Consider the following 42,481-nt stretch of genomic DNA (forward strand, 5'->3'; position numbering starts at 1 on the left):
TGCGCTCCCGGCGCCGCCCGCAAACGGCATTCCACATCTTCCAATCGTCGATCGGAGTGAATCGCTTTCAAGCCCGATCGCCGTGATCTCCGCGATCAAGGGAGTTGAGTCGTCGTGACGGCGCGCTGACGGTCCGGTGGAGAGCGGGTCGAGAAAATCTCGCTACCGCTCCCGCAAGGCATCCTGCTTGTACTTTGCCAGCGGCGAGAGCAGGTAGCTGATGATTCTGCGCGAGCCCGTCTTGATCTCCACCGTCACGGCCATTCCAGGACTGAGCTTGACGAGCTTCTCGTCTATTTGCATTTCCGTGCGATCGAGCGAGATCCGCGCAGCATATTGCAGCTCCTGTCCATGCGGCTCGCTGGTACTTGCTGCTGCACCGGTCAGCCGATCGGTGGTTGCATTCGCTGGCTTGTCGCGGACAATAGCGTCGGACGACAGACTGAGCACCTCTCCGTGAAGAAGTCCGTAGTGAGTAAAGTTGAATGTGTCGATCTTGATTTCTGCTTTTTGACCCGAATGAACGAATCCTATGTCGCGATTTGAGACCATGGCCTCGATCTCGAGGGGAGCCTCGGTCGGAACCACCACCGCGAGAACCTGGGCCGGGGTCACCACGCCTCCCACTGTGTGAACTGCGAGTTGCTGCACAGCGCCGTCGACCGGTGCGACCAGGCTCTGGAGTTTGGTCCGCTGATCCGCCTTGATCACATCTTGAGTAATGCTGGCGACCTTCTGTTCCGCCTTGGACAGTGCGTCGTAGGTGACGCGACGATACTCCACAGCAACCTTTTGTTTTGTCTCCTTCAGCAGAGCGATCGCCGCGTCGGCTTCGTGGAGCTTGCTTTGCTGGACGGTGGCATCCTGCTGAAGCCCGACCAGGTCCTGCAACTCCGTGAGATAAACGACCTTTGACGCCAATCCCTTGTCGAGAAGCGTCCTGTGAATGCCGACCCGTTCCTGCAATACCGGAAGGGTAGCTTGGATCTTGGCGACGCTGGCCGAAATCGTGGCCCGTTCGGCTTCCTTCTGGTTGAGCTGGCGCTCGATTTCAGAAATCTTGGCGTCCTGTTCCGCCCGTTCGCTGATGAGCAATTGACGTTGTGTGTCGATCTTGGTGGGGCTTGCCCCCTGAGGAGGATGGAAGGCGGCGAGAGGGTCTGCGGCGAGAGCCGCTCGCAGCCGCGCGGCGTCGAGTTCCGCGCTGGCGAGATCGCTCCTTTGGCGCTCCCGGTCGGCGTCGGTCATCGTGGGGTCGAGTTCAATGAGGACGTCGCCAGCCTTGACGGTCTGACCGTCTCGCGCATGGATGGCGCGGACGACGCCCGTCTCGAACGGCTGGATCAGCTTGGTTCGCCCCCCGGGGACGATCTTGCCCGTCGAGGTTGCGACGATATCGACGCTGCCCAGCGACGCCCATGCGAGCGCGACGCAGAAGACCGCGATGATGCTCGCTCCGATTGCGCGACCGACCGGAGAGGGAGGTGTCTCCGCGATCTCGAGTGCAGCCGGCAGAAATGCGATTTCAGCCTCACGGCGGCGGATCGCGGCTTTTGGAAATGCGACAACGTTCTTGCTAGCTGGCGTCATGAATACCCGCCTGGAGGAAGTGCAGCTTCGCATAGCGTCCGTTGGAGCGGATCAGGTCGTCGTGGCGGCCATCCTCGACGATGCGGCCCCGCTCGATCGTGATGATGCGATCGGCCTGCCGCACCGTCGAAAGCCGATGCGCAACGACAAAAACCGTTCGGCCTGCGGCGATGCGCTTCATGTTCTGCTGGATCGCGCGCTCGCTTTCGTAGTCGAGGGCGCTGGTCGCCTCGTCAAGAATGAGGATGCGGGGATCCATGATGAGCGCGCGAGCGATCGCGATGCGCTGGCGTTGTCCACCCGAGAGGCTGCTGCCCCGTTCTCCTACGACGGTGTCGTAGCCTTCGGGCAGTTCCAGAATAAAGTCGTGAGCACCCGCAAGCTCCGCCGCTGCGATAATGCGCTCCATGGGCACGGCCGGATCGGCGAGCGCGATGTTTTCCCGGATCGAGCTGTTAAAGAGCACGTTTTCCTGCAGCACGACGCCGGTTTGCCGTCGAAGCCATGCGAGATCCACCATGGCAAGGTCAACGCCGTCTATCAGCACGCGCCCGCTCTCCGGCACATAGAGACGCTGGATCAACTTGGCGATGGTGCTCTTTCCAGAACCCGAGGACCCGACCACGCCGACGACCTGACCGGGCTGGACGTTGAAGGACACGTCATGCAGCACTTCGGGACCGCCAACGCGATAGCGGAAAGTCACATGATCGAAGGTGATCTGCCCACGGATCGCCGGCAATGCGGCGCGTCCGGGACTGAAGCTCGGTTCCGGTATGGTGTTGAGAATGTCGCCCAGCCGGTCGATAGACAGACGCGCCTGATGAAAATCCTGCCAGAGCTGCGCGAGCCGCAGGACGGGCATGCTCACGCGGGCAGCCAGCATGTTGAACGCGACGAGTTCGCCGACGGTCATCTCGCCGCCGATGACGAGCTTGGCGCCAAAGTAAAGTATCGCGGCGATGACCAGCTTGTTGATGGCCTGGACCGCCTGACTCGCCGAATTGTTCAAACTGAGAACGCGAAAGCTCGCCGACACATAAGCGGCGAGCTGCTCCTCCCAGCGGCGCTGCATCTGAGGCTCGACCGCCATCGCCTTGAGCGTCTCGACGCCGGTCACGCTCTCGACGAGAAAGGCCTGATTCTCGGCGCCGCGATTGAATTTCTCATCCAGGCGTCGGCGAAACAACGGAGCCGCGCCTGCGGAAATGCCGATGTAGAACGGAAACGACGCCAGGACGACGAAGGTCAATGAAGTCGAGTAGTAGAACATCACTGCGAGAAAAACGAAGGTGAACAGGAAGTCTATCACGAGCGTCAGCGCCGAGCTGGTCAGGAACTGGCGGATATTCTCGAGCTCGCGTACGCGCGCGACTGAATCGCCGACGCGTCTGGCCTGGAAGTAGGCGATCGGCAACGCCATCAAGTGACGAAACAATCGGGCGCCGAGTTCGACGTCGATGCGATTGGTCGTGTGCGCGAACACATAGACGCGCAGCGTGCCGAGAACGGCCTCGAAGATGGTCAACGAGACCAGGCCAATGATCAGAACGTCGAGCGTGCTCATGCTCTGATGCACCAGGACCTTGTCGATGACGACCTGGAAGAAGAGGGGGGAGATGACGCCGAAAAGCTGAAGGAAGAACGAAGCAATAAGCACCTCGCCCAGAAGACGGCGGTACTTATGAATTGCACCGAGAAACCAACTGATGTCGAACCGTCGCGAGAGATCGGTCAGAGACGCGCGCCGCGCCATCAGGATGACATTGCCGTCCCAGATGGCCTCGAGTTCGGCTTGAGTCATTGTCTCGGGTTGCGGAACCATCGGCCACTGGACCAGCAGCTGGTCGTCAACGATCTTGCCGAGGATCAGAAATCCGCCGTTTCGCAGGATGGCGATGCCCGGCAGTGGGGTGACGGAGAGCCGGGTCCAACTGGTTTTTTGTATCCGGGCCTTGAGGCCGAAATCCTTGGCGCAGCGTAACATGCTGGCAACGTCGACTCGCGTGACGCCGAGTTGATGCCGAATTTGCGCGGGATCCGCGGCGAGGCCGTGACAGCGCAACAAGGTCACCAAAGCCAGCAGGCCCGATTCGTCGTCGTTCGCGCTATCCGGCTCGGCGGCCTCGGGCACGGCCTCGCTTTGATCGACGCCGCGGACCTGTTGCACCCATCCACGCACGTAAACGGATGAATCAGCAACGGCACGACGAGCGAACGCCGCGCATCTCAATGCCAGAACCGACGCAATGGCATGGAAGTCCGTCGCCAGGCGCCGCCCGCGGATGGCCGCCTCGGCAAGGGCATAACGAACGCGCTGCATGAAGCCGATCGATCCGGCAAGCACCACGCGGCCGTCCCAGATCGCCTCGAATTCTTCGCGCGTAATCAGCTTGGTGTGCCCCGAACTCGAATGCCCGGAGAACGGATACACTACCAACGCCCCGTCGTTGTCGGCGCGTCCAAGAAGCAGGAACCCCCCATTGCGAAGCGATACGATGCCCGGCAATCGCATGCCGGCGAGTTGCTCCCAATGCGTCGTACACGCACCCATCGCGATCCCGAGCTGAGCCGCACAGCGCAGCATCGTTCGGATGCCTATCGCCGCCGTGGTGCCGCAGCGCTCGCGGATCTGATCAATCGCAGCATTCACGCCTTGGAGGCGCAGAAACAACCATAGTGCGAGAAGGCCGGCATCCTCCGTCGCAACGTTTTCATTTTGCATCGCCATTCTAGCTCAGCTCTTGGAAATGACATGGGGATTTCAAATTCCGCAGACATCGACGGCGTGCCCAGACACCAGCAGGTCCGCGTAGTGACGGAGCAGGGTGCCTGGGCAGGCCGGCTTGCTAGTGGTGAGGTCGGGTCAGGAATGACTCGTGCAGCCAGGTGAAGGCCTTCGATGCGGTCGCCGCAATCTGACCGTGATCGACCTGCCCGGAAAATCCGCCACCGGCCAGATATTGATTCAGCAGCGCAAAGCTGTGATTTGCATGAGAATGCGATGTCCCGGTTGATGCAGTGGGAGAGGAAGTCCCGGTTGATGCAGCCGGAGGATCGGTCACGGTGATGGTCTGTGCCGCCGACGTCGCAACGGCGCCGGTGACAGGGTCCTTCCCGGTAGCCGTCGCCGTCAGCGTCGCAACCGGATGGCCAAAGCCCTTGTAATTGGAATGCAGCGTCAGTCCGCCATCGACCTGTGCGGCGGTGAGGGTGATGTTATTCCCCCTGAATGTCTTGCCGTCGATATTGGATGTTATCGTCTCGTATCGCGGCAATCCCTTGATGTTGACCGTCACGGAGTCGTTCGGATCGGACGTCTTGACACCAAGTCCCAGGTCGATTGCGCCGTTAGCACTGACCGATAGCGAGTGGTCCGCCACCGATAGTACCGGCGTGGCGACCGAAGACGCCGGCGTTGTCGGCGTTGTCGGGGTCGTCGGCGGCGTGGTTGTCGGCGGCGCTGTCACTTCGGTGCCCGTTCCGTTTTCCGATGTACTGATGGGCGACGGATCGACCTGAAGTCCGGAGAACGTCTTCACCGCCCCAGAGAGGTTTGCGGAGAGGCCGTCCACATCCTTGATGCTCGCGCCGTTTGGAAGATTGACGTTCGTAACAGCAAGTGCGGAGGTTTTGGTGTTCGTCGCGGCCACGGTAGTCTGGAACGTGAGCGCGTTCGTCCCGGAGCCGCCGACATAGGTGGCGGTGCCGCCGTCATTGAGCGTCAGCGTGGGTTTGCCCGTCACCGTCACGGCTTCGTTGAAGCCGAGCGTCAGGGTGATCTTGTCGCCGACATGCTCGACGCCTTTACCAGGCGACGCCGTTACCTGAGTCACCGACGGCTGAGTTGCCGCAGGCTGAGTGACCGGCGGAGAGGCGACCGGCGGCGCCGTTACCGGAGGCGTGGTTTCGGGCGGGATCGATGCCGACGGGCTGACGTTGGCGCCCGTCACGGTGTAGCCGCTACCCGGCTTTTGATAGAGTTGAACTGAGTCGATCTGCATCACCATATTCGATGGCGTCGAGTTGTTCAGAACCGTGTGCCACCCGGTGGTGTTGGAATTCGCAACCTGATTGTCCATGATCAATTCCATCGGCTGCGATGGAATCGGCACCTGCGCGCTGGTGACCTGCGCAATCTGCTTTCCGTCGAGATACCAGGTGATCGATTTGCCCGGCACCCAATCGATGGCGTAGGTATGAAAGTCGGCTGTGAGATCGACGCCGGTATCGACGACTTTCTGGAAGGTCCCGTTCGGCGTGTGAAGAGCGGCCGAGAAGGCTTGGTTCGCAGGGCCCGAACCGGTGTAGCCGCCTTCCTGCATATCGATCTCGAAATTATCGCCGCTGTTGCCCGCGCCTTTTCCCGGCAGCAGCCAGAGACCCGGCCAGGCGCCATCGCCGCTTGGCGCCTTCATGCTGATCTGAAGGTAGCCGCCGGTGAATTCGAAATTGCCGTAACTGCTGGCGCCGCCGGACGTAATGGGGAAGGTTTGCGTTTTTCCCTGATTATTCCCGGTTATCGACGCCTTGGTGGCCGTCAGATTCAACGTGCCGTTGCTCAGGGTTACCTGGCTCGGCATGTGGTAGTCGGCGTCATACGGACCCCCCGGTCCGCTTCCCCCAGCGCCGTTGCTATTCCAGGGTGCACCTTTGGCGGCATTGCTCGTAATGTAATTGTGCCAGGTGCTGCCGAGCGTCGTCCCCGAAAATTCGTCTTGAAAAACCAGATCGCTTGAACTGTACCCCGCCGGTGTAGATAGCGCCATTCCAATATCCCCATCGATCGTAGAGAACCCCCATCCGGGACTGCTGTGGCCAGAAATGATGGCGACAAAATAATCGAGGAGAGCAGAAAATAAGGCGTCGACGCGGAAAGCATTCGGCGAAGCGACAATCCCGCAGGCCGGCGCGCTGCCGGTCGCGGGATGATTCCATCTGAAGTGAGAGAAGTTTGCAGCCAGATCTTATCGTGACAGAGTTGTCCAGCGACGCAAATTATCCCCAGATTTTTATCTTCAACTTTGATGTCAGCGAGTTGATTCCCTGGTGGGGCGTCGGTCTTCTCCGTTACCGCGATACCTTGGCGCGCGCGGCGAAAATCTGCGCTAATTCGCTCGTAACGTGCAAAACCTCAACCATTGATTGGTTGAACCATGTGCCACAGCCCTGTTTTAAGCGCCGCGACGGCATACTCCAAAAGGGGTGCCCACAAAGGGGATTTGTACTCGCGACCGCAATGCGTCAGCATCCCCAGCATAGAACGCCTCACCTGTGCCCAGCGATGGCCACGACGGTAGACGGTCAACACAGAAAAATCGCCATAGCAAAGAGGCGACGTACCATGGGCGCTCAACGCGACTTCCTACGAGCCTGTCTCCCCTCGTCTTCGAAGGCGTCAAATACGTCTTCAAACTCAGTTCTGTCTCTCCGCGTAAAAGTCGCTACACCCATCCTGCTTACGATCGGGTTGTATGGCCTCGCGACCGTGCTGACGGACAAACCGATGGTCGACAAGATCCTCCTCAAGGGCAATAACTTGGTTGGCGATCTTTCCAGCGGCGTTGTGCAAAAGGCTTTTGCCGCCAGTCCGGGTCCGTTCGATCATCCGCAGCAGATCGTGGCCGGATACGCCCTCCCGACGGTGTCGGCGCCGCCAGTGCGTGTCGCAGCCGCCGATGTCGCGGTGGAAAGCAGCGTCGCCTTGGACAGCGAGGATTCCAAGACCAATGACATCCAGGCGCCGTCCGCCGCGGCCGGGCTCTCATTCGGTGTGGGCGATAAGCTCAAGATCACCTTCTACGAGCGCCTCAAGGTCGAGGAAGATAAATGGGGTCGCGCGACCTCAGCCATCAGCGGCATCCAGCAGCGCCCGGAATTGAGCGGGGAATACACCGTCCAAGAGGACGGCACGGTCTCAGTGCCTTTGCTTGGTTCTATTCCGGTCGCGGCCCAGTCGCCGCAGCAAGTGCATACCGCCTTGGACGAAGCCTTCGAGAATCTCCTGGGTCGCCGGGGGATGGTCAACGTCGTGTTGATGGAGCGAGCGCCGATCTATGTTTTGGGACCGGTCAAGAATCCGGGCTCCTTCAAATACGTGCCCGGCGCGACGGTCTTGCATGCCATTGCGATGGCGGGTGGTCTCGATCGCGGCGCCAACGATCCGTGGTCGAAGGTCGAAGCGGTTCGGGAAATTCAGAAGCGGAGCGGTGCGGCCGGCTCAGTGGTGAAACTGCTCGCCCGCGATGCGGTTTTGAAGGCTGAACGCGATGGAACCGCACCTAAGGTCCCGCTCCGGCTGATGGAGTTGGTCGGCGCGACTGCCGCGACCCGGCTCGTCAATGAACAAAGCAACAGCCGCAATGCTATCGTCCGGGCACGCAAAGATCGCAAACGGGCGATCAAGAACGCCATCGAGTCCGCTAAGCAGGATTTGCTGCAGTATGGGCATACGACAGCGCTCGACAAACTTGTGAAGACGCGCCAGGACCGCGTCGACAACATGCGTGGGCTGGTGGATCGCAACATTGTCGCCAAGTCCCAGTTGAGCCAGATCGAGGGCGAATTGGCTGACGCCGAGCAGCGTCGGCAGGATGCTATCAACCAGTACGGGATGGCCCAGCAGCGGCTTGCCGCGCTGGAGGCGGACGGGCTCAAGGTCCAGGCCGATCTTGAGAACGATCTCGCGACCGAGATCGATGCCGTCGAACGCCAGATCGCGGACAACGAGCGGGAACTCGATGCTAGCGAGGGAGTCCTGAAGAATTTGTCCGCGACGAACGTGGCTTTCACGTCTTCGGAAGAGGCGAACAACGGTGTCAGCTTTCAAATCGTGCGGCGGACGACGACCGGTCCGGTCAACGTCGCGGCCAACGGCATGACGTTGTTGCAGCCGGGCGATCTCGTCAACATCGTCGTTGGAAGTGAGTCGACAACGACCGGGCTGCCGCCGATGACATCGTCGTTCGTGACAACGCCGGCCGTGACGACAATGCCGGCGCCGACGCCGCGCCAGAGACCGTCCGTCGGGCCGAGTGCGAACAATCAGAAGGTCCGCGCCGTCGCGCAGGAGTAAGGATTGCCTCTAGGACGGTTCGTGTCTCGGCGGTTTGGATTCTAAGAGACGCAGGAATTGGCGGCGCTTCAAGCGCCGCCAATTTGCATTCACCGCAGCGCTCCCATCAAAGCAGATCCGATCGAGCCCGCGCCATCGCCGCGGCTGAGATCATGTGTGATATCGTTCCGGCTATTCACTCTCCGTCGCTGAAAACCCCAACTCTTCGCTGAACCCCATGGTTTAGAAATTGAGAGGTCGGGTTGCGACGGTCAGTGTCGCAGGGTCTCGCACAATGCGGTGTGGCTGTTCATGCGTCGCGAGGGGCTGCGGTTAAAAAAACGCTGCTCGTGAGCAAGGCCGCCTTGATGTGGCCCGCCGACGGCGACGCTGGCGATCGTGGCAGGTGGGCCTTGATCCTCAGCGCCTCGTCTTTATCGACGAGACCTGGATCAAGACCAACATGGCTCCGCTGCGCGGATGGGCACCGAAAGGAACTCGCCTGCGCGGTTTCGCGCCGCACGGCCACTGGCGCACGATGACCTTCTCCGGCGCGCTGCGTTACGACCGTCTCGCAGCTCCCTGCCTGTTCGACGGGCCGATCAACGCGAATGCTTGCCGGAGCCAGGCTTTGGTACCTGCCTTACTCGTCCGGCCTCAATCCAATCGAGCAGACCTTCGCCAAGATCAAGCACTGGATGCGCCTCGCAAAAAACGCACCGCCGACGAGATCAGCCGATATGTTGACGAACTCATCCAAGCCATCCAGCCAGGCGAATGCAAAAACTACTTCGCCAACGCTGGATACGCTTCAATAAAAACGTGAAACACTCTAGGGACCCGATGGAGCCGTCCTTCGCGAAGCAGCAGCCGAGCCAGACACGGTCTTCAATTTCCGAGCCTATACGCGGCTTGCGGTCGGTCGTCGATGGGTTGTCGGGATTGCGGATAGCGCTGTGCAATACGCGCGCGACGATAGGGCGAACCTTTTCGCAGTCATATGCCGCCAATTGCTCCGGTCGAGATCGACGATCACGGGCGTGATCTAAATCTGAATTGGCGGTTGGGCGACGAATTCAGACGAAGGACGCGTGGGGATACCCAGGGTCGACGCGAAGGCCCAAAACAGGCCGATGCATATGCCTTCGATGCTGACGGCGATCGTCCAGCCGATGACGAGGCCCTCAAGCCCGCCGAGCTTGGCTCCGGCGATCACGAAGCCCAGTTCGAGCAATCCGCCGAGAGCAAACGGAAGGGACGCTCTGCGCATCGCGTCGCCTAACCGCGCCAACGCGCAGGCGTGGAACTTGAGCGTCGACCCCAGCAGACTGAAGCCGAGAAGGCGCAGGCTCGATCCCGCGATCTCCCGGTAGGCCGGATTGAAGACCTCCAGGATATGCTGCGAATAGAACAGGATGAAAACGGCGCAGGCGAGCGAGAACAGCAGCGATGCCGTGAGTGACAAGAGAAAATGGTGTCGTGATTTGTCGGGGCCGGCGCGGATGACCGGGAATAGAACCGTGGCCAGAACCGCGGGGATCGCCGCGGCTGTGGAAACCAGCATCCAAAGCACCGAAAACGCCGCCGTGGCGGCCGGCGACAGGAGCACCAGCACGAGATAGGGCACGATGATGCTGGGAGCCTGCATCGTGACGTCAAGCGCATAGTGGTCGAACACTTTACGCCGGAACGTATGAAGCAGGCGGAAGTCGGGAATTCCGACGAGACGCCGCGCGCCGCCCCTGGTCACGAGATCGACCGCGATCCAGGACGTCAGCAGGCCCGCTACCCAGCTCAGGAGAATCGTCGTGCTGGAGGTCTGGCTGACGGCTGCGGCGATGACGATCAGCATCAGCTTGAACACCGAGAAGAACACCTGCTGAATCATTCTGCCGGTGCTGTTCAGGCTGCCGACGAAGGCCTGATCCACGACCATCGTGAAAGCGGTCAGACCGCAGCCGAGCACGAAGATGAAGCCTGCAAGCCATCCGTCGATCGGACGGGTGGATTGGACGAAGTGCGTCCCGAGAACGAATGCCAGGCCCAAGCCGACCGCCAGCGCGGCCCCGATCAACGCGGCTGCGGCGACAAGGGAGGGGGCCTTCTTCGGATGTCGGACGATCTCGCCAACAAGCAAGGTTCCGAGCCCGGCCTCCCCGAGCAGAGCCGTGAGGCCGATAATCGACAGGAGGGCCGATACGTTGCCGATCGCTTCCGGCGGAAATAACCGGGCGGCCAGCCACCAATAGACAAAGCCGAGGCCAGCAGTTGCGACGGTGCCAATCGCAAGAGCGCCGGAATTGATGGCGAGCGTGGCGCTGTCCTGGATCGCTCCGCGCACACGCATCAAAGCCGTTCTGTCGGTGGTTAGCCGCACCGGTGGTTCTCCTGAGATCCATGCGCCGGCGCCAAGGCTCGATTGGCCGACGGGCGCAGGACATCGCGGTAGACCTGCTCGATCCGTGTCACCACGGCGTCGGCCTGAAGACGCTTCACCCTGGCGAGGCTTGTCGCTCCCAGACGGGCCAGCAAGGTGCGGTTATCGAGAAGCCGTTGCATGGCCTGGCGCAAAGCCAGTGGATCACCGGCCGGCACGAGGAGGCCCGTTCCGTCGTTGTCGACTATGTCGGGCATGCCGCCGATATCGCTCGCGACAACAGCCTTGCCGCACGCCATCGCCTCCATGATCACGGTCGCGCAGGCTTCGGGCCCGACCGACGGCAGAACACCGAATAGCGAGCGCTGCCATGCGTGCATGATGGCCGAATGCGGCCAAGTGCCGAGGGTATGGACGTTCGGGGGAAATTCGGACGGTGTGTCGGACGTGCGGCGTCCGAGCAGGATGAGTGGCGGCGCCTGCTCCAGGCCTGCATAGGCGCTCAAAAGCACATCGATACCCTTGAGGCGCATCATGTCGCCTACGAACAGAATGAAGCCGTCCGGGGGAAGTTGTTCGAGTCGCGGATCTTCCGGACCCGGCACGCCGATATCGTCGGGTACGAAGTTGGGGATGACCTCGTAAGGCGTATCGCTGCCCGTGAGCCCGGAATTGCGCGCCACCGCCTGGCTCACCGGGATGAAGCGGTCCACCATCCGTCGGGCGGCGAAACTTGTCGCAAAATTGCCAAGGGTGGTCGCGGTCGCCTTCACCGTCCCGTAGTGGCGGGAGGCGCAAGGCAGACACTTTGTGGGTGTCGGACCACTGCAAAGGTTCGTGCCCAGGTGCATGAAGTTCTTCTTGGCGCAAACCAGGCCGTAATCGTGCAGCGTGACCACCAGCGGCGCGCCGCTGAACGGCTTCACTGGAAGGTAGGAGGCGTAGATCCAGTTGTGAGCATGGACGAGGTCCGGCTTCTCCTGCGCGACAAGGCGCTTCAAGGCCAACACCAGTTCGGGATCCGGAAACGGCGGAGCGTGTCGTCGTTCGGAATCGGTATGAACTCCCGACAGGCGCTGCAACGTGCCGCGCAGACGATGGACGCGCACTGCGCCGTCCGATTCGATTTCCGGCGATCCGGGATGCATCGTGGTCCCCACGATCACATCGTGACCCCGCTCAGCCAGCGCGGCGCCGAGATTGCGAACGTGCCGCTCCTCCCCGCCGATCACCGGGGGATAGAATTGAGATAGCAGCAGGATGCGCATGAGCTGACCTTCCTCTGCCTTCAACTGCCAGGGACCAGCGCCGAAACGCTGCGATACAGGCTGTTGTCTTCGAGCCGGTAGAGTCTGGCTTCGGCTTTCTGGTTGGCGGCCAGGACGGGCACTGAAATCTTCCGGGTCCAGGTTTCGCCGGGCGCGAGGGCGAGCGAACGGAAAATGGCCAGCGATTGCCCGTTGAGGGTAACTTCAAGATTGAACCGCTGAGTTTGAGCCTCGGCGCTGCGAACTCCGACTGAGAGTTGGCCGGGGCCGGCGTTGGCCGGGGGCAGCATCCAGAGCTCGACGTACTTGAATTGCTGCTGGTTCGATTCGTCCCGGACGGCCAGCGCATACGCACCGGTTGTCACGAGGATTGACAGGGCGAACGCAACTCCGTGCCAACGTCGAAGTCCGGCCGGTCGCGACCATGGCTGCCAATTGGCATCCTCGTGGCGCCTGACGGCCATCAGCGACGCGCCGAGCGTGATAGCCCAGAACCAGATCGCCCAGCCGAATGGTGTCAGAAAGCCCAGGATGTTCAGGACAAGGCCGCCCGCGATTCCAACCGCGAGACTTATTCCGACAGCGTAAGCCAGATGCTCGGCGAGCGATGTAGTTCGTATTCCGACGCCACGCAGCAGCGCATGGCCCGGGATGAAGAGCACCATGGGCAGGCCAAGGACAGCACGTTCCAGCACGTTGTCGGAAACCGTTGCGACCGCGACCAGTGCGGTCGCCCACACACAGGCTGCTAAAAGTTCCCGATGGCTAGGAGCGCTCATGCAATCCCCTCACATCGTAGATGACGATATAGCCGTTGTCATAGATACGGCTAATGCCCTTGATATTGTTGAATTTGAGCAGCGCGGCAGCAGAGGGCGGCGCCGTGGCCCTTGGCTCCCACGGTTCGAAGTAGAAACCGAGCACCGGGAGAGCCATCGACAGCCGCAGATCCACAAGCAGGAATTCGATGTCGCCCTTCGCCAGCGCCCAATATTCGTCAGGCTCCAGCGTCTTGCTCATGAACACGCGTCCGGCATCCACTCCCTGGAAAACGGCGAGCCTCGCATCCTGTCGGCCGTAGCCGGCGAGCAGCAGACGATTGATGCGGTCGGACGTGAAGCGGTTGCCGGGCCCGAGCCAGGTCTTGGTCCAGAGCGCTGTATCAATCCCCATGGGCTCCACGGAATGCCCATCGGCTCCTACCTTGTAATGTCCCTGGATCGGATTGATGGTCGAACTGGTAACGCCCCCCAGGACAATGATCGCGAGCGCGAGCGGGGGCGCTCTGCGGAACCACCACCCTTGCTGCGCGCGGCCTTGCCAATAGTGAACGATGCTCACTGCGATTACGAGGCCTACGCCGAAGAACGCCAGCGTTCCCATGCGATTGCCTATTTCCCAACCACCACCGCTGAGCCGGAAGGCGATCGAGACCGGAAATCCGAAGGCCAACAAGGTGAGAAGTACGAGGCGGCTGTCGCGCCACCGCCGTCCGAGAATTTCCCTGATCGCAAGCCAGCCGGTGCGGCCCTCGGCCGCCAGGGCCAGCGACCGGAAGAATCCCGTCGCAAGTCCGACGGCCGTCAACAGAATCGCAAGCAAGGTGATCAGACGAATGCCAAACGGCTCGCTCGGCGATGGTGAAGAGGCCGGAGCCGCCGAGTGGTGCAGAGAGAACAGGCCATGAAATTTTCTGACCAGGTTGTTGATTCCGCTTTCTACGACCGGGCCGAGATAGTTGCCGATATGAGTGCCTCGGATTTCCATCCACAGAAGCGGCAGCGTGACGGCAACCATCGCAAGAAAAACGGCGAACCTTGCCTCGGTCCGCGTCGGGCCGTTCCGATGTATGACCTCGAAGAAGGCCACCGCTCCGAGATAGATTGCGGCGTAGGCGGCAGAGAGGTGATGCGTAACCGCAAGCGCCGCCAGCAGCAGGACGATCAGTCCGGCGGCCTTCAGCCTCGGCGGCCCGACGAGAGTTCTGGATGTGGCTTCGACGGCAAAGATCAGAACGCAGAGAACGAGGCCGAGGCTTTCGTAGGAGAACATTGTCTCGAACAGGACGAAGGTCGAGCACCCCATGTAGACCAGACAGCCGACCGCGGCGAGGCGCGCCGAGCCGGTGAGCCTTTCGTATAACAGAAAGAGGGCGGCCACGAACGTTGCCCTCAGAACGGCCAGCAGCAACGTCCCCGCGGCAAAAATCGACAGCCCCGTCAAGTTGACGATCGCCGTCGTCAGGATTTCCAAAGCGAGATATGACGGCCCGACGTCAAGAAACGGATTGGGCAAGAACAAGCGGTGCGCCGTCATGAGATCGTCGGCTGCGATCCAGTGCAGGAACTCGTCATGGCCGTCAAAGCTCGTCGGCGAATGCAGGACCTTGTAGAGGAACAGCGCCTCGACGAGCAGAAACAGCAGGAAAAAACGTTCGCCTCTGGCGACCCGCGGCCCGGCGATACGAAGGCTGAGCGGGAGAATGAGGATGACGACGCCGGACCAGAACAGCAGCAGTGCCATCGTCTCGTGGCCGCGCCGCCCGGCGCCGTGTCCCGTCGCGACCAGGAGCAGGGCGGCTGCCGCTGCCAGGCACAGGACGGCGATCAATCCGAGGTTTACGGGCGGCGGTCGCGCATCGAGGTTGTCGCCCCGAAGGTCGGGGCCGATGGCGCCCAGGATGGTTTGAACCCAGACTTGAAACGGCCTGGCTCCTCCCGCGGTAAGTTGCGCCGGTATCAGGGACATCGGGCCCCCGTCTCGGAAAGCTGCCGTGGCAAGCCTTGCGGTGCAGCGCGGCTCATTCGCCGGCCGTTGACTACATCCTCGTAGACGGTGCAGAGAGCTTGCGCGCAGTCATCCCAGTCCGGCAGCGCCAGATCTCGTACCTGTCGACGGGCCGCGAGTTCGTCGGCCATTGCCGCCGCAATTTCCTTCGGACCCGCATCGAGCGGAATTGCCCGGCAAAGCCCCTTGGCGGCCAATTCGCCCAATCCGGACGTATCGCTGACGAGCACGGGGCGACGAAGTGACAGAGCTTCCATGACCGCGACGGGATGGGCCTCGTAGTCGCTGAACAACACAAACAGCCCGGCGCTCGCCAGAAGGTCCGCCAGTTTCTGCCGCTCCGATGCGGGGACGGCTGCGATAGTGACACGCTTCTCCAGGCCAAGCGATTCCACCAGCGCCCGCAATTCACGCTCGTAAGGCCCCCCGCCGGCGATATGAAGCCGCGCGTCCGGCATCCGGCGAAGCAGCTCCGGCATTGCCGCGATCGCGCGGTGATGGCCCTTGTAACGCTCTAGCCTGCCGCTCGAAACGATCAGGTTAGGCTCGACCGTGACGTTCGAGCTCGGAGTGGGCATAGCGGCGCCGTTCGGAATGACGGCGAAACTCTCGCGGGGCACGCCCATTCGGGCGCTGAAGAAATCGGCTTCGAAATCGGAAACGCCGATCAACCGTGCGGCTTTTGAGATCAGGGGACGCAGCAGCGCATGCTGGGTGCGGCGCACGGCATTCCGCAGCCGCGAGGAATGTCCGCCGCTATGGAAAGTCAGAACGAATGGAAGGTCGCGGCGCAGCGTCGCCAGCAATCCGATCGGCACCACGAACGTGCCGTAGCCCTGGAAATGGACAAGATCCCAGGATCCGCGGTTGATCGCGGCAAAAATGCCTGGCGCGACGTAAAGGTCATGATGCTTCGGCCACGCCGGAACGCGCCGTACGTTCATGCCCCGCACCGTCTCTTGAACCGGCCATTGGCCCGAAGGGTCCGTGGTCAGCACATCAACCGTGTGGCCGCGCGCCACCAGGCGGGGACCGACCTCCTGGATGTGAGTTTCGATGCCGCCCATGAAGGGGTGGCACCGAGCGGCAACCATCAGGATGCGCATTGGCCCGTCCATCCCTTCCTAGTAATCGATCGGTATCGCGGCGTGACAAGCTTTCGCGCGATCCCGGCGTCGCCGATTTATGGGAATCCGTGTGAAACCAGCGAAACCGGCGAAAAAATCCTTTCGCGCAGGATCGTCTTGAAAACACGCCAACCGTCGGGAAGCGCGCGAAGATTGCTGAGACCGCTGATGCGGGGAGCCTCGAAGCTCGCCACCTCCACGATCTTCAGTCGGTTTTTCAGAGCCCGGACGTTGATCAGCGTTTCGATCTCGAAACCATCGCAATCACAGTGAAGGGTTGCGACGTGCTTGGTCCAGAACGCGACGTAGCCATAGCAGAGATCGGAGAACGACCCGCCATAGAGCAGTCGCACGGCCCAGGTCAGTCCCCAATTGCCGAGCATGCGGAACAGCGACATGTCATCGGTCCCCGCTCCCTGGAGGAAGCGCGAGCCCTTGACCATATCCGCACCAGCCATGAGAACGCCGACAAAGACGATCGCCTCTTCCGGTTCCATGGAGCCATCGGCATCCAGCATCACGATGATGTCGCCGGTTACGGCGTTGAATCCCGCCTGCAGGGCGGCGCCTTTGCCGCGCTTCGGCTCCATGACGATCTTCACATCTTTGCGCAGGCTGCGGGCGACCGCGACGGTGTCGTCGGTCGAGCGGCCGTCGACAATGACGACTTCATGGGCCCAATCCGGAATGCGCGGCAGAAGCCACGGTAGATTCTTCGCTTCGTTGAGCGTCGGCACGACAAAACTGACCTTGGGCAGAGCCAGCGATCGCTCCGGCGGGAGCTTGATCGGCATCTGAACAGGTGTCGGCTTGGCGCCGGCTTGAGCAAGAATATTCTGGACGGGAGCGTTCATGACAGCACCGTACTTTCAACAGGGTGGAGCTTGGTCGTGGGTCGGATCCGCGGCACGACTGACGACAAATAACGGGCGAGATGCCGGGCCGGGTGCGAGGCGCCGTAGACGAACCGGCACACCGGCCCGAAGCTGTTCGCCGCGACGGGGCCGATGAAATGCAAGCCGGGCACCGAACTCTCGTAGTGCGCCGACAGCAGCGGCGCTCGCTCGATCCGGCGGATTCGATTTGTAAGTCTCTCGTCCAGGAAACCGAGCCGGGTGATGTCGATCTCATAGCCGGTCGCGAAGACGACGTGATCGGCACGCAACGACTGCTGTGAGGTGCCGTCGTTCGCTGTCAGGTCGAGAACAACCCTGCCGTTTCGGATCTCGATCCCGGTAAGCGACCGGTCCGACAACAGAGGTATTTTCCCGATCACCCGGTCTCTCATGAACGCGCTGCTCATGGGACCATGTACGGGGGAGTTTGCGAGCCGAACCCGTTGATCCTCCCTCAGCAGCCTGATCAATTGCGGATACCGGGCGCAGGCCGCCATGGTCCAGCCATTGCCGATGCCGCTCATGGGGGCTGTAACGCGTTCGAACACCGTGCGCGGACGGGGCCGACAGGCGAAGTTCAGATGCGGAGTTCGCGTCACAAGCGAGACGGGGATGCCCTGCTCGTGGAGCAGCGCCGCCAGATCGGTCGCGGACGATCCGGCCCCGACGACAACCACGTTCTTGCCCAGAAGGGTTCCGATCGAACCGTATTCGCTGCTATGCGAGCAAAGATCGGCGGGAAGATGCTCGACCTCGCGCGGCAGGCGCTTGAAAGGGTATAAACCGACCGCCACCACCACCCGGCGCGCATTGACCGTTTCGCCGTCGCTGAAACTGGCGCGGAAGCCCGCCGGACCGGGTTCCAGCGCGATCAGCGTCTTGCGCTCCACGTTTGGCGCGTAGCGCGCCTGAAAGGCTTCGCCGTATTCGACGAACCGGCTGAGAGGCAGCGGCATCAGCTCGTCATGGTAGGGCAGAGCGCGTTCGGTGCAGAAGTTTCTGGCCGTGAGTTCCGACTTTGGATCTGACAGGCTGGATGCCCAGGGATAGGATTTGAGCAGCATGCCGGGCGGCATGTTGTTCTTCCAGGGTCCCATAGGTTCCCCGAAAATCCGATGTTCGATGCCCCGCGCACGCAGGTGCGCCGTCAACGACAAGCCGTAAGGCCCGGCTCCAATGACCGCTACATCGATGGAGTTGCCTAGTCTTGCCATTCACGAACTCCCGCGCGCAGAGTAGAGAAATCCCCGCGCGTCGAGCATCTCGGATGCAGCGCTTCATTGGAAGCGCGATAGGTGATTAGCTCCTTTGGAGTAGGCTTCTCGTACGGTTTTCGCTGCGAACACGGTGAGTAGTGGGAGGCGCGGCGCCGGGCGGTGCGCTGGAACGAGGTGTCGTGGAAATTCGCAACATTGGGTTGCAGGTGGCTTCAGAATTTCCGAGCGCCTCCCAAGGGGGGTAATCCTTCTAGAAACTTCACTTTCAGTCCCTGACAACCGAAGCTCTAGCGGATTTCCGACGCAAGGATTCGATGTGATGCCACCAACGTCAGCGGCCGATGCAACGGCCCGTTGCTTGCGGCCCACCACTTTATTGCGTGTGGTGGGAATCGATCCGCCGGTAAATCATGATCGTGTCATCGACGTCAGCGTGGAGAGCCTGCGGGACCTTGCGGATATCGAGACTTCGTGGAAGGATCTTGAATCGCGGGCTGATCACTCATTCTATTTGTCCTGGCTTTGGATCGGAACCTGGCTGCGGCACCTTCCGAAGGGAGCGGACCCGCATGTTGTCATCGCTCGGGCATCCGATACCGTTGTTGGCCTCGCGATCGTCTGCCGACGCGGCATATGGCGTCTCGGGCCGCGCGGGCGCACCCGCTGGCTGCTGAACGAGACCGGTGATCCGCAATTCGACCGGTTGTTCATCGAACATAACGGTATTCTCGCGGAGCGATCTTCGGCGGATCCTATCGCGACGGCATGTCTTGAAGCCTTGACGCGCCGCCTGCGGCGCTCCGACGAATTGGTCCTGTCGGGGCTTGACGTGGATATTGAGACCGTTGCTCGCCGCGCCGCTTGTTCTGCCGGGCTCACGGCGGAAGTCCGCGTTACAGATACCGCGCCATGGGTGGACTTCGCACAGGTTCTCCGTTGCGGTGGGGATTATCGCGCGCTGCTGGGCCGGAACACGCGGCAGGCCTTGAGCCGCGCCATGCGACTTTATGCGGAGCGCGGACCGATCGAGCATCGGATCATGGAAACAACGTCGGACGCTCTCGCCGCGTTCAATGAACTTATCAGTTTGCACTGGTCGCGATGGGGTCGCAAAGGTCCTTTCGGCAATCCGGGCTTTCGTTCGTTCCACGAAGATCTTATTGCCTGCGGAGTTCCGATGGGCGCGGTGCGCATCTCGCGGACCCAAGTCGGCGATCGGACGATCGGAGTCCTGTATAATTTCGTGCATCGGGGTCACGTATTCAATTATCAGAGCGGTTTCCTCTATGAGGAGGACGCTCGGCTCAAACCCGGGCTTGTGAGCCACGTACTGGCTATCGAGGATAGTTTTCTGCGAGGCGAGCGCAGCTACGATTTCGGCGCGGGGCCTGCGGGGCACAAGTCCCGTCTCGCCAATGCCGAGAGTGCCATGACCTGGATCAGTGTCGGGAAAGACAATCTGGAACGTCGCATCGAGGCAGAGGTCCGACGAGCCCGGCAAAAGCTCCGCGCCTTGGTGACGCGCTGAATCGCGCTCATGATTTCGGTCCGGCTCGCCCCACGTCGAACGGGGCCTAGAGTCTCATTCAACTGCGTTGAATCAGACTCTAACATTACCCTTTTGATTGAGCATGATCTTATCCGAAAACCGGTTTTCCACTTTTCGGATCATGCTCTAGGATCGCGCTGCCAAGCGGATGCCAAGCTCCTCCGATAGATCGGCTTTATCATCAATCGTTGTCGGGCTTCGCGTGTCCGGTCTCAGCGGGATGTAGGAAACCTTGGTTTTGCGCACTCCCCGAACCTGGCCGAAAACGTCGATGGTTTCCAGACCGGCATGACGATTATACGTATGGCATCCGAAAGACCCGGATTCGATACGACCCATCGGCGTCTGGGCGAATTCAGAACGACCGATTGCATCGATTCGGCAAAACGTCACCGCACCGCCATAGCTCCGCGAGCAGTCCTGTGCCGGACGGAGGTAATGTCCATTACGTTCGATCACGGCGCCGGCTGGACGGCTGAATCGGGCGTCGATCAATGTCGGACCTGCCGCATGGCGCGTCCAGGCTGAGGTCAGGTTGTCGGCATGATAGAGGTCGAGAAGGTCCCAGGACGACGACTTCCACAGCCTCGGCGAGACAAAAAAGGAAAAACCACCCCGATGTTGCAGGGGCGTGGCATCGTAACCTTCGATGCCCTGGATCAGATAGGATTCGAGCGCCCACCGATACGGAAACTCGACAGCGCGGTAGAGGGCGACGTGCCGGGCGGCTCCGGATTCCGGAATCATCCAGATCTGGCCCCCGTGCGCGAACACGAACGGATAGGAGAGGTGGTGCGGCTCTTCCAGTACGATGCGGGGAGGGCTTGCAGCGCCGTTCTGGTCCAGCGCCACCACGGAAATGCATCCGCGGTTTTTCGAGTAAAGATATTCTTCGACAAATATGAAGTCCTTTCCGTCGTGCCGGAATGGAAAGGGATCGGCGAGATAGCTGGAGGTTCCACCGGAAAGAACGTGGAATGCCGCTTCGCGCTTGTCGAGCAGGCTCGCCGTGTGATCGAAGCGCCAGCCGATCGCCCAGCACCTGTCGCCCTGCGACATCTTGTTAAGCAACCTCGCTGCTTTCGACGCGAAGGTCGCGGTTGCGAAACCAACGGCCGACCGCGGTCCGAACGAACGTCTCTTCGGTTTCGCGTGCGAAGCACCATCGGCGTCGATAGGGCCGTCTTCGTGATGCAACGCCTTCAGGATCAGCGCAGTGGCGCAGGACAGCACAGCGTCGAGACTTGCGGAGAACACCTCGCGGTCCTGGCTCGCAGGGTGAGCCGTCCACGGATTGGACGGCCGTTCGGTGTCGTGCAGTTCGACAAGGAGAGGCTGGTCGTTCGCCAAGGCCGCCATGATCCCGATCTCGCTGGGCACTCCATTGAAGAACGGCCTCAGCACGCGTTGCGCCGTCGGCGATACTTCCTCCCCACTCAGGTCGATGACGACATCGGCGTGGCCGCCCTGCAGCGGCGGCAGGGACAATAGCTCGGATTCCGTGCGATCCATGGCCCCGAGTCCGCGGAAGCCATAGATCAGACGTTCGAGTTCGAACAGCAGCCGGCTGCCTGGCGGGAGTGGATAGCGTTGCGGCGCGAACGACCGCAAAATCTGGTTGTCGGGCACTTCGGCAAGCGCCTGCGCCAACCACAAATGCCAGCGTAAAAGTCGGGATGGATCAAAATGCAGACAGATTCGCATGGTCGGTGCCGCCTTCCCCCGCCGACCCGGTGTCTCCGGTCGTCGGCCCCCCGTGAGATCGATATGCACTCGGATGAAACGCTACGTGCGCAATGGCCACTCCGGTGACGAACAATTTACTTGAGTCATTTTTTGACCATAGGAACCCCGCCGATATTGCAGCAGTCGCATCCGACTCACCACTACTCTAAAGAGAGCGAATGGTCGGAATGGAAATCGGATGAGGTAACCCCTTTGTACCGTTTGCTTTCGGTCTTGGCCGTAGTCTGCTGCGCCAGGAACGCCAGGAATATGAGTTAAGGGGCTGATGATTTTGGCGAACGCTTGTTCGCCGGCACCTGATCTCGATCCGACAGTGGAAGGATCTTTTTCCGCGCTCGTTTGGAATCTGACGCGCGTGAAATTGGAAAGGACAAGCCGTCCCTGCTGTTGCGTGCGTTCCGTGGAGACGGTCTCTTGTTTTGATGGATATGCATTGGCAACGGGTAAAGAGAAGGCTGCGCGGCGCTTGCCTTTTGCTGCTTGCGTTCTTGTTTGCTTCGGCCGCAGCGGCAGGTCCTCAGCCCGAAGCATCCTTCATCAAGACGTCCGGGACGATGTTCACCCTGGAAGGCAAGCCGTTTTTTGTGACAGGCGTTAACAACCATTATCTTACTTTTGCATCGCCGAACGAAGTCACCCGTGTTCTGGACGATGCGGTAGCGATGGGCGCCAATGTCGTTCGCGTTATTCTCGGGCCCGTAATCGGTTCGCGGGATGGAACGGTTCCAACGATCTGGGACTGGCGGAATTCGACCGCGGACGCCAGTAATCTCGGCGTTAACGGTGCGGTCCTGCTCTACTGGGACACAGAGAAGAACGCGATGGCCATCAATGACGGCCCCAAAGGCGTGCAGAAGATCGACTTCCTCATTGCCGAAGCCGGGAAGCGCCATCTGAGGCTCATCATCGCCTTTCTTGATTTCTGGGATTATACCGGCGGCGCCCAGCAAATGCGCGCCTGGTACGGAAGCACAGACAAGTCGACGTTTTTCTTTGCCGACCCGCGCACGAAGCGCGACTACAAAACCTGGGTTGCGCATGTCATACGGCGGGTCAACCCGCTCACGGGGCTGGCTTACCGCAACGATCCGACCATCATGGCGTGGGAGTTGATGAACGAGGGCAATGCCAGCCCGGAATCGCTGAGGCTGGACTGGACCGCCGAGATGTCGGCTTACGTCAAGTCGCTCGACTCAAACCATCTGGTGGGTTCAGGAAACGCCAACGCCATTGGCGAGCCGAGAGTGGCCGACCTTACTATTCCCACCCTCGATTTCGGCACTTGGCACGGCTATCCGCTCTACTTCGGACTTACCGTGCGCCAGTTCGACAACACCATCGCAGACTACTGTCAGATCGCGAGCCGGGTTCAGAAGCCCGTTCTTCTCGAAGAGTTCGGTTACGCGCGATCCAATCCGGATTCGGCCGAGGCTTATGCCGGCTGGCTCGATACACTCGCCCGCGACCCGGACTGCAGTGGCTGGCTTGTCTGGCGGCTGGTGTCGCTGCAGGATCACGGCCATTACCCGGCCGACGAGCACGATCAGTTCGATGTCCACAATGACGCAAGCCCGATCTGGACTGCCCTCAAAGCCGCGGCGGCGAATGCGGCGCAGATCCGAAAATCCGGCCGGGCTTCCGTCCGTACCCCCAGGGAAACGCCATGATCGAAGCCTCCGTCGTAATTTGCGCGCACACGCTCGATCGCTGGGAGGAACTCAACCGCGCGGTTGAATCCGTTCGTAACCAGACCCGTCCGCCACGGGAAATCCTCGTGATCATAGACAACAACGAATCCTTGCGGGAACGTGCGGAGCGGGAGATCAAGGGCGTCACTGTTCTCGCCAATGCCAAGGAAGCCGGTCTCTCGGGTGGCCGCATGACGGGAGCCGAACGCGCGACGGCGCCGGCCATCTGCTTTCTTGATGACGATGCCGCAGCCGATCCGCGCTGGCTGGCAGAACTGCTCGACGCTTACGAGGATCCGGCGGTGCTGGGCGCCGGCGGCCCGGTCGAACCGCTCTGGCGCGCCCCGCCGCCCTCGTGGTTTCCCGACGAGTTCCGCTGGGTCGTCGGCTGCACTTACGCCGGCATGCATGTGCGTGACGGTCGTATCCGCAATCCGATCGGCGCCAACATGTCGGTACGCGCCGACGTGCTGCGCCACGCTGGCGGCTTCACCTCTGACCTCGGACGCCGCAAGCTGGGTTTTTCCGTGAGCGGGCGAGCCACATTCGGCGGCAAGGCCGAGAGCTGCGAGGAGACGGAGTTCTGTATCCGGGCGGCTCGCCTCCATCCCGGCGGCTATTTCGCGTATCGGTCCGGAGCGCGCGTACATCACGCCGTGCCGGCTCAGCGCACGACCTGGAGCTATTTCGTCCATCGTTGTCTGATCGAGGGCAATGCCAAGGCCGTATTGGCGGGCCTCGCCGGACCGAAGGATGGTCTCGGAGCCGAAGGGCGTTACGTCCGCGTGGTGTTGCCGCGTGCCGTGATGAACGATCTCTCGGCGGCGTTCCGCGGCCAGACAGGTGCGGCGCGGCGGGCGGGCGCGATCATCGCCGGGTTTGCCCTTACGGCCTTCGCCTATGCCAGAACACGCCTTGGAGCCCTCGCCGAAGCTCGCTCCTCGCATCTGTTCTCGCGGGTGCGCGGCGGATAGGCGTCTGCCGTTGACGCGCGAGGGCGTCGGTTATGCGGCAGTCCTATCGCCCGACGGCTTCGCCCGGGATGCATGAAGATATGGTCCGGTGATCCGGCAAACGGCGGCATCTGCCGGCAGACCCAATTCCTACTCCGTTTTGACTACCTCAAGTGCCAGATCGACAAACCACCGTGAAAGGCTGTGTGATGATCCTCGCCATGCGCTGAATCTGCAGCGCAATTCGGTCCAATTCTTCGACAGGAGATGCCAAGTGGCGACACTGATCACGGGTGGCGCCGGCTTCATCGGCGGACATACGGTTCTCGCATTCCTCGATCGGGGAGAAGTTCCGATCGTGCTGGACGATCTGTCGACCGGAAGCCGCGAGGCCGTGCCGTCGGGCGTTCCTTTCGTTATTGGCGATGTCGGAGATACCGAGTTGGTATCGCATCTTATACGGGATTATAAGATCGACGCGATCGTGCATTTCGCCGCCAAGATCATCGTTCCGGAATCGGTCGCCGATCCGCTCAAGTATTATTTCAACAATACCGTCAAGACACATGCCTTGTTGAAAACGGCAGTCGATGAAAACCTGAAGCACTTCGTCTTCTCATCCTCCGCGGCCGTCTACGGCAATCCGAGTTCTACCCCCGTGAGCGAAACCGCGCTGCCCGCGCCGCTTTCGCCATATGGAATGTCAAAATTGATGTCGGAATATATGCTGGCTGATGTGAGCGCGGCATCCAAATTGCGCCATGTGACCTTGCGCTATTTCAACGTCGCGGGTGCCGATCCGGCCGGCCGTCTTGGCCAGTCGACACCCGGTGCGACACATCTCATCAAAGTCGCAATCGAGACGGCGCTTCGCCGACGTCCATCCATGAGCATCTACGGCGACGACTATCCGACCCCGGACGGTACGTGCATACGAGATTATGTGCATGTTTCGGACCTGGCTCAGGCGCATCTTGTAGCCCTCGACCATCTGCGGAACGGTGGCGCGTCGCGAACGCTCAACTGTGGCTACGGACGAGGCTATTCCGTCAAGGAAGTTGTCCGTGCTGTAAAGATGATCACCGGGGTTGACTTCGAAGCGCGTCAAGCGGCGCGCCGAGCCGGGGACCCCGCTTCAATCGTAGCAGACAGCGATCAACTCCTGAGCTTGGGATGGAAGCCGAAACTAAATGATCTGCCGAAGATGATCGAGCATGCTTGCAACTGGGAGAGACGATTGATGACATCCGTTGCCACGGCTCGGCGCGGGCAGGCATCCACTGCCGTCAACGTCGGTCACGCTCCTGCACTTCCATAATCCTCGGCGGCAGACGTTCGCTAAATCGTTGCCGTCCATCTGGCCGGGCGATCACGGCGTCGGAAGCGCCGCGCCTTGCGTGCCGTTGCGCTGATACGGCGTCCGGCTCTCCCAGCCTGGATCGTGTGCGCGCATGAAGCGCGCCGCGCTGGGATGACTAATCGGGACGATCGGGCTCTGACTGCCGGCTCGGAACAGTGGTCCTCGCGTTTTCCGGTTGGCGATTAGAATCCATCGTCCGCGATTGCACCGGAGGCCGGTTCAAGCGGCAGACCCAGGCGGCGAGCTTGGAATAGGCTTGCCGCAGGGGCGGTGGGGTGTCCTCTAATTCATCCATGGCAGGAACCGTAAAAGGTTACCTACGGGAAGATGCGCCGCGATTATTTAATGAGTTGTAAAAGTCGCCAAGTGACCGACGGTCGATCGTCAGTAAATCTTTGCCGCAGTCAGCAAGGTTCGTACTGGTACACACAAAAAACCCGCCGCCAGGTTGAGCCGGCAGCGGGTCTTGTACGCAATACTATGGCCCTCTCGGGTTGGAATCAGGTTCTCACAGTCAGGTGAACAACCGGTAAAGGACAGTGCGCCTGCGTGGTTATTTCTGCTGCGGTGTGAGTTCCTGACCGCAACGCCGGACAGCCTTGGCCGTCCATCGCGCGCGTTTGGCCCTCTTCTTTAATACTTGAACTCCGGAAGTGCCTTCAACTGATCCTTTGTGAGGTTGAGCACAGCCCGGTCGGGAAACCATTCCCTCTTGGTTTTGGAAGTTTGTCCCGCAGTTGTCTTTCCTGCTTCGTTTGCAAACTTCAGGCTGTTCATCGCGATCAGAACGTAATGGGTGCCCATGCCCAGAAAGCCGCCGACTTCAACCACGACACCTCTGACCTGTCCCTGTGAGTTGACGATGACGTCGGAAATCTCGCCGATCTTGTCGTTCGCTTCGTTATAGACGTTCACGCCTGACATCTTCGACGCGCTCCAATCGCCGGCAGCTGCGACGGGAGCGGCAGCTTGCGAAGGTGTGTTTGCGGTGGTCTGAGCGAATGATGCGGTCGAGATCATGAGAAGCGTGGCCGCTGCGATAAGCGTTTTCAAGTGAACCTCCATTGCTGAAGGTTTCATAACAGCAGGCATAAGCATTCGTTCCTCTGTACAAAATGTAACACAGGAACGTCTTCATGGCTTGCTTGTTAGTTCGGTCTAACATCGAGAGGAGGTTTCACGATGGATTGGAATCGGGTCGAAGGAAACTGGAAGCAGTTGAAGGGCAAGGTTAAGGAGCAGTGGGGCAAACTCACAGACGATGATCTCAACGTGATCGATGGCCGACGTGACCAGCTCGAGGGCAAAATCCAGGAGCGCTACGGATATCAAAAAGATCAGACGCGGAAGGAAATCGACGACTGGTACAATCGGCAGAGTTGGTAGGAATGATGGGAGGCCCCGCTTCGGCGGGGCTTTCTATATGGTCATTGGCCGAGGCGGATCGCTATTTCGGAACGCTTTTCTCGCGCTCGCGTTGGATGTTCCGACACTCATTCAGGAGGCAATGATGGAAGAACGTGAAACAGGCAGTCTCATTGGCAGTGACAAGGTGGAGGGCACCGCTGTCTATGGTCCCGACCGCCAGAAGATTGGCACCATTGAGCGCGTGATGATCGACAAGATGTCCGGCAAGGTAGCTTACGCCGTTCTCGGTTACGGAGGCTTCCTCGGTCTCGGCGACGATCACTATCCTACGCCATGGGCCAGCCTGAAGTACGATACGGACCTGGGCGGTTACCTGACCAACCTCACGAAGGATCAACTTGAGCAGGCGCCGCACTACCGAAACGATGCAGACTGGGCATGGAATCGCGAGAACGACAAACGGCTGTATGATCATTACCAGGCCGAGCCGTTCTGGTGAGGCGCGGACTCACGCCGACGTGCTGAATAGGCGCTGGTGACGACGATGAACGATCGAAACGATCTTGATCGGATCTGGGACATTGTCGAAAACGTGGGCGTGTGCATGCTGACGACGCAATTCGCTGATGGATTGCGCGCACGGCCCTTGGAAGCGAGGCCGGATCGTGCCGCTGGCCTCATATATTTCGTAACCGATCGGCGCAGCGCCAAGGATGAGGAGATTGAGACGAGACCTGACGTCGGTCTCGTCTTTATCGATTCCAGTGATAAAGCCTATCTGTCGATCACGGGCCGCGCCCTCGTCGTCTGCGACGCGGATAAGACGGAGGCGATGTGGCGGAAGACCGACGAGGTGTGGTGGCCGGGAGGGCCGGCCGATCCCAATGTATGCCTGTTGCGGATTGAGCCTTTTATCGGGGAATTATGGGACGGACCCGCAAGTGCTGTGGCGACCATCTTCGAGTTCGCCAAGGCGAGATTGACCGGAGAAAAGCCGAACCTCGGCGAGAACCGCAAGGTGACAGCCAAAATGCAAACGCGCTGATGCAGAAGTCGTTGTTCGAGTTGTTGTCGAATGACGAATTCTGCATGTGAGCATGGATCCCAGTTAGGCTGGCTGTAAACATCTCGTCTCTTCAAGTGGTCTGATGATCGTCGATCTGAGGCGTCGGATATCGGCGCCGGAAGCAGGAGCAATGCTATGAAACACGCGGCCGCTTTAGTCTCGATGGCGACCGGGGTTCCTCCCAACGTGTTTCATCAGACGGAAATTCTTGAAGCGGCGCGTTTCCTGCTGGGCTCGCAATATCCGCAGTTCGAAACGCTTTCTGCTCTTTTTGCCAACACCGGCATACAACATCGCTACGGCGTCAAACCGATGGAATGGTATTGCGAGCCGCGCGGCTGGCCGGAACGAACTCAGGCCTTTCTGGAGGGCGCGGAAGCGTTGTTCGTCGACGTCGCGCAAAAGGCCATCGAGCGTGCCGGTCTCAGAGTAACGGACATCGACACCGTCGTTACGGTGTGCTCGACCGGCATCGCGACGCCGACGCTGGAGGCTCGCGTCGCCGGCAAACTTGGCTTCCGGACAGATGTATCGCGCGTGCCGGTCTTCGGTCTGGGCTGCGCGGGGGGCGTAGCCGGACTATCCATCGCATCGCGACTGGCGCAAGCGCGGCCCGGCACCAACGTTCTGCTGGTCGTGCTCGAACTTTGCACGCTCGCGGTTCGCCATGACGAATTGACCAAGGCCAATATCGTTGCGGCCAGTCTGTTCGGCGATGGCGCTGCCGCTGTCGTGCTGCGCGCCGGTGACGGAGGCGCCACTTGCATCGAGTCGACCGGCGAGCATTTGTGGCCGGATACGCTGAGTATCATGGGGTGGCGTGTCGACCCCGAGGGATTCGGCGTGATTTTCCAGCGCACGATTCCGGATTTCGTCGCTGAGCATATGAAGCCCGGGGTCACGGCGATTCTGTCGGGCATGGGGCTTGCGATCGACGATATCGACCGCTTCATCTGCCACCCCGGCGGCACGAAGGTCATCATCGCGATAGAGCGAGCGTTTTCGCTCGATCAGGGAACGCTGGATCATGAAAGGGCGGTGATTGCCGAGTACGGAAATATGTCCGCGGCCACGGTGCTATTCGTGCTGGAACGCGCCCGCGAACGAGGCCTGCCGCGCCGCGCGCTATTGACGTCGCTCGGTCCCGGCTTCACCGCAAGCTGCGTCGCCCTGCGTCACGCGGCGTGACGGCAGCCACGCTCATTCTTGCATTGGTCACGCTGCAGCGGCTGAGCGAACTTGTTCTGTCCCGATACAATACGGTCCGCTTGCTGGCGCGCGGCGCAGTCGAGATCGCGCCGGAGCATTATCCGCTCCTGGTTGCGACCCATGCTGCGTGGTTGATCGCATTGTGGATATGGGGGCGGGATCAGGACGTGAATGGCGTTGCCCTTGCGATTTTTATCTTGCTGCAGGGCCTTCGTTTTTGGGTACTCGCAACGCTGGGATCGCGATGGACTACGCGCATCATCGTGCTGCCCGACGCGCCGCTCGTCACATCCGGTCCGTACAGATATCTGTCGCATCCAAATTACGCAATTGTCGCCGCGGAAATTGCAGTTCTGCCGCTCGCTCTTCATCTGCCTTTATTGTCGGCCATCTTCACCGTGGTGAATGCGCTGGTGCTCGCTATCCGGATCCGGGCCGAGAGCCATGCCCTCAAGGGTGCGCGGCCGGCCGGATCTGCAGGGAATCTGAACGGCTAGATCGCGAGTAGCGCGACTGGGACTGATTCCTGAAGATTGCGTCGTTCAGAAAGGACTCAACTCCTCAGAAAATCGGCTCGTCTTGATGAGTGACAGTCTCAACTCGGCCCTTTGAGGCCGCGGTTGCCGCGCCAGGCCTCGCGATACGCGAGGGGCAGTCTGATGACCTGCCAGACTCCGTTAAGTCCGCCGGGCCTCGGGGCCGGACGTGGATTGATCGAATTTCCCGGAGTCAGCCCTGTTCCACCACCCGCCGCCGAGGGCCTGAAACAGCGCGACCGTATTGGCAAGTTGCGAGGCCTGCGCATCGAGGCGCGCGAGAGAGGTCTGCAGATATGCCTGTTGCGCGGCCAGAAGAAGCGGCACGCTGATCTGTCCCTGATCCACCTGCTTGCGCAGCAGCACGAGGCTCTCGGATGCGGATCGTTGCGCGTCTGTCGCGGCGCTGATGGCGCGGGTGCCGGCCTGAAGAGCCCGCAAGACGTCCGCGACGTTTTGAAACGCAGCAAGAACCGCGCTGCGATACTGAGCGAGGGCTTGATTGGTTTCCTCTTCCGCAGCGACCTGCTTGTTTTCCAGCGTTCCCGCATCGAAAATGGTCTGCGCCGCATTCCCGGCCAGCGTCCAGAGACCGGCTCCCGGCGTGGCCAATTGCGTAAATCGGGCGGCCGCCGCGCCGACATTGCCGGTCAGGGAAATCTGCGGCAAGCGATTGGCGATCGCCACTCCGATCATTGCGTTGGTGGAGCGGAGATTGGCCTCGGCGGCGCGAATGTCGGGGCGCTGTCTTACGAGGTCAGCCGGAAGACTGAGAGGAAGACGGCGCGGCATTCGAAACGAGCCGAGATTGAAAGTTTCCGCCGGTGCGTCGCTCGACAAGCGTCCGGTCAAAAACGTCAACAAATGACGCTGTTGCGCAAGCTGCCTTTCGAGCGGCGGCAACAGAAGCCTGGTCTGCGAGACCGCAGTTTCCTGTGCGGCAACGTCGGTCAGGGCGATCTGGCCTTGCTCTTGCTGCCGCTTCAAGAGTTTGAGAACCTCGGACTGCAGGTCAATGACCCGGTGGGTCGCCGCGATCTGCCCGCGCAACCGCCCTTCCTCGATCGCAGCAAGCGCGATGTTGCTTGCCAGCGTCAGATAGACGCCTTCGCGCTGGAACGCGCGCATCTCGGCTTGCGCGTCCGCGGATTCAACAAGGCGGCGCGTGCCTCCCCAGACGTCGGCGATGTACGATACGGTGACCTGACCGGTATGCAGATTGAAGATGTTGGCGCCGGACTCAAGAGGCGACGACAGGTCGACCGCCACCTTCTGACGCGAGGATTCGAAATCTCCGGTCACGCTCGGAAACAGAGCGCCGCGCTGCGCAAGCGCGTTGGCCTGCGCCACCCTGACTGCTGCCTCCGCAGCCGCAAGGTCGGCATTGTGCGCAATCCCGTCTTCCGCGATTCGGTTCAGCGCAGGCGAGCGGAACAACTCCCACCACTGGGGAGGAATTTCCGCGTCGTGCACGAGGGGATGACCCGGCACGCGATCTGCCGCCGGACCGGCAAGATATTTTGAGGTTTCGGGGGGCGCCTGAGGTTTGAAGTCAGGCCCCACCGCACAGCCTGAAAGCACCGCCGAGGCAAATAGCAATCCGGACAGGATCAGGGGACGCGCAAAGGATCGCGCGTGAGCGCATCCGCTCCCGCAAAAGCCGGATGCCAATGCCCTTTGCCAGCCTCCCCCCACCACTTTTCCTTTTTTGCGATCGCCTGCCAGAGTCGGTTTTATTCTGCCGGTTCGAACGCCGATTCGGCAGCGTCAGCCACCATCCGTCGACGAGAAAATAACGAGATCAAAGCCGGCAAGACAATGAGAATGACGAGCGGAGCAACCGTCATCCCGCCGACCACCACGACTGCCAGCGGCTTCTGCACCTGCGATCCGATGCCGGTGGACATGGCGGCTGGCAGCAGGCCGATCCCTGCTATCACGCAGGTCATCAGGACCGGGCGCATTTGCGCTTCTCCGGCTCGTATGATCGCATCGATGCGCTGCAGGCCGGAATCGATGAACTGGTTGTACTGCGACAGGATCAGGATGCCGTTCATCACGGAAATGCCGAACAGCGCGATGAAGCCGATAGCCGCCGAAACGCTGAACGGAATCCGCGCCAGGAACAGCGCAAAGACGCCGCCGATCACGGCCATCGGAATGACGCTCAGTGCAAGCAGCGTATCGCGCACGGAGGTGAAGTTGATCCAGAGCAGCAGGCCGATAATCGCGAGGCTCAGCGGAACGACGACCTGCAGCCGCCCGATCGCATCCTGCAAATTGCGGAATTCGCCGACCCACTGGAGTTGGGTGCCCGGCGGTAATTGCACCTCCCGTGCGATGCGCTGCTGAGCTTCCTCGATGGTGCTGCCGAGATCGCGGTCGCGAACGCTGAACTTGATCGGCAGGTAGCGCTGCTGCTGTTCCCTATAGATGTAGGAAGGGCCGCTCACGAGCCGGATGCGCGCGACCTCGCTCAAGGGAATCTGCGTGATTCCTTTTGGCCCGGATGCGCCGATCGTCAGCTTGCTGATGGCTTCCGCGCTCCGGCGATATTGCGGGGCGAGCCGGACCACGATCGGGAAGTGTCGATCGCTTCCCGGCTCATAGACGTCGCCTGCGGATTCGCCGCCGACAGCGGTCCGGATCGTCGAATTGATGTCGCCGGGCGTCAACCCGTAGCGCGCAGCGCGCTCGCGATCGATATCGATCTGGATGGTTGGCTGACCGAGCGACGTGAAGACGCCGAGGTCCGTGATTCCCGGCACGGTGGCGAGCACCGCCTTGATCTTGTCGGCCGTATCCGTCAGTTCCTGCAAGTCATTGCCGAACACCTTGATGGAGTTTTCGCCTTTCACGCCTGACACCTGCTCGGCGACGTTGTCCTGCAGGTACTGCGAGAAATTGAACTCGATTCCCGGAAATTCAGTCTCAAGCCGCCCCTGGATTTCTTCCGTCAACTTTTCCTTGTCCACTCCGGCGCGCCACTGGCTGATCGGCTTCAGCGGCGTGAAGAACTCCACATTGAAAAAGCCGGCCGCGTCCGTGCCGTCGTCCGGGCGGCCCTGCTGGGTGACGACCGTTTCCACTTCGGGGAAGCTGCGGATCACGCGGCGCATGCGGTTCGCATAGCCATTGCCTTCCTGAAGCGAGATCGTCGCCGGCATGGTGGCCCGTATCCACAGGTTGCCTTCCTCCAGCTTGGGAAGGAACTCCAGCCCCAGGAAGTGTATCGCAACACCCGCCAGAATAAATACAGCCAGCGCCAGGACGGCTGTCAGCTTTCGGTTCGCGACGGCGAGTTGCAGAACCGGACTGTAAAAGCGATGAAGCGTCCGCACCAGCCACGTCTCGGTTTCTTCGACATGCTCAGGCAGTAGAAGTGCGCTGAGCGCAGGCGTGACTGTGAACGTGGCTATTAATCCTCCGGCGATGGCATATGCATAAGTCTTCGCCATCGGGCCGAAGATATGCCCTTCCACGCCGCTCATGGTGAAAAGCGGAATAAACCCGGCGATGATGATTCCGGTCGCGAACAGGATCGAACGATTGACGCTGATAGCCGCAGTATAGATGGCGAGCAGCCTTCCGCTGAAACCGGCCTCGCCCTCTACCGATGAAGGAGCGGGCGCCTCATGCCCGAGCTGCCGGAATATCCGCTCCACCATGATGACCGTCGCGTCGACGATCAGGCCGAAATCGATGGCTCCGACGGACAACAGGTTGGCGGATTCTCCGCGCAGAACCATGATGACGACGGCAAAAAACAGCGCGAACGGGATCGTTGCGCCGACGATCAGGGCGCTTCGAAGATTGCCGAGAAACACCCATTGCAATGCGAAGATCAGCAGAATGCCGAACAGCATGTTGTGCAGGACAGTATGGGTGGTCGTGTCGATCAGATCCTGACGGTCATAGATGCGCTCGATTCGAACGCCCGGCGGCAGGATGCCTGACGCATTGATGCGCTCGACCTCCGTCTTTACCCGCTCGATCGTCGGGGTGCTTTGCTGGCCACGGCGCATCAGAACGATGCCCTCGACGATATCGTCGTCATTGTCCTGGCCTGCAATACCGAGGCGGGGTTGATGACCGACGATCACGGTGGCGACATCGCCGATCAGAACCGGATTGCCGCCGGCCTGGGTCAGCATCGTATTCTTGATGTCGTCGACCGAGCGGATCAGGCCGACCCCGCGCACGACTGCCGACTGCGTACCGAGATTGACGATGTTTCCGCCGACATTCAGGTTGCTGCTGCGCAATGTCTGCAACAATTGCGACAGCGTGAGGTTGTGGGCGATGAGCTTGTCGAGATCGACCTGCAACTCGAAGGTTTTGGTCTTTCCGCCCCAGCCGACGACATCCACGATGCCTGGAACGGCACGGAAGCGGCGCTGCAAAACCCAGTCCTGCAGAGTCTTCAGGTCGAGCACGCTGTAGCCGGGCGGACCAACCAGCCTGTAACGATAGATTTCGCCGATGGGGCTGACCGGGCTGATGGTGGGTTGAACGCCGTCCGGCAATCCGGAGAGTTGCGCCAGGCGGTTGAGGACCTGCTGAAGCGCCTCGTCATAGGTAAAGTCATAGGTGAACTGCAGTTTGACATCCGACAGGCCGTAAAGCGAGATGGTTCTCATGACGCGTAGGTTCGGCACGCCGGAAAGCTGCGTCTCGATCGGAATCGTGATGTAGCGTTCGATTTCTTCGGCCGAAAGTCCCGCGCTTTGGGTGATGACATCAACCATGGGCGGAACGGGATCGGGATAGGCCTCGATGTTCAGGACTTTGAACGCAGCAAGACCGCCGGCCAGCGTCATGACGAACACGACAAGCATCAGAACGCGCTGCCTCAACGCAAACGCGACGATCGGGTCGATCATTGCGGGATGCCCGTATTCATCAAGTTTGTTTAGCGGTTGTCATCCGGTCAATGAACAGACTGCCGCGCGTAACGATCTTCTCGCCCGGATAAAGTCCGTCCAGCACCTGAATCATCCGATCGCTCGAAAGACCCAGCTTGATCTGGCGCAATTCGACCGATTGATCGTCGCCGACCACCCAGACGCGCGCATCGCTTCCTTCATAGATCACGGCATCGAGAGGCACGGCCGGCGTCGGCCTCCCATCGCTGGTGACGATTGTGACGCTGGCAAACATTTCGGGCTTGAGCAGTCCGTCGGCATTATCGATGCTGGCGCGGACCAGAAGCCGGCGACTGTCCGGATCGATTCCCGGAGCGACGTAGTCGATCCGCGTCTCGAATACGCGATCCGGCTGGGTCAGCACCTTGAACGTCAGCCGTTCGCCGATCCGCACCTTGGCGACGTCGGTCTCGCGCACATAGGCTGCGATCCAGACCTTCGAGGTGTCTCCGATCAGGAACACCGGATCGCTGTCGCTCCCTCCCACGCTGACATACTGCCCGGGTCCGACCTTGCGTTGCAGAACCGTTCCGGAGAGCGGCGCATACACCGGAGCATCCGGTGTCAGCGCGCCCGTTTTCTCGAACGCTTCGATTTCCGCATCGGTTTTGCCGACCAGCCGTAACCTGTTGCGCGCGGCCTGAAGGGCAATCTCCGCCGAACGGGAATCGTTCTCGGCCGCGGTGAGGTTGGCCTGAGCCTCCTGCCATTCTCGCTGCGACGCTGCCTTGTCCTTCGCGAGGTTCGACATCCGTCGCTCGACGATCTGCGCGAGATTGACCTGGGAAACCGCCTTGTTTCGGCTCGTCAGAGCGACGACGAAATCCTTCTGGGCGTCGACGGAGTCCGCCGCCGCGATCACAAAGAGAAGCTGGCCTTTCTGAACGTCATCACCGGGCGCGACCATCAATTTCGTCACGCGGCCCGCGTATGGCGCGAAGATGCGGGTCGACAGGTTCTGATCGATTGCGATCTTTCCTTCGGTGCGGAATTCCGAACGGAACGCCTTTTGTCCGACAGGTTGCACCGTCACCGTGCTCCATTGCGATGCGGTGAGGCGCAGCTTTCCGTCGGCCCGTTTGATCTCGCTGTCCAACGATGAACTGCGGGCGGCGCTGCCACGGTCGATCTTCAAAACGATAGCGCCCGCCGCGATCATGACCAGTATGGTCGACAGGCCGATAACGGCTCGTGGGACCGTCCACGTTCGCCAGAATGACACCAGACGAAGCATTGCTTCGTGTCTCCACTTCCTTGTGCTCCGCTTGATATGCCGAGAGGCAGTCGGCCTCGTCAGCGATCGATGACTTCGGCTCAAGACCTTGCCGGCTCAAGCGATTTTGCGGACGAGCATGATGAAACCTCGATCCGGGGCACGGCATATCTGCTATAGGAGCTGCATCTTACGGGTGCCTTACAATGCTATTCATGACACGACCTTACACAGAGCTTACAACGCCGGATCGGCAGGGCTGAAATGATCGCAGCAGTGGTTCTCCCGTCGCCCGCCACGGCACCTGGCAGACCGAGGAGCCCGTCGTCTCGATGAGGGTTCTGATCGTGGAAGACAGCGAGGAACTGGCGGACCTTCTGGCGCAGGGGCTGCAGGCGGCCGGCTACGAGATCGATCTTCTGGCCAGCGTGTCGGACGCGTCAAGCGCGCTTGGAACGACCCGCTATGCCGCGTTAATTCTGGACCTGGGCTTGCCGGATGGCGACGGGCTCTCGATCCTGCGCGAACTGCGGCATCGCAAGGATCCCATTCCGATTCTCGTACTCACCGCACGCGGCGGCGTGGAAGATCGGGTTAACGGCCTTCGAAGCGGAGCGGATGACTATCTCGTCAAGCCGTTCGCCTTTGACGAACTGGTGGCGCGGCTCGAAGCGCTCCTCAGGCGCCCGGGACAGTTGCTCGGCAGTTCATTGCGGCTTTCCAACGTGACGTTCGACACCGAAGGCCGACAGGTGTTCGTCGACATGAAGCCTCAAAATCTCTCCGCTCGGGAAATCGCGGTCCTCGAACTGCTGCTGCGCCGGAAGGGCAGTGTCGTCTCCAAAAAAGTTCTCGAAGACCAGATCTTCGGTCTCACCGGCGATGTCGGGTCCAATGCCGTCGAGGTCTATGTGCATCGCCTGCGCAAGCAGCTCCTGGATATCGGCGCAAAGGTGAGGATCACCACCGTTCGGGGAGTCGGCTATGTGATGATGGAGAGCGACTAGTGTGGTGGTTCAGAAGTTCGCTTCATTTTCTCTGCGAGCGCTTCAAGCGAACTTCTGAGCTGAACCACACTGGAATTATAAATTTCCAGGGCCCTTTCGACTCTGAAGTTCGCTCCGGAGGGCGCTGCACAATGAGGCGAACTGCAGATTCAGGGCACTAGATGGCGCTGCGAAAATCCATCCTGTCGCGCATCGTCGCTCTTCATGTCGTGGCAGTGATTGTTGCGGCGGTTCTTTTGCGGTTCGTGCTGCACTGGTCGCTGGCGTCGGACGTCGCAACGCTTCAGTTGAATACGATGGCGGCTCAGATCGAGATCTTCGCCCGTCACCTGGGGCCGGCATCGACGGGAGGATGGTCCCTGCATCTGCCGGACGGCGTACGCGATCAATATTCCGACACCTATGATCGCTACAGCTATGCGATCATCGACGGCGAGGGCAGGGTGATCTTCTCATCGCACGCGAGCAAGCAGCCGCTCTTTGCCATCGATCCGAATGCGATCGGAATTGTTCCGCACAGAGCGCGAACCCCGGGCGGCGCAAAGACCATCGCGGGAGCCAGCGCCCGCAAGGACATTGACGGCCATCCCGTCTGGATCCAGGTCGCGGAGAAATTGTCGCATCGCGACGTGATCGTCGACGACGTTCTCACCAATTTTCTGCAGCAGGTGGTCTGGATCATCGTTCCCGTTCTGCTTCTCCTGCTGGGCGCCGATCTCGTCATTTTCCGCCTTGCGATCAGGCCGCTCCACAAGGCTTCGGACCGTGCGAAGCACATCAGTCCGACGCGCCTCGATGTCCGCCTGCCGACCGATGACATGCCCCCCGAGATTCTGCCTCTCGTGGAAGCCGTCAATCAGGCTCTCGACCGGCTGGAGCTTGGTTTCCGCAGCCACCGTGAGTTTGCCGCCGACGCAGCACATGAATTACGGACGCCTCTCGCCATTCTCCGCACGAGGATTGAAACTCTCCCGCATAGCGAGGCGAGCCGTGCCCTGGGACGCGACGTCGAGAACATGAGCCGGGTTGTCAGTCAGTTGCTCGATGCCACGGAGCTTGAGACGGCGGTCGTGGATCCCGACAGTATCGCCGACCTTCACGGCGTCTGTATCGAGGTTGCGGAGTTCATCGCGCCGTTGGCGCTGAAGCGAGGAAAAAGCATCGAGCTGACATGCCCGGACGAGCCCATTCTAGTGAAAGGAAACGCGGAGATGATCCGGCGCGCGACGCGTAATCTCGTTGAAAATGCTCTCCATCATACCCCCGAGGGCACTGCCATCGAAATTATCGTTGGGCAGGATGGGTCGATCAGCGTGATCGACAATGGCGACGGTGTGCCGCCGGAGAATCGCGAATCGATTTTCAAGCGTTTCTGGCGGCGATCCACGCGTGCGAGCGGTGGCGCAGGACTGGGATTGTCGATCGTGAAGAAGATCGTGGAAGCCCACCATGGGAGCATCGTCGTGGAGGATGGTCCCGGTGGGGGCGCCCGGTTCATCATGCGTTTTCCTCTCGCGCCGGCGCAAGCGTCCCGCATGCCGGGTTGAGCTATTTGGGTTCCGGATCGACCAGCCCGGCGGACGGCGAGTCATACCGCCCGGCCTCATGGAGCAGCACGGCGTTCCCGAGCGCGCGGGCCGCATTCATCACTTCCTGCTGGAATGCCCCGTCGGTATCGAGCGATTGATGCGAGGTCGCGTAAGGCTCCATATAGCCCACAAATCCGTCCAACTCGGCGACACGGCCTGCCGCGATCAGGGACATATCGGTGAGCCAATCGGACAATACGCGGCGCAACATTTCGGCGCCCGCGCTATCGCCGTGAACCACGACCGAGAAATGGCGGCCGGCAAGATGCCGCGGATAAGGCCATCCGCGCAACTCGAGTGCCTTCGCTTCCGCCACGGTCTTTCCGTGGGTCGACGAAGGGTCGGGATTTCCGCCATCCGCGCAGACCAGCCGGTCGATCATCGCCTTCAGGGCGGTCGGCGCCTGATACCAATGAACCGGCGTGACGATCATGATTCCGTGCGCCGCGACCCACAGCGGGTAGATCTCGTTCATTATGTCGTCGGTCTGGCCGAGCGCGTAGTTGGGATAGCAACTGCATGGCCAATGGCACAATGCCATCGACGTCGAAACGCAGGCTTTGCAGGGGTGGATGGTCTTGCCGAATTCGGAGGCGAGGCGGCTGAGATTGAGGATGTCGACCGTAAACCCCATTTCGCCGAAAATCGGAGCGGCCAGTTCGACCAACCGCCAGGTCTTCGACATTTCGCCGGGGCACGTATGCTCGCTGCGCGGCGAACCGTTGATGATCAGGATGCGCGGCGGCCGCTTGGGATCGTCGTGCTGCGACTGTGCGTTTCGGATGGCGTCCCGTGCGGCGAGCCAGTCGTTCGCGATCGGGTAATCCGGGTCGGCAAAGCCGGGGCCGGCTTTGCGCGTCAGCGGCGCCTTGCGTGAATGGCGATAGCCGTCCCAGGCGGCATCGATAATGGCCTGCAGGGAAGGACCAAGGTCGGTAAAGACTGGATCGCGAAAACGAGCGCGGAACCGCCGCTCAAATTCATCCTTCGTCAATTGGACGGATGGCATTCCCTTGCGGATGTCGGCCGTCATTGGCAATCCAGCTTAGCGGCGCGATGTTGGCGGTCATGATCCGCGAAGCGGCCATGCCCTCGCCCTCGATCATCGTCAACTCGGCAGCGGCGATCGGGTTCCTCCCGCGTGAGCCGTGCGTGCCGGTCGCGAAGCCAGACCTTTAGGGCGCTATATTCCACTCATAATCATAATTCGTCTTCACAGACTCCCGACCGTCGTATCGGTCGATACGATAGAGTGCCCTGGACGGCAATTCCGCGATATGCAGCTTCGCGCACATCCCGTTTGCTTCGTCGCCGAGTTCCTCGACGACCTGCACGAGGGCTGGGTCGGCGCGATCGATGTCGTTCACATTGAAAGCGTTGCGATCCGAGGGAGCGTCGGATGTGTAGTAGTAGACAGGGAAGGCGTCGTCGGCCTCCTCAGGCGAGGCGAGGCGTATCTTCGCATCACCCAGTTGAATGATTCCGTTCTCATCCCGCTTGTCTGTGAAGGCGAACAGCTTCACGCCCTTGACTTCAGCGTATCGCATGACGCCGCGATAGCTGAGGCCAAATCCACCAAGGCAGTCGTTGTAGACAATCTTAGGCATACTCAACTCTTCAGGTCGGACGATTCGTCGAACTCGATTCCAATCCGAAGTTCCTTGCGCCATATCAGGTGACACTTACGGGCAGGGTCGCCCTTGATGTGGAGGTGAAATCGGTCCGGAATTCCAACCGGGCTTGCCACATCGAGCGTCGCGCCTTTTTCGGACAGGTTCCGGACCGTGCAATCAATCGCGCCACCACGGAACTCGATCGAAGCGCCCTTGAAGGTTCGGTGTCGGAGTGCTTTTCGTCGTTCCAGCAAGATAGTCCCCGCAACAGAAAACCGGCAGGAAACGAATTCACCGACGATTAAGCGATCAGAAAAAGGCTGGAGTTGGACAACGGCCGGTTGGCAATGCGGGGGCGTCGTCCGGCGCAACGGTCGGACATCACAACCGAGAGGTTCGTGGCTGCGGACGGCCGCCGAAGGGGCGGTGGGGGCTCTTCCCGCGGCGGCTGACACTGCGGCCAGCTAGGCGGCTTCAGACTCGGCGTGCGAGCCGAGGCTCAGCGCGCCATATCAGTCCTGTTGAAGGGCATCATATGCGTGAGCAAAGAACACGGCGGCACTGACGAACAGCAGCGCGGCTATTGTGGCTTCCATCATGACGCTTCCCACTACGCTTTTTTGGGATGATAGCTCACTGAATGTTTCAACTGGGTTTCGCGGGCCAGGCAAAGTGGTTTCATTGCTACCAGTTTATTACCGGCACCTTCCCATATCCGCTGAAATAGAAAACGGGCCGTCAAATAGGACGGCCCTGCCGGTTTTGGAGTCGAATTGATAGGAAAAGAATGTAACGCCGGTCACCGATATGTCTGCGACAGGTGAAAAAGGTTCACGCCGGCTAAACAAAAAAGAAAAGGAAGCGGGCCACGCTAGTACCCGCTTTCCGAAGTTCGTAAGACACCGCAACACTCCCTTAACGAACTTCGGAAAGCAAAGGGTACTAAGCAACTTTATGATTCTGGTACCGCTTTCGATTTGAAATTCCCGAAGACGAACTCGCTGCAAGTGGTGCAGGAATTTCAAATCGGCGGTACTAGGCTCGTCCCGGCCTCCGGTTCATTTCGGTCTCGATTTCGCCGATGGCCTGACGCAGAGCGAAAAGCGCCAACTCGTCGACCTCGAACGCGATGGACCCTAGTTCGGCCGTCGCCAACTCAATGGCGTAGCGACCGTCCGGCCGGATCAACGGACGTGAAGCCGTCACTGTGACGACGCTCAGCTTGTCGGGATTGTTCATGACGTCCATTGGAAGCTTTCGCATGCTGGGAGCTATGGTCGAGTTGGGCGGATCATGCCCTTTTCCGAGGCAAGGAGTCGAGAGGCAGGTAGTGCCCCGCACTGGCATCGCGGGCCACCCGACATATCCTGGTCTTTCGCTGGCGGAAGTGGTGCTTAACGTGGGAGGTGCTGTCGGACGGCCTTCTGGTGCCCGGCATCGACAATCGCAGGCGCCAGAATGGAGCGGACCGGTGGAACGTGCGCCTCACCTGATTGGCCTCGGGGTGGGCGATCTTTGCTTCCGCGTGGCCAGAATATGCAGGGTGCGGCCGAAGCAATTTCAGAAATGAATGCGTCGCTCTTTCGAGGCAGAAAGCAGAAAGGAATTCCAGATTATCGGGCTATAGACGTGTCAGCCGTCGCCTGCCAAACGGCTTACCTTGTGACAATCCTTGCGACAATTATCGTGAAGACCTGCTCTACCTGACAAGGAGCGGATATGAAAAATTGACCGCTGTGAAGGAGAAGCTTTCCCAGCGATAATCAGAGCCGACACAGGCCGGATCATCAGAGCAGTTGGTCGGCGATAGCCGTCTTCCGCAAGGCACCTGTGCCGATAATGACGACCGACCTCGCCGTCGCGGGCCAAGCCGACCCGGTTGGGCCGAAGCCCAACCGTTGTCTTGCGTCGCGTCGCGCGAAGAGGGCGCTATGGTCCTCTCGCCGGGTCGGTGTGGAAGCCGGCACCGACCGCGCCCTTGCGGATCGGGTAGTTGTGCGAGACCGGATCGAGCTGCGGGAACAGCGCATCGACCGCCGTCTCACGTTCCATCGGCGGAACCACGAACCGCTCCTCGAAGGTCGGCATCGACGTCAGCCGCCAGATCGCCTCGACCTCGGCCGCCGTGGTCTTGCCTTCGGCCAGCGCCCGCTGCACCTCCTCGTCCGGGATATCCTTCACCTTCTTCGACCGCATGTACACCCGCACCGCCACCAGCTTGCGATAGACGTCGCGGATGATCTCCTCGTTGCCGCCCGACAGCAGGCTCGCCATGTAGCGCAGCGAGACGCGTGACCGCTCCAGCGAACTCATCAACGGGCCCAGTCTCGATTCGGAGGCGAT

Annotated in this window: 31 protein-coding genes and 2 pseudogenes; 13 read left to right on the plus strand and 20 right to left on the minus strand. The window is 60.6% G+C overall.

What is annotated here, in order from left to right; genetic code table 11:
- Positions 1-162: 162 nt before the first annotated feature.
- The 3 genes from BGN91_RS11380 to BGN91_RS11390 all read right to left on the minus strand — a co-directional run bounded on the left by BGN91_RS11380 (position 163) and on the right by BGN91_RS11390 (position 6,359).
- Entirely contained in the window at positions 163-1,590 is a 1,428-nt protein-coding gene (locus BGN91_RS11380; protein ID WP_292613201.1) for an HlyD family type I secretion periplasmic adaptor subunit, read from the minus strand.
- Complete coding sequence (locus tag BGN91_RS11385) at positions 1,577-4,321, minus strand: type I secretion system permease/ATPase (RefSeq protein WP_366408495.1); 2,745 nt, start codon at positions 4,319-4,321, stop codon at positions 1,577-1,579. The genes BGN91_RS11380 and BGN91_RS11385 overlap by 14 nt, the downstream gene beginning before the upstream one ends.
- 118 nt (positions 4,322-4,439) lie before the next feature.
- Positions 4,440-6,359: a family 16 glycosylhydrolase gene (locus BGN91_RS11390; protein ID WP_292613204.1), complete on the minus strand. Its 1,920-nt coding sequence runs from the start codon at positions 6,357-6,359 to the stop codon at positions 4,440-4,442.
- A gap of 203 nt (positions 6,360-6,562) precedes the next feature.
- On the opposite strand from BGN91_RS11390, the gene BGN91_RS11395 reads away from it, so the two are divergent.
- Positions 6,563-8,665, plus strand: a complete 2,103-nt coding sequence (locus BGN91_RS11395) for a polysaccharide biosynthesis/export family protein (protein WP_292613206.1) — start codon at positions 6,563-6,565, stop codon at positions 8,663-8,665.
- A 264-nt stretch (positions 8,666-8,929) separates the two neighbouring features.
- Positions 8,930-9,470 (plus strand): annotated as a pseudogene (locus BGN91_RS11400) (transposase); the annotation flags it as partial.
- A 219-nt stretch (positions 9,471-9,689) separates the two neighbouring features.
- On the opposite strand, the gene BGN91_RS11405 reads toward BGN91_RS11400, so the two are convergent.
- The 7 genes from BGN91_RS11405 to BGN91_RS11435 form a co-directional block, all read right to left on the minus strand.
- Positions 9,690-10,991, minus strand: a complete 1,302-nt coding sequence (locus BGN91_RS11405; RefSeq protein WP_292613208.1) for a hypothetical protein — start codon at positions 10,989-10,991, stop codon at positions 9,690-9,692.
- 20 nt (positions 10,992-11,011) lie between these two features.
- Positions 11,012-12,289 (minus strand): glycosyltransferase family 4 protein, encoded by a 1,278-nt coding sequence (locus BGN91_RS11410; protein WP_292613210.1) that lies wholly within the window; start codon positions 12,287-12,289, stop codon positions 11,012-11,014.
- A gap of 20 nt (positions 12,290-12,309) precedes the next feature.
- On the minus strand, positions 12,310-13,068 hold the full coding sequence (locus BGN91_RS11415) for a hypothetical protein (RefSeq protein ID WP_292613211.1): 759 nt from the start codon (positions 13,066-13,068) through the stop codon (positions 12,310-12,312).
- Entirely contained in the window at positions 13,055-15,037 is a 1,983-nt protein-coding gene (locus tag BGN91_RS11420) for a hypothetical protein (RefSeq protein WP_292613212.1), read from the minus strand. The genes BGN91_RS11415 and BGN91_RS11420 overlap by 14 nt, the downstream gene beginning before the upstream one ends.
- The gene (locus BGN91_RS11425) at positions 15,028-16,194 is read right to left on the minus strand and encodes a glycosyltransferase family 4 protein (protein ID WP_292613214.1); all 1,167 of its coding nucleotides are present in this window, start codon (positions 16,192-16,194) and stop codon (positions 15,028-15,030) included. Before BGN91_RS11425 ends, BGN91_RS11420 begins: the two co-directional genes overlap by 10 nt.
- Positions 16,195-16,259: 65 nt before the next feature.
- Complete coding sequence (locus BGN91_RS11430; protein WP_292613216.1) at positions 16,260-17,057, minus strand: glycosyltransferase family 2 protein; 798 nt, start codon at positions 17,055-17,057, stop codon at positions 16,260-16,262.
- On the minus strand, positions 17,054-18,313 hold the full coding sequence (locus tag BGN91_RS11435) for an NAD(P)-binding domain-containing protein (protein WP_292613218.1): 1,260 nt from the start codon (positions 18,311-18,313) through the stop codon (positions 17,054-17,056). Before BGN91_RS11435 ends, BGN91_RS11430 begins: the two co-directional genes overlap by 4 nt.
- A gap of 388 nt (positions 18,314-18,701) precedes the next feature.
- On the opposite strand from BGN91_RS11435, the gene BGN91_RS11440 reads away from it, so the two are divergent.
- Positions 18,702-19,844, plus strand: a complete 1,143-nt coding sequence (locus tag BGN91_RS11440) for a GNAT family N-acetyltransferase (RefSeq protein WP_292613220.1) — start codon at positions 18,702-18,704, stop codon at positions 19,842-19,844.
- Positions 19,845-19,991: 147 nt separating this feature from the next.
- Here the strand turns inward: BGN91_RS11440 and BGN91_RS11445 are convergent, their stop codons facing one another.
- The gene (locus tag BGN91_RS11445; RefSeq protein ID WP_292613222.1) at positions 19,992-21,515 is read right to left on the minus strand and encodes a hypothetical protein; all 1,524 of its coding nucleotides are present in this window, start codon (positions 21,513-21,515) and stop codon (positions 19,992-19,994) included.
- Between the two features lie 569 nt (positions 21,516-22,084).
- Here BGN91_RS11445 and BGN91_RS11450 point away from each other — a divergent pair.
- The 3 genes from BGN91_RS11450 (at position 22,085) to galE (ending at position 25,570) form a co-directional block, all read left to right on the plus strand.
- Positions 22,085-23,278: a cellulase family glycosylhydrolase gene (locus BGN91_RS11450; protein WP_292613224.1), complete on the plus strand. Its 1,194-nt coding sequence runs from the start codon at positions 22,085-22,087 to the stop codon at positions 23,276-23,278.
- Positions 23,275-24,273 (plus strand): glycosyltransferase family 2 protein, encoded by a 999-nt coding sequence (locus BGN91_RS11455; RefSeq protein ID WP_292613226.1) that lies wholly within the window; start codon positions 23,275-23,277, stop codon positions 24,271-24,273. The genes BGN91_RS11450 and BGN91_RS11455 overlap by 4 nt, the downstream gene beginning before the upstream one ends.
- Before the next feature lie 253 nt (positions 24,274-24,526).
- Positions 24,527-25,570 carry a UDP-glucose 4-epimerase GalE gene (galE, locus tag BGN91_RS11460; protein WP_292613251.1) on the plus strand — a complete coding sequence of 348 codons (1,044 nt, stop codon included), beginning with the start codon at positions 24,527-24,529 and terminating at the stop codon, positions 25,568-25,570.
- A 675-nt stretch (positions 25,571-26,245) separates the two neighbouring features.
- Here the strand turns inward: galE and BGN91_RS11465 are convergent.
- Positions 26,246-26,710: a PRC-barrel domain-containing protein gene (locus BGN91_RS11465; protein WP_292613228.1), complete on the minus strand. Its 465-nt coding sequence runs from the start codon at positions 26,708-26,710 to the stop codon at positions 26,246-26,248.
- An 84-nt stretch (positions 26,711-26,794) separates the two neighbouring features.
- Here BGN91_RS11465 and BGN91_RS11470 point away from each other — a divergent pair, with 84 nt between their 5' ends.
- From BGN91_RS11470 to BGN91_RS11490, 5 genes are all read left to right on the plus strand, one after another.
- On the plus strand, positions 26,795-26,998 hold the full coding sequence (locus BGN91_RS11470; protein WP_292613230.1) for a CsbD family protein: 204 nt from the start codon (positions 26,795-26,797) through the stop codon (positions 26,996-26,998).
- Positions 26,999-27,122: 124 nt separating this feature from the next.
- Complete coding sequence (locus BGN91_RS11475; RefSeq protein WP_292613231.1) at positions 27,123-27,479, plus strand: PRC-barrel domain-containing protein; 357 nt, start codon at positions 27,123-27,125, stop codon at positions 27,477-27,479.
- Positions 27,480-27,524: 45 nt separating this feature from the next.
- The gene (locus BGN91_RS11480) at positions 27,525-28,025 is read left to right on the plus strand and encodes a pyridoxamine 5'-phosphate oxidase family protein (protein ID WP_292613232.1); all 501 of its coding nucleotides are present in this window, start codon (positions 27,525-27,527) and stop codon (positions 28,023-28,025) included.
- 156 nt (positions 28,026-28,181) lie between these two features.
- On the plus strand, positions 28,182-29,234 hold the full coding sequence (locus BGN91_RS11485) for a type III polyketide synthase (RefSeq protein WP_292613234.1): 1,053 nt from the start codon (positions 28,182-28,184) through the stop codon (positions 29,232-29,234).
- Positions 29,231-29,752, plus strand: coding sequence for an isoprenylcysteine carboxylmethyltransferase family protein (locus tag BGN91_RS11490; RefSeq protein ID WP_292613236.1), 522 nt, complete (start codon positions 29,231-29,233; stop codon positions 29,750-29,752). The genes BGN91_RS11485 and BGN91_RS11490 overlap by 4 nt, the downstream gene beginning before the upstream one ends.
- Before the next feature lie 180 nt (positions 29,753-29,932).
- Here the strand turns inward: BGN91_RS11490 and BGN91_RS11495 are convergent, their stop codons facing one another.
- Genes BGN91_RS11495 through BGN91_RS11505 form a run of 3 tightly spaced genes read right to left on the minus strand, consistent with a single transcriptional unit; the run spans position 29,933 to position 35,950 of the window.
- The gene (locus BGN91_RS11495) at positions 29,933-31,489 is read right to left on the minus strand and encodes an efflux transporter outer membrane subunit (protein ID WP_366408500.1); all 1,557 of its coding nucleotides are present in this window, start codon (positions 31,487-31,489) and stop codon (positions 29,933-29,935) included.
- Positions 31,490-31,524: 35 nt separating this feature from the next.
- Positions 31,525-34,674 (minus strand): CusA/CzcA family heavy metal efflux RND transporter, encoded by a 3,150-nt coding sequence (locus BGN91_RS11500; RefSeq protein WP_292613238.1) that lies wholly within the window; start codon positions 34,672-34,674, stop codon positions 31,525-31,527.
- Between the two features lie 19 nt (positions 34,675-34,693).
- Positions 34,694-35,950 (minus strand): efflux RND transporter periplasmic adaptor subunit, encoded by a 1,257-nt coding sequence (locus BGN91_RS11505; protein ID WP_292613240.1) that lies wholly within the window; start codon positions 35,948-35,950, stop codon positions 34,694-34,696.
- Between the two features lie 311 nt (positions 35,951-36,261).
- Here BGN91_RS11505 and BGN91_RS11510 point away from each other — a divergent pair, with 311 nt between their 5' ends.
- Both BGN91_RS11510 and BGN91_RS11515 read left to right on the plus strand, forming a co-directional pair.
- Positions 36,262-36,936 (plus strand): response regulator transcription factor, encoded by a 675-nt coding sequence (locus BGN91_RS11510; protein WP_292613242.1) that lies wholly within the window; start codon positions 36,262-36,264, stop codon positions 36,934-36,936.
- A gap of 161 nt (positions 36,937-37,097) precedes the next feature.
- A complete protein-coding gene (locus tag BGN91_RS11515; RefSeq protein WP_292613243.1) occupies positions 37,098-38,483 on the plus strand; it encodes an ATP-binding protein in 1,386 nt (461 codons plus the stop codon).
- A 1-nt stretch (position 38,484) separates the two neighbouring features.
- On the opposite strand, the gene BGN91_RS11520 is transcribed toward BGN91_RS11515, so the two are convergent.
- The 5 genes and pseudogenes from BGN91_RS11520 to narH form a co-directional block, all read right to left on the minus strand.
- Positions 38,485-39,558 (minus strand): flavodoxin family protein, encoded by a 1,074-nt coding sequence (locus BGN91_RS11520; RefSeq protein WP_292613245.1) that lies wholly within the window; start codon positions 39,556-39,558, stop codon positions 38,485-38,487.
- 142 nt (positions 39,559-39,700) lie between these two features.
- Entirely contained in the window at positions 39,701-40,132 is a 432-nt protein-coding gene (locus BGN91_RS11525; protein WP_292613247.1) for a hypothetical protein, read from the minus strand.
- Between the two features lie 2 nt (positions 40,133-40,134).
- Positions 40,135-40,392 (minus strand): PilZ domain-containing protein, encoded by a 258-nt coding sequence (locus BGN91_RS11530; protein ID WP_292613253.1) that lies wholly within the window; start codon positions 40,390-40,392, stop codon positions 40,135-40,137.
- Between the two features lie 781 nt (positions 40,393-41,173).
- Positions 41,174-41,401, minus strand: a complete 228-nt coding sequence (locus BGN91_RS11535; protein WP_292613249.1) for a hypothetical protein — start codon at positions 41,399-41,401, stop codon at positions 41,174-41,176.
- Positions 41,402-42,067: 666 nt separating this feature from the next.
- A pseudogene (gene narH, locus BGN91_RS11540) lies at positions 42,068-42,481 on the minus strand (nitrate reductase subunit beta); the annotation flags it as partial.

Source organism: Nitrobacter sp. 62-13 (assembly GCF_001896955.1).
Classification (GTDB): Bacteria; Pseudomonadota; Alphaproteobacteria; order Rhizobiales; family Xanthobacteraceae; genus Nitrobacter.

What these genes read in the sequence shown, in the direction of transcription:
- BGN91_RS11380 (WP_292613201.1), bottom strand. Translation starts at nt 1,590, where the DNA reads ATGACGCCAGCTAGCAAGAACGTTGTCGCATTTCCAAAAGCCGCGATC.
- BGN91_RS11385 (WP_366408495.1), bottom strand. Translation starts at nt 4,321, where the DNA reads ATGGCGATGCAAAATGAAAACGTTGCGACGGAGGATGCCGGCCTTCTC.
- BGN91_RS11390 (WP_292613204.1), bottom strand. Translation starts at nt 6,359, where the DNA reads ATGGCGCTATCTACACCGGCGGGGTACAGTTCAAGCGATCTGGTTTTT.
- BGN91_RS11405 (WP_292613208.1), bottom strand. Translation starts at nt 10,991, where the DNA reads ATGCGTGTGCGCGGAGCGATCCAGGACAGCGCCACGCTCGCCATCAAT.
- BGN91_RS11410 (WP_292613210.1), bottom strand. Translation starts at nt 12,289, where the DNA reads ATGCGCATCCTGCTGCTATCTCAATTCTATCCCCCGGTGATCGGCGGG.
- BGN91_RS11415 (WP_292613211.1), bottom strand. Translation starts at nt 13,068, where the DNA reads ATGAGCGCTCCTAGCCATCGGGAACTTTTAGCAGCCTGTGTGTGGGCG.
- BGN91_RS11420 (WP_292613212.1), bottom strand. Translation starts at nt 15,037, where the DNA reads ATGTCCCTGATACCGGCGCAACTTACCGCGGGAGGAGCCAGGCCGTTT.
- BGN91_RS11425 (WP_292613214.1), bottom strand. Translation starts at nt 16,194, where the DNA reads ATGGACGGGCCAATGCGCATCCTGATGGTTGCCGCTCGGTGCCACCCC.
- BGN91_RS11430 (WP_292613216.1), bottom strand. Translation starts at nt 17,057, where the DNA reads ATGAACGCTCCCGTCCAGAATATTCTTGCTCAAGCCGGCGCCAAGCCG.
- BGN91_RS11435 (WP_292613218.1), bottom strand. Translation starts at nt 18,313, where the DNA reads ATGGCAAGACTAGGCAACTCCATCGATGTAGCGGTCATTGGAGCCGGG.
- BGN91_RS11455 (WP_292613226.1), top strand. Translation starts at nt 23,275, where the DNA reads ATGATCGAAGCCTCCGTCGTAATTTGCGCGCACACGCTCGATCGCTGG.
- BGN91_RS11465 (WP_292613228.1), bottom strand. Translation starts at nt 26,710, where the DNA reads ATGCTTATGCCTGCTGTTATGAAACCTTCAGCAATGGAGGTTCACTTG.
- BGN91_RS11470 (WP_292613230.1), top strand. Translation starts at nt 26,795, where the DNA reads ATGGATTGGAATCGGGTCGAAGGAAACTGGAAGCAGTTGAAGGGCAAG.
- BGN91_RS11475 (WP_292613231.1), top strand. Translation starts at nt 27,123, where the DNA reads ATGGAAGAACGTGAAACAGGCAGTCTCATTGGCAGTGACAAGGTGGAG.
- BGN91_RS11480 (WP_292613232.1), top strand. Translation starts at nt 27,525, where the DNA reads ATGAACGATCGAAACGATCTTGATCGGATCTGGGACATTGTCGAAAAC.
- BGN91_RS11485 (WP_292613234.1), top strand. Translation starts at nt 28,182, where the DNA reads ATGAAACACGCGGCCGCTTTAGTCTCGATGGCGACCGGGGTTCCTCCC.
- BGN91_RS11500 (WP_292613238.1), bottom strand. Translation starts at nt 34,674, where the DNA reads ATGATCGACCCGATCGTCGCGTTTGCGTTGAGGCAGCGCGTTCTGATG.
- BGN91_RS11505 (WP_292613240.1), bottom strand. Translation starts at nt 35,950, where the DNA reads ATGCTTCGTCTGGTGTCATTCTGGCGAACGTGGACGGTCCCACGAGCC.
- BGN91_RS11510 (WP_292613242.1), top strand. Translation starts at nt 36,262, where the DNA reads ATGAGGGTTCTGATCGTGGAAGACAGCGAGGAACTGGCGGACCTTCTG.
- BGN91_RS11515 (WP_292613243.1), top strand. Translation starts at nt 37,098, where the DNA reads ATGGCGCTGCGAAAATCCATCCTGTCGCGCATCGTCGCTCTTCATGTC.
- BGN91_RS11520 (WP_292613245.1), bottom strand. Translation starts at nt 39,558, where the DNA reads ATGACGGCCGACATCCGCAAGGGAATGCCATCCGTCCAATTGACGAAG.
- BGN91_RS11525 (WP_292613247.1), bottom strand. Translation starts at nt 40,132, where the DNA reads ATGCCTAAGATTGTCTACAACGACTGCCTTGGTGGATTTGGCCTCAGC.
- BGN91_RS11535 (WP_292613249.1), bottom strand. Translation starts at nt 41,401, where the DNA reads ATGCGAAAGCTTCCAATGGACGTCATGAACAATCCCGACAAGCTGAGC.